55 protein-coding genes and 1 pseudogene (1 of these 56 running past the window's edge) are annotated in these 56426 nt (G+C 63.3%); 28 read left to right on the plus strand and 28 right to left on the minus strand.

Features of this window, described 5'->3' with window-relative positions; translation table 11 throughout:
• From HU750_RS12700 to mdcA, 4 genes and pseudogenes are all read right to left on the minus strand, one after another.
• A pseudogene (locus HU750_RS12700) lies at positions 1-269 on the minus strand (biotin-independent malonate decarboxylase subunit beta); the annotation flags it as partial.
• Positions 262-561 (minus strand): malonate decarboxylase subunit delta, encoded by a 300-nt coding sequence (locus tag HU750_RS12705; protein ID WP_085272968.1) that lies wholly within the window; start codon positions 559-561, stop codon positions 262-264. The gene HU750_RS12705 and the pseudogene HU750_RS12700, both read right to left, overlap by 8 nt.
• A 1-nt stretch (position 562) precedes the next feature.
• Positions 563-1519, minus strand: a complete 957-nt coding sequence (locus HU750_RS12710) for a triphosphoribosyl-dephospho-CoA synthase (protein ID WP_186680089.1) — start codon at positions 1517-1519, stop codon at positions 563-565.
• Positions 1519-3180, minus strand: coding sequence for a malonate decarboxylase subunit alpha (gene mdcA, locus HU750_RS12715; RefSeq protein WP_027593486.1), 1662 nt, complete (start codon positions 3178-3180; stop codon positions 1519-1521). Before mdcA ends, HU750_RS12710 begins: the two co-directional genes overlap by 1 nt.
• Before the next feature lie 343 nt (positions 3181-3523).
• Here mdcA and HU750_RS12720 point away from each other — a divergent pair, with 343 nt between their 5' ends.
• The gene (locus tag HU750_RS12720) at positions 3524-4594 is read left to right on the plus strand and encodes an enoyl-CoA hydratase/isomerase family protein (RefSeq protein ID WP_027593487.1); all 1071 of its coding nucleotides are present in this window, start codon (positions 3524-3526) and stop codon (positions 4592-4594) included.
• A gap of 16 nt (positions 4595-4610) precedes the next feature.
• Complete coding sequence (locus HU750_RS12725) at positions 4611-5762, plus strand: acyl-CoA dehydrogenase family protein (protein ID WP_099429168.1); 1152 nt, start codon at positions 4611-4613, stop codon at positions 5760-5762.
• 63 nt (positions 5763-5825) lie between these two features.
• On the opposite strand, the gene HU750_RS12730 is transcribed toward HU750_RS12725, so the two are convergent.
• A complete protein-coding gene (locus HU750_RS12730) occupies positions 5826-6758 on the minus strand; it encodes a LysR family transcriptional regulator (RefSeq protein WP_027593489.1) in 933 nt (310 codons plus the stop codon).
• Between the two features lie 125 nt (positions 6759-6883).
• Here HU750_RS12730 and HU750_RS12735 point away from each other — a divergent pair, with 125 nt between their 5' ends.
• Positions 6884-7147 (plus strand): DUF2790 domain-containing protein, encoded by a 264-nt coding sequence (locus HU750_RS12735; protein WP_186680092.1) that lies wholly within the window; start codon positions 6884-6886, stop codon positions 7145-7147.
• A gap of 1 nt (position 7148) precedes the next feature.
• On the opposite strand, the gene HU750_RS12740 is transcribed toward HU750_RS12735, so the two are convergent.
• Both HU750_RS12740 and HU750_RS12745 read right to left on the minus strand, forming a co-directional pair.
• Positions 7149-7844 (minus strand): tRNA (adenine(22)-N(1))-methyltransferase, encoded by a 696-nt coding sequence (locus HU750_RS12740; RefSeq protein WP_186680095.1) that lies wholly within the window; start codon positions 7842-7844, stop codon positions 7149-7151.
• Positions 7845-7944: 100 nt separating this feature from the next.
• The gene (locus HU750_RS12745; RefSeq protein WP_186680098.1) at positions 7945-8991 is read right to left on the minus strand and encodes a class I SAM-dependent methyltransferase; all 1047 of its coding nucleotides are present in this window, start codon (positions 8989-8991) and stop codon (positions 7945-7947) included.
• A gap of 256 nt (positions 8992-9247) precedes the next feature.
• On the opposite strand from HU750_RS12745, the gene HU750_RS12750 reads away from it, so the two are divergent.
• Together HU750_RS12750 and HU750_RS12755 are read left to right on the plus strand one after the other, a co-directional pair.
• The gene (locus tag HU750_RS12750; RefSeq protein WP_186680101.1) at positions 9248-9691 is read left to right on the plus strand and encodes a hypothetical protein; all 444 of its coding nucleotides are present in this window, start codon (positions 9248-9250) and stop codon (positions 9689-9691) included.
• 53 nt (positions 9692-9744) lie between these two features.
• The gene (locus HU750_RS12755; protein ID WP_514132422.1) at positions 9745-9996 is read left to right on the plus strand and encodes a hypothetical protein; all 252 of its coding nucleotides are present in this window, start codon (positions 9745-9747) and stop codon (positions 9994-9996) included.
• 78 nt (positions 9997-10074) lie between these two features.
• Here HU750_RS12755 and mqo read toward each other — a convergent pair whose 3' ends face one another.
• Positions 10075-11664 (minus strand): malate dehydrogenase (quinone), encoded by a 1590-nt coding sequence (mqo, locus tag HU750_RS12760; protein WP_186680104.1) that lies wholly within the window; start codon positions 11662-11664, stop codon positions 10075-10077.
• 156 nt (positions 11665-11820) lie between these two features.
• On the opposite strand from mqo, the gene HU750_RS12765 reads away from it, so the two are divergent.
• Together HU750_RS12765 and HU750_RS12770 are read left to right on the plus strand one after the other, a co-directional pair.
• Positions 11821-13041, plus strand: coding sequence for a putative DNA modification/repair radical SAM protein (locus HU750_RS12765; RefSeq protein WP_186680106.1), 1221 nt, complete (start codon positions 11821-11823; stop codon positions 13039-13041).
• The gene (locus HU750_RS12770) at positions 13032-13898 is read left to right on the plus strand and encodes a TIGR03915 family putative DNA repair protein (RefSeq protein WP_186680108.1); all 867 of its coding nucleotides are present in this window, start codon (positions 13032-13034) and stop codon (positions 13896-13898) included. Before HU750_RS12765 ends, HU750_RS12770 begins: the two co-directional genes overlap by 10 nt.
• A 27-nt stretch (positions 13899-13925) precedes the next feature.
• On the opposite strand, the gene HU750_RS12775 is transcribed toward HU750_RS12770, so the two are convergent.
• From HU750_RS12775 to HU750_RS12785, 3 genes are all read right to left on the minus strand, one after another.
• Positions 13926-14897, minus strand: a complete 972-nt coding sequence (locus HU750_RS12775; RefSeq protein WP_186680109.1) for a 5-oxoprolinase subunit C family protein — start codon at positions 14895-14897, stop codon at positions 13926-13928.
• The gene (locus tag HU750_RS12780; RefSeq protein ID WP_027593497.1) at positions 14894-15781 is read right to left on the minus strand and encodes a 5-oxoprolinase subunit B family protein; all 888 of its coding nucleotides are present in this window, start codon (positions 15779-15781) and stop codon (positions 14894-14896) included. Before HU750_RS12780 ends, HU750_RS12775 begins: the two co-directional genes overlap by 4 nt.
• A gap of 93 nt (positions 15782-15874) precedes the next feature.
• Positions 15875-16633, minus strand: a complete 759-nt coding sequence (locus tag HU750_RS12785) for a 5-oxoprolinase subunit PxpA (protein WP_186680343.1) — start codon at positions 16631-16633, stop codon at positions 15875-15877.
• A gap of 120 nt (positions 16634-16753) precedes the next feature.
• Between HU750_RS12785 and HU750_RS12790 the strand changes: the two genes are divergently transcribed.
• The 4 genes from HU750_RS12790 to HU750_RS12805 all read left to right on the plus strand — a co-directional run bounded on the left by HU750_RS12790 (position 16754) and on the right by HU750_RS12805 (position 21331).
• The gene (locus HU750_RS12790; protein ID WP_027593499.1) at positions 16754-17671 is read left to right on the plus strand and encodes a LysR family transcriptional regulator; all 918 of its coding nucleotides are present in this window, start codon (positions 16754-16756) and stop codon (positions 17669-17671) included.
• A gap of 176 nt (positions 17672-17847) precedes the next feature.
• Positions 17848-19914 (plus strand): maltose alpha-D-glucosyltransferase, encoded by a 2067-nt coding sequence (treS, locus tag HU750_RS12795; RefSeq protein ID WP_186680110.1) that lies wholly within the window; start codon positions 17848-17850, stop codon positions 19912-19914.
• 83 nt (positions 19915-19997) lie between these two features.
• On the plus strand, positions 19998-20627 hold the full coding sequence (locus tag HU750_RS12800) for a riboflavin synthase subunit alpha (protein ID WP_186680111.1): 630 nt from the start codon (positions 19998-20000) through the stop codon (positions 20625-20627).
• Positions 20628-20629: 2 nt separating this feature from the next.
• A complete protein-coding gene (locus HU750_RS12805) occupies positions 20630-21331 on the plus strand; it encodes a YoaK family protein (protein ID WP_186680112.1) in 702 nt (233 codons plus the stop codon).
• A 42-nt stretch (positions 21332-21373) separates the two neighbouring features.
• Here the strand turns inward: HU750_RS12805 and proP are convergent, their stop codons facing one another.
• From proP to glaH, 6 genes are all read right to left on the minus strand, one after another.
• Positions 21374-22876 (minus strand): glycine betaine/L-proline transporter ProP, encoded by a 1503-nt coding sequence (gene proP / locus HU750_RS12810; protein WP_027593503.1) that lies wholly within the window; start codon positions 22874-22876, stop codon positions 21374-21376.
• A gap of 142 nt (positions 22877-23018) precedes the next feature.
• The gene (hemB, locus tag HU750_RS12815; protein ID WP_186680113.1) at positions 23019-23993 is read right to left on the minus strand and encodes a porphobilinogen synthase; all 975 of its coding nucleotides are present in this window, start codon (positions 23991-23993) and stop codon (positions 23019-23021) included.
• A 216-nt stretch (positions 23994-24209) separates the two neighbouring features.
• On the minus strand, positions 24210-25103 hold the full coding sequence (locus HU750_RS12820; protein WP_027593505.1) for a PA4780 family RIO1-like protein kinase: 894 nt from the start codon (positions 25101-25103) through the stop codon (positions 24210-24212).
• A 119-nt stretch (positions 25104-25222) separates the two neighbouring features.
• On the minus strand, positions 25223-26614 hold the full coding sequence (gene gabP / locus HU750_RS12825; RefSeq protein WP_099454354.1) for a GABA permease: 1392 nt from the start codon (positions 26612-26614) through the stop codon (positions 25223-25225).
• 158 nt (positions 26615-26772) lie between these two features.
• Complete coding sequence (gene lhgD, locus HU750_RS12830) at positions 26773-28023, minus strand: L-2-hydroxyglutarate dehydrogenase (RefSeq protein ID WP_099429153.1); 1251 nt, start codon at positions 28021-28023, stop codon at positions 26773-26775.
• A 22-nt stretch (positions 28024-28045) separates the two neighbouring features.
• Positions 28046-29023: a glutarate dioxygenase GlaH gene (gene glaH, locus HU750_RS12835; RefSeq protein ID WP_050580735.1), complete on the minus strand. Its 978-nt coding sequence runs from the start codon at positions 29021-29023 to the stop codon at positions 28046-28048.
• Positions 29024-29219: 196 nt separating this feature from the next.
• Between glaH and csiR the strand changes: the two genes are divergently transcribed.
• Positions 29220-29918 (plus strand): DNA-binding transcriptional regulator CsiR, encoded by a 699-nt coding sequence (gene csiR, locus HU750_RS12840; RefSeq protein WP_027593509.1) that lies wholly within the window; start codon positions 29220-29222, stop codon positions 29916-29918.
• 4 nt (positions 29919-29922) lie between these two features.
• Here csiR and HU750_RS12845 read toward each other — a convergent pair whose 3' ends face one another.
• Positions 29923-30354, minus strand: a complete 432-nt coding sequence (locus HU750_RS12845) for a multidrug/biocide efflux PACE transporter (protein ID WP_027593510.1) — start codon at positions 30352-30354, stop codon at positions 29923-29925.
• A 93-nt stretch (positions 30355-30447) separates the two neighbouring features.
• On the opposite strand from HU750_RS12845, the gene HU750_RS12850 reads away from it, so the two are divergent.
• The 4 genes from HU750_RS12850 (at position 30448) to HU750_RS12865 (ending at position 36558) form a co-directional block, all read left to right on the plus strand.
• Entirely contained in the window at positions 30448-31302 is an 855-nt protein-coding gene (locus HU750_RS12850) for a LysR family transcriptional regulator (RefSeq protein WP_186680116.1), read from the plus strand.
• 306 nt (positions 31303-31608) lie between these two features.
• Positions 31609-33354, plus strand: coding sequence for a caprolactamase subunit beta (capB, locus tag HU750_RS12855; protein WP_186680119.1), 1746 nt, complete (start codon positions 31609-31611; stop codon positions 33352-33354).
• A 13-nt stretch (positions 33355-33367) separates the two neighbouring features.
• Positions 33368-35452: a caprolactamase subunit alpha gene (gene capA / locus HU750_RS12860; RefSeq protein WP_186680121.1), complete on the plus strand. Its 2085-nt coding sequence runs from the start codon at positions 33368-33370 to the stop codon at positions 35450-35452.
• A gap of 149 nt (positions 35453-35601) precedes the next feature.
• Positions 35602-36558 (plus strand): AraC-like ligand-binding domain-containing protein, encoded by a 957-nt coding sequence (locus tag HU750_RS12865; RefSeq protein WP_099454359.1) that lies wholly within the window; start codon positions 35602-35604, stop codon positions 36556-36558.
• A gap of 27 nt (positions 36559-36585) precedes the next feature.
• Here the strand turns inward: HU750_RS12865 and HU750_RS12870 are convergent, their stop codons facing one another.
• A complete protein-coding gene (locus HU750_RS12870; RefSeq protein ID WP_186680124.1) occupies positions 36586-37479 on the minus strand; it encodes a DUF2950 domain-containing protein in 894 nt (297 codons plus the stop codon).
• The gene (locus HU750_RS12875; protein WP_186680127.1) at positions 37476-38942 is read right to left on the minus strand and encodes a DUF3300 domain-containing protein; all 1467 of its coding nucleotides are present in this window, start codon (positions 38940-38942) and stop codon (positions 37476-37478) included. Before HU750_RS12875 ends, HU750_RS12870 begins: the two co-directional genes overlap by 4 nt.
• 204 nt (positions 38943-39146) lie before the next feature.
• On the opposite strand from HU750_RS12875, the gene HU750_RS12880 reads away from it, so the two are divergent.
• A complete protein-coding gene (locus HU750_RS12880; protein ID WP_186680130.1) occupies positions 39147-39398 on the plus strand; it encodes a hypothetical protein in 252 nt (83 codons plus the stop codon).
• Between the two features lie 81 nt (positions 39399-39479).
• Positions 39480-40199 (plus strand): TorF family putative porin, encoded by a 720-nt coding sequence (locus HU750_RS12885; RefSeq protein ID WP_186680133.1) that lies wholly within the window; start codon positions 39480-39482, stop codon positions 40197-40199.
• On the opposite strand, the gene HU750_RS12890 is transcribed toward HU750_RS12885, so the two are convergent.
• Together HU750_RS12890 and HU750_RS12895 are read right to left on the minus strand one after the other, a co-directional pair.
• Complete coding sequence (locus HU750_RS12890; RefSeq protein WP_186680136.1) at positions 40196-41068, minus strand: DMT family transporter; 873 nt, start codon at positions 41066-41068, stop codon at positions 40196-40198. The genes HU750_RS12885 and HU750_RS12890 overlap by 4 nt on opposite strands.
• A gap of 100 nt (positions 41069-41168) precedes the next feature.
• The gene (locus HU750_RS12895) at positions 41169-41579 is read right to left on the minus strand and encodes a Rid family hydrolase (protein ID WP_186680139.1); all 411 of its coding nucleotides are present in this window, start codon (positions 41577-41579) and stop codon (positions 41169-41171) included.
• Positions 41580-41768: 189 nt separating this feature from the next.
• Here HU750_RS12895 and HU750_RS12900 point away from each other — a divergent pair, with 189 nt between their 5' ends.
• On the plus strand, positions 41769-42086 hold the full coding sequence (locus HU750_RS12900) for a hypothetical protein (RefSeq protein WP_186680142.1): 318 nt from the start codon (positions 41769-41771) through the stop codon (positions 42084-42086).
• Between the two features lie 50 nt (positions 42087-42136).
• Here HU750_RS12900 and HU750_RS12905 read toward each other — a convergent pair whose 3' ends face one another.
• Together HU750_RS12905 and HU750_RS12910 are read right to left on the minus strand one after the other, a co-directional pair.
• Positions 42137-42349 (minus strand): PLDc N-terminal domain-containing protein, encoded by a 213-nt coding sequence (locus HU750_RS12905; protein ID WP_027593522.1) that lies wholly within the window; start codon positions 42347-42349, stop codon positions 42137-42139.
• A 98-nt stretch (positions 42350-42447) separates the two neighbouring features.
• Positions 42448-42918, minus strand: coding sequence for an FAD/FMN-containing dehydrogenase (locus tag HU750_RS12910; protein ID WP_186680145.1), 471 nt, complete (start codon positions 42916-42918; stop codon positions 42448-42450).
• A 138-nt stretch (positions 42919-43056) separates the two neighbouring features.
• On the opposite strand from HU750_RS12910, the gene HU750_RS12915 reads away from it, so the two are divergent.
• Positions 43057-44064, plus strand: coding sequence for a GlxA family transcriptional regulator (locus tag HU750_RS12915; protein ID WP_027593523.1), 1008 nt, complete (start codon positions 43057-43059; stop codon positions 44062-44064).
• A gap of 6 nt (positions 44065-44070) precedes the next feature.
• Here the strand turns inward: HU750_RS12915 and HU750_RS12920 are convergent, their stop codons facing one another.
• A complete protein-coding gene (locus tag HU750_RS12920) occupies positions 44071-44742 on the minus strand; it encodes a TetR/AcrR family transcriptional regulator (protein ID WP_027593524.1) in 672 nt (223 codons plus the stop codon).
• 180 nt (positions 44743-44922) lie between these two features.
• Between HU750_RS12920 and HU750_RS12925 the strand changes: the two genes are divergently transcribed.
• Positions 44923-45807 (plus strand): DMT family transporter, encoded by an 885-nt coding sequence (locus HU750_RS12925; protein WP_027593525.1) that lies wholly within the window; start codon positions 44923-44925, stop codon positions 45805-45807.
• Positions 45808-45815: 8 nt separating this feature from the next.
• Here the strand turns inward: HU750_RS12925 and HU750_RS12930 are convergent, their stop codons facing one another.
• A complete protein-coding gene (locus HU750_RS12930; RefSeq protein ID WP_186680148.1) occupies positions 45816-46700 on the minus strand; it encodes an NHL repeat-containing protein in 885 nt (294 codons plus the stop codon).
• Between the two features lie 216 nt (positions 46701-46916).
• Between HU750_RS12930 and HU750_RS12935 the strand changes: the two genes are divergently transcribed.
• The 5 genes from HU750_RS12935 (at position 46917) to HU750_RS12955 (ending at position 51969) form a co-directional block, all read left to right on the plus strand.
• A complete protein-coding gene (locus tag HU750_RS12935) occupies positions 46917-47897 on the plus strand; it encodes an aliphatic sulfonate ABC transporter substrate-binding protein (protein ID WP_186680161.1) in 981 nt (326 codons plus the stop codon).
• A gap of 16 nt (positions 47898-47913) precedes the next feature.
• Positions 47914-49305, plus strand: a complete 1392-nt coding sequence (locus HU750_RS12940) for an LLM class flavin-dependent oxidoreductase (protein ID WP_186680174.1) — start codon at positions 47914-47916, stop codon at positions 49303-49305.
• A 106-nt stretch (positions 49306-49411) separates the two neighbouring features.
• Positions 49412-50248, plus strand: a complete 837-nt coding sequence (locus HU750_RS12945) for a bifunctional allantoicase/(S)-ureidoglycine aminohydrolase (RefSeq protein WP_186680176.1) — start codon at positions 49412-49414, stop codon at positions 50246-50248.
• Between the two features lie 101 nt (positions 50249-50349).
• Positions 50350-50955, plus strand: coding sequence for an START domain-containing protein (locus HU750_RS12950; RefSeq protein ID WP_186680179.1), 606 nt, complete (start codon positions 50350-50352; stop codon positions 50953-50955).
• 90 nt (positions 50956-51045) lie between these two features.
• Complete coding sequence (locus HU750_RS12955) at positions 51046-51969, plus strand: LysR substrate-binding domain-containing protein (RefSeq protein WP_186680182.1); 924 nt, start codon at positions 51046-51048, stop codon at positions 51967-51969.
• A 48-nt stretch (positions 51970-52017) separates the two neighbouring features.
• On the opposite strand, the gene HU750_RS12960 is transcribed toward HU750_RS12955, so the two are convergent.
• A complete protein-coding gene (locus HU750_RS12960; protein WP_186680185.1) occupies positions 52018-53436 on the minus strand; it encodes an amino acid permease in 1419 nt (472 codons plus the stop codon).
• Between the two features lie 379 nt (positions 53437-53815).
• Complete coding sequence (locus HU750_RS12965; protein WP_027593533.1) at positions 53816-54238, minus strand: Lrp/AsnC family transcriptional regulator; 423 nt, start codon at positions 54236-54238, stop codon at positions 53816-53818.
• 193 nt (positions 54239-54431) lie between these two features.
• Here HU750_RS12965 and ocd point away from each other — a divergent pair, with 193 nt between their 5' ends.
• Both ocd and ctlX read left to right on the plus strand, forming a co-directional pair.
• The gene (gene ocd, locus HU750_RS12970) at positions 54432-55484 is read left to right on the plus strand and encodes an ornithine cyclodeaminase (RefSeq protein WP_186680187.1); all 1053 of its coding nucleotides are present in this window, start codon (positions 54432-54434) and stop codon (positions 55482-55484) included.
• 33 nt (positions 55485-55517) lie between these two features.
• Positions 55518-56426 carry the 5' portion of a citrulline utilization hydrolase CtlX gene (ctlX, locus tag HU750_RS12975; protein ID WP_186680189.1) on the plus strand. 51 nt of this gene lie beyond the right edge of the window, so 909 of the gene's 960 nt are visible here — the first part of the coding sequence; its start codon is at positions 55518-55520; its stop codon lies off the right edge, out of view.

Genomic DNA, 56426 nt, shown 5'->3' on the forward strand with positions numbered 1-56426 from the left:
CCGCCCACCTCCCCCATGCTGCCGCCCTGGAAGCCACCCTCGATAGCGGCGACCACCGTGTTGCGGCCATTCAGCCGGCCTTTGGCGATGACCACGCCATCATCGGCCTGGGGCACGATGCCCTGGCGCGGCAGCCAAGGTGACATGAGCCGGTCGAAGGGGCCCAGCAGCTCGCGGAACGTGCCCGGGTCAAGCAGTGCCCGGGCGCGCTGGCGGGCGCCCATTTCGACGAGGCTGCGGCTGTGCAGCAAACGCTCGGTGTCAGTCATGGGCGATCTCCTCGAAACCTTGCTCCAGGCGCAGGCGCACCACGCCTGGGGTGGCGCCAAAATCATGGATGTCGATGTTCACCGCTGGCCATTGGCGGCCTTCGAACAGGCGCTGGAACAGTTGCGTCCAGCGCGCGCCGCTGCCGTTGACCGACGTCACGACCTGGATCTGCAGGCTGCCGGCGATGCCGGGTTCGATCAGTACTTCCAGGTCGCCGGAGCTGACGCAGCCGACCACGGTGCGCCCGCGCCCTGGTTCGGCGGCGGGGAATTGAAAGGTCAGGGTTTCCATGTCACAGGCTCCCGGCTTTGTCGAGGAACAGGCAGGCCGCCAACAGATCGGCAGCGCCACCCGGAGAGGCATTCAGTTGCAGCAAGTGTTCATCCAAAAGGCGCAGTTGCCGCCGCCCGTCCAGCGTGGCGCTGCCACCGGCGTCGAGGACGGCGCGGGCACCCTGCTGGACCGTGGCCAGCCCTTGTGGCCCGGCGCGCCAAAGCACACAGGTGTCGGCCAGCGCCGCCATGATCGCCAGCAAGGCATCGAGCCGCGCGTGGGTTTCGCTGGCACCTAAGGCACGGCTGCGCTGGAGCTGTGGCAGGCCATGCGCGATAACCGCTGGGAAACCCAATTGCGCCTGTTCACGGGCTCCGCCGCTGCCATAACGGCGCCTTACGTGGGCACCATGGCTGTCTTCCGATGTTGCGCCCGGGTCGTCGATCAGCGCGATGCGCCCGGCGCGGGCCGCCACTGCGCACGGGTCAGCGTGGGGACCCAGGGCACAGGCCGCCACCAGCAGCCCCAGAGCCCAGATCGCGCCTCGGTGGGTATTCACCCCGCCGGTGGTCGCCAGCATCGCGACCTCGCCTTCGCGGCCAATGCGGCCTAGCGCAGTGCGCAAGGGCTGGCCGACGCCGCCAATGGCCTCGGCCGCTTCGGCCATCTGCCGCAGGCACGGCCACAGGGCCAGCGCCGACGCATGCATCAACGCTAGCGTCATGTCGGTGTGCGCACCGTTGCTGCGGCGGTCTACCAGGCCCGGTTTGGGCGACAGATCGACTTCGTCGATCAGGGCTTCTACTGCCAAATCCGCCAGGTGATCGGCCAGAGGGATTTTGGTTGTCTGTTCAGCCCTCTTCGCGGGCAAGCCCGCTCCCACAGAGCCCCCACGGGCTTTAAGGCCCGTTACATACCGGTAGGAGCGAGCTTGCTCGCGAAGCAGCCCATGCGATTGCAGGTCGAGTACTTTCATCACCAGCTCCTGAACCGTGCGGGTGGGTTGTACAGGCCACCGGACCATTCCACCAGGTCGGCGATGCTGCGCGCAGCCAGCAGCTCACGGCTGGCATCGGTACGGCGGATGCCCAAGTCCTCGGGCAACGCCACCAGGCCCTGCTGGCGCAGGCGCTGGGTGTCTTTGGGGTCATGCCGCAGGCCAATGGCGGTGACACCGGCCACGGCTGCAATCATCTGCTGGCGTTCCTCAAGGCTGCGCGCTTTGTACAGGTAGGCGATGCCTTCTTCGGTGAGTAAGTGGGTAACGTCGTCGCCGTAGATCATCACCGGTGCCAGCGGCATGCCGGCTTTTTTCGCCACTTCGACCGCATCGAGGGTTTCGACGAAGGTGGGCTTGCCGCCTTCCTGGTAGGTCTCGACCATCTGCACCACCAGCTTGCGGCCGCGCTCGAGCATCGTTTCGGGCACGGTCATGTCGAGCCAGGCTGGTGTCGCGTGGCGGCGCCCACGGGGGTCGTGGCCCATGTTCGGCGCACCGCCAAAGCCCGCCAGGCGGCCGCGGGTCACGGTCGAAGAATGGCCGTCGCCATCCACCTGCAACGTGGCACCAATAAACAGGTCGACGGCGTACTGCCCCGCCAACTGACACATCATGCGGTTGGAGCGCAGCGAGCCGTCGCGGCCGGTGAAAAACACGTCCGGGCGCTGGGCGATGTAGTCCTCCATGCCCAGTTCAGTACCAAAACAATGCACGCTCTCGACCCAACCCGTTTCGATAGCGGGAATCAGCGTGGGGTGGGGGTTGAGCGTCCAGTTGCGGCAAATTTTGCCTTTCAGGCCAAGGGATTCGCCATAGGTCGGCAAGATCAGCTCGATGGCTGCGGTATTGAACCCAATGCCATGGTTCAGCGACTGCACCTGGTGTTTTTCATAGATGCCACGGATCGCCATCATCGCCATCAGCACATGCACCGGCTTGATATGGCGTGGGTCGCGGGTGAACAGCGGCTCGATGTAGAACGGCTGGTCGGCGACCACCACGAAGTCGACCCAGGACGCGGGGATATCGACGCGCGGCAGGTCGTCGACCCGCTCCACCAATTGGTTGACCTGGGCAATGACGATGCCGTCACTGAAGGCGGCGGGTTCGACCAGGGCTGGGGTGTCTTCGGTGCTGGGGCCGGTATAGAGGTTGCCATCCCGGTCGGCCATGAAGCCCGCGACCAGGGTCACGTTGGGGATGAGGTCGACCAGCAGCCGGGAGTACAGCTCGATGTAGGTATGGATGGCGCCGACTTCGAGCAGGCCATCTTCCAGCAGTTGCCCGATACGCAGGCTCTGTGGCCCGGCGAACGAGAAGTCGAGCTTGCGGGCGATGCCCCGCTCGAACAGGTCGAGGTGTTCGGCACGGCTGACGCTGGGCATGATCATGTGCAAATCGTGCAGCCGCGCCGGGTCGACCTTGGCCAGTGAGCGGGAGAGAAAATCGGCCTGCTTCTGGTTGTTGCCTTCCAGCACCACCCGGTCGCCGGGGGCGAGTAACAGTTCCAGTGCCTCGACGATATGCGCGGTGGGCAGCACCACGCCGTCGGCGAGGTGGCGGACCCGGTCGAGGCGGCGCTGCTTCTCGGCGCGCCGCCGCGACCATTGCGGCGGTGGATTCTTGGTTGTTGTCATGGTGACTCCACGGGTTCGCTGTCGTGGAACCACCTTAGGGCGAGGCGTGAGGGTGCATCAATCAAGCTGGGTGGGTGATCGTTACGCTCAGGTTAATGAATTGAGGGTGGAGTGGGCTTGGGGTGTATGGCGTGATATTACTGGGGGCGCAGATCGAGCGCCGCCCGGGCGGCGCTCGATCTCCCAGGCGCTGCAAGGCTTAACCTGAACACAAGGCAAAAATGCAGAACACCCCTGCAGATTTGCCGATTGTGCACGACAAATTCGCATGACAGGATCCAGTGATCCTCCAGCGAACTCCAGACTTCACTTGGAAAATCAATAACAAAGCAGGGAGAACGCGATGACCGCGCATGCTTACACTTCGGCAACGGATCATGTCTTGGCTGAAGTCCGCAACCAGATTGGCCACCTGACCCTGAACCGCCCCGCCGGCCTCAATGCCTTGACCCTGGATATGGTGCGCAGCCTGCGCCAGCACTTCGACCAATGGGCCGACGACCCGCAGGTGCGCGCAGTGGTACTGCGTGGTGCGGGCCCTAAAGGGTTTTGCGCCGGTGGCGATATCCGCTCGCTGCACGACAGCTACAAAAACGCAGAACGCCTGCATGAAGACTTTTTCGTCGAGGAATACGCGCTCGACCTGTGCATCCATCATTACCGCAAACCGGTGCTGGTGCTGATGGACGGTTTCACCCTCGGCGGCGGCATGGGCCTGGCCCAAGGCTGTGACCTACGGGTGGTGACCGAACGCAGCCGGCTGGGCATGCCGGAAGTCGGCATCGGCTATTTCCCGGATGTGGGCGGCAGCTATTTCCTCTCACGCCTCCCTGGCGAGCTGGGCACTTACCTCGGTGTCACTGGCACCCAGATCCAGGCCGCCGACGCCCTGTATTGCGGGCTCGCCGACTGGCATGTGCCCTGCGATAAACTCACCGCACTCGACCAGGGCCTGGACCGCCTGACCTTTGGCGACCACCCGCTCAAGGACCTGCAAGGCCTGCTGGCCAAGCTCGGCACTCAGGTGCTGGATGACGCGCCGCTGGAGAAGCTGCGCCCGGTCATCGACCATTTCTTTGCCCTCCCCGACTTGCCAGCGATCATCGAGCAACTGCGCACCGTCAGCATCGGCGACAGCCACCCATGGGCCCTGGCAACCGCCGACCAGCTGGAAAGCCGCTCGCCACTGGCCATGGCGGTTACGCTGGAAATGCTGCGCCGCGGTCGCCACCTGGCACTTGAGGCGTGCTTTGCCATGGAGCTGCACCTGGACCGCCAGTGGTTCCAGTACGGCGACATCATCGAGGGCGTGCGTGCCCTGATCATCGACAAGGACAAGCAGCCCCGCTGGAACCCGCCCACCCTGGCCGAGCTCGAGCGCCAGCGGGTCGACCAATTCTTCGAAGGCCTGTGAGCCCGGGAGTACACAGATGCAAGACCTGGAACTGAGCGAAGAGCAGATCATGATCCGCGACATGGCCCGGGACTTTTCCCGTGGCGAAATCGCGCCCCATGCCCAGGCCTGGGAAAAAGCCGGCTGGATCGATGATGGCGTGGTCCGCAAGATGGGCGAGCTGGGGCTGCTCGGCATGGTGGTGCCTGAAGCCTTCGGCGGCAGCTACACCGATTACGTCGCCTACGCCCTGGCCGTGGAAGAAATCGCCGCTGGCTGCGGCGCCACCGGGGCGATGATGAGCATCCACAACTCGGTGGGCTGCGGCCCGTTGCTGGCTTATGGCACAGCCGAACAGCAACAGGCTTGGTTGCCACGCCTGGCCACGGGCGAGGTAATTGGCTGCTTCTGCCTGACCGAACCCCAGGCCGGCTCCGAGGCGCACAACCTGCGCACCCGTGCCGAACGCGTGGAGGGCGAATGGGTGATCAATGGGTCCAAGCAGTTTGTCAGCAATGCTCGCCGAGCGGGCCTGGCGATCGTCTTCGCGGTGACCGACCCGGAACTGGGCAAGAAAGGCCTGTCGGCCTTCCTGGTACCCACTGACAACCCTGGCTTCAAGGTTGACCGCAGCGAGCACAAGATGGGCATCCGCGCCTCTGATACCTGCGCGGTCACCTTCGACAACTGCCGCATCCCGGCCGCCAATATGCTCGGTGAGCGCGGCAAGGGCCTGGCCATCGCCTTGTCCAACCTCGAAGGTGGGCGTATCGGCATCGCCGCGCAGGCATTGGGTATCGCCCGCGCCGCGTTCGAAGCCGCGCTGGTCTACTCCCGTGATCGGGTGCAGTTCGGCAAGCCGATCAACGAACATCAGAGCATCGCCAACCTGCTGGCTGACATGCAGGTACAGGTGAATGCCGCACGCCTGCTGATCCTGCATGCAGCCCGCTTGCGCAGTGCCGGCAAGCCGTGCCTGTCGGAGGCTTCGCAGGCCAAGCTGTTCGCGTCGGAAATGGCCGAGCGGGTATGTTCCATGGCCATCCAGGTGCATGGTGGCTATGGCTACCTGGAGGATTACCCGGTGGAACGCTATTACCGGGACGCACGGATCACGCAGATCTACGAAGGCTCGAGCGAGATCCAGCGGATGCTGATTGCGCGGGAGCTCAAGCACTATCCGCTGTAGCGGGTCGCCAAACCTGTGGGCGCCGGCAAGCCAGCCCACAGGTTCCTGCTAAATCAGCCCGTTTCAGCGCCAATACCGCTCATCATCCACTATCCGCGCATGGGCCTCGAACAGCGCGGGTAGCTGTTCCTTGAGGTAGTCGATCCAGGTGCGCACCTTGGCATCCAGGTAGTGCCGCGACGGGTAGATCGCGTACAGCGCACACTCGCGCAGGCGATACGGGGCCAGCAGCCGGCGCAAACGCCCCTGCTCGATGGCCTGGCTGGCGGTGTAGAACGGCAACAACCCGATGCCCATGCCCAACTCGCTGGCCAGCAGCATGGCGTCGGCTACGTTGGTCAGGAAGCTGTCTCGCGGCGCGATCACGCACTGATCGACGCCTTGCGGGAATACCCAGTCGCCTTCATACATCGGATACGCCATGCGCAGGCAACGATGATCATGCAGGTCTTCCGGCCGCTCAGGCACCCCAAAGGTCTCCAGGTAGCTGGGCGCGGCACAGGGGATGCTGAAGATGTCGCCCAAGGGCACTGCGATCAATTGCGAGTCCGGCAAGGCCCCGTCCACGGTGATCACCACGTCATGCCCTTCAGCCAGCGGGTCGGGGTTGCGTTGGGACAGGGTCAATTCGACCACCACCTCAGGGCACAGCGCGTTGTAGCCCGCCACCAGCGGCATCAGCAGCAGGCCCAGGCCATGCGGGCAATGCAGGCGCAAGCGGCCACGGGGCGTGAGGTGCGCGCCGCGCGCTTCGCCCACGGCTTCTTCGGTCAATAACATGATTTGCCGGGCGCGCTCAAGAAAACGCTCGCCCGCCTCGCTCATGCGCAAACGGCGCGTAGTGCGGTGCAACAGACGGGTCTGTAGCTGATTCTCAAGCTCGGCAACGATGCGCGACACCTGCGCCGCTGAAATATCCAGGGCATTGGCAGCCGCCGCAAAGCTGCCGCACTCCACCACCCGGGTGAAGGTACGCATGGCATGCAGCATGTCCATGAGGGATGGGCTCCTTGTTCAATCTTATTCTTACGTTCAAGGCAGGAATCTATCACGGTTTAGCCCATTTATTGTGGATCACCAATGAATACATCATTGGTAAAACATCGAAAAAGGAACCTGCCATGAAACGTTCGATCGCTGTGCTTGCCGTTACCGCTGCCCTCGCCTCGTTCGGCGCCTTGGCTGACGCGGGCACTGACCAGCCTGTTGCCAGCAGCAACTACGAATACGGCATGCCGCTGGATGTGGCCAAAGTCATCTCCATCACCCCAGCCAGCAATGCAGCCGATTGCCAGGTTGGCACCGCGCACATGGTCTATGTCGACCATCAAGGCCACACCCGCGAAATCAACTACCGGGAAATGGGCAACTGCTCGCAGCAGTGAGTCAGGCCAATACCTGGTTGATCCAGGTGATTTGCCGGGCGAAATCGTCGCGCTTTTCCTGTGGGATTGCATCCCGGGCGCGTTCGAAGTTGGCCAACGTCTGCTGCTTCTGACGCAACATGCGCTGCCATTTGGTCATGAACGCTGGGCTTTTCTCGCGCATCAACAGTGGGCCGAAGTACAGTTCTTCGGCGGTATACGCCACTGCCTCACACGGTTCGGCGACGATGATTTCGTAGTCGAAGCGGTTCTCCCGCAGCAACTCTTCGCTGACGATGCGATAGCCATTGGTCATTAGCCAGCCCCGCAGCGCGCACTCGCCGCCATTGGGTTGCAGGATCAGGCGCTCGGTGCCGTTCAAGCGATGCTTGCCGCGTTCCAGAATTTCGCACAGGGTGTCGCCGCCCATGCCGCAGAGGCTGACGGCAGAGATCCGGTCGTTTATTTCGATCGCCTCTAGCCCATCGGCCAGGCGAATGGTGATGCGTGCTTCCAAGCCATTGCGGCGCACATTGCGCTGAGTGGAGGCAAAGGGCGTCTGCGCCACTTCACCGGCCACGCCGGCTTCGATAGTGCCGCGCAGCATCAACGCTACCGGCAAGTAACCGTGGTCCGAGCCGATATCGGCCAGGCGCGCGCCGTGTGGCACATGCGCCGCCACGCGCTCCAGGCGCATGGAGAGTGTCTGTTCGTTCAACGTAAGCCCCTTGCTCGACAACCGGGCGCGATTCTGACGATCAGGGCGCGGCATTACAATGCGTAAAAGCCGAATGGCCCGGTTGCGGCAAGGGCAGCGGCTATTTACGCGCCTCCAGGATGAGGTTGAACGGTGTCTGCGTCGCACGCCGGAACCGAGTGAACCCCGCCTCTTCGAACACCGCCCGCAGCCGTGCCTCCCCGGCCTGGGCACCCAACCCCAATCCCACCTCCTGAGACAGCGAGTTCGGCGTACAGATAAACGTCGACGCTGCGTAGAACAAGCGCCCAACCGGCGTCAGGTTGCCCTCCAGCGAATCTTCGGCATACGGTTCCACCAGCATCACCGTACCGTCAGCCTTCAAGGCACGGTAGGCATGGCGCGCCGCGCCCACTGGGTCACCCATGTCGTGCAGGCAATCGAAGAAACACACCAGGTCATGGTCGTGGCCGGGGTAGTCTTTAGCAGTGGCCTGCTGGAAATGCACCCGCGCGCCCAACCCCGCCTCTTCGGCGCGCTGGTTGGCGGTGGCGATGGATGGCCCGTGATAGTCGTAGCCGACAAAGGTCGATGCAGGAAACGCCTGGGCCATGACCAACGTCGAGGCACCATGGCCACAGCCCACATCGGCCACCTTGGCGCCCGCTTGCAGTTTCGCCACTACTCCTTCCAGCGCCGGCAGCCACTCGGCCACCAGGAACGTTCGATAACCCGGCCGGAAGAACCGCTCGGTGCCGCTGAACATGCACGGGTGGTGGTCGCCCCACGCCAACCCGCCGTCGCCACGCATGGCCGCGACCAGCTTGTCTTTGTCGTGAAACAGCGCCGCCACCACTGCGGCGCCACCGGCCATGTAGGCCGGCGAGTCCTCCAGCGCCAGGGCCATGGCCTGTTCTTCGGGCAGCACGAAACTGCCCTTGTCATGCACCATGTAGCCCGACGCCGCCTGGGCATTGAGCCATTCGCGCACCAGGCGCGGGTGGCAACCGGTCTTGGCCGCGAGCGCGTCGGGGGTGGTCGGCAGGCTGTCGGCCATTGCCCGGTACAGCCCGAGTTCGTCGCCCAGAATGACATTGGCCAGGGTCGCCGCAGCGCCCATGTCACCCACCAGCTTGCCCATGAATTCGTGAAGCCGTGCCTCGTCCATGACCTGCCCTCCTCTGCAAGAAGGCCACCGTCGACGAGGGAAGTCCGGGTCCGAGGGGGCGGTGGTCGAATGATTTGAAAGGCGCGCCGCACCACCATCTGCGACGGGCTGTTTGTAAGTTTAGATGCCAAGAACTAAGCAGAGGCGGTTTTGGACTACGTCTACCCGGGAAAACAAGAAGGAGGTTATCGGCCATTTCTGGTGACCGTTAGCAATAGCATCAAACACCTGATAACGGCTGGTGATGTGATTGCAGATGGACGCTATAGAACTGGCAGCACTGATTGGCTTCAAGCAGGCTGCTCGAGGCCAAATAGTACTGGAAACCCGGAACAGAACCCTCAACCTGGATAACCGGTTAATGGTCGAGGAAATTGATCATAAGGCTATAGAGGCCCATGAGCGCTGGCATCCCAACCCACATGACTTCGGCTGGGATCGTGTGTTGCAATGGAAGCGCCGACGTGCTCATGCACGCGCGCTGGACATTGCCATATGGCATGGCAATGCGCTTGCTGGCCTTTGTTGGGCTTCACCACAAGGCAGCAAGGAAAAGATCATGGTGCTTTACCTTCAGCGTAACCCAGACAATTACCTGGCGACACGAGGCTACATAGCGCCCTTGTGCATGAGCGGCGTCCGCTTCTACGCCCTTATGCTCGGGTTGAAATGGGTTGTAGTGAAAGACCCCACTCCCTGAAGCGCGTATCGCCTATCAACAGAATGGTTTCCGCCAGGTAAAAGGTATCGGGCTTGCCTATGACCTACGTGGTGATTATGCTGCCTTCAACCATGAGAAAATACATGATGTCGACTAAAATCAGCGATTTCAGCGCATCTGTAGCGCATTTCAGGGCAATTGCTGACGCAAAACTGACGCGCTTGCGGCAGTCGGCGCAGTACGAGAGTTTGCTGAATGGGGACGCAGTAGAAGCGTTCACCAAGGTCGAGGGATCTGTCTACGCGGGTGCCTCAGGCAAGCGCCGCAAGTGCTCGCTTGGCTGAACCTGACTGCGCGGCTCTGGAGAAGCAGCCGCGCAAGCCAGCAACAGTGATTGCCCCAATAACACCAACCTCGAACTTTTACGGCGCTTCACCACCCGACGGTGGATTCAGCTGCAGCACCTCATTGGTATACGTCCACTCCTGCTGCACCCTGTCCGGGTGCTCGTTCAGGCGAATGCCGTAAGACGGCACGATCTGCTTGATCTTCGCTTGCCACTGCGGCGAGGCCACCTTGTCCTTGAACACCTTGTTCAACACATCCAGCATGATCGGCGGCGCGGTCGAGGCACCCGGTGAGGCCCCAAGCAGGCCGGCGATGCTGCCGTCCTTGGACGTGACCACTTCGGTACCCAGCTTGAGCACCCCACCCTGGGCCTCGTCCTTCTTGATGATCTGCACCCGCTGGCCGGCTTGCCACAGGCGCCAGTCTTCCTTCTTGGCCTCGGGGAAGTAGGTGCGCAGCGCTTCGAAGCGGTCATCGTCCGACTGCAAGACCTGACCGACCAGGTACTGCACCAGATCGAACTCACGTACACCTACCCTCACCATCGGCCAGGCGTTGTGAACACTGGCGCTGGCGAACAGGTCGAGCAACGAGCCCTGCTTGAGGAACTTAGTCGAGAAGGTAGCAAACGGCCCGAACAGGATCATGCGCTTGCCATCGAGGACACGGGTGTCCAGGTGCGGTACCGACATCGGCGGCGCGCCGGTTGCCGCAATGCCATAGGCCTTGGCCATGTGGCGCTGGGCAATGGCCGGGTTATCGGTGACCAGGAACGAACCACCGACCGGGAAGCCGGCATAGTCCTTGGCTTCATCGATGCCGGACTTCTGCAACAGGGGCAGCGCCGCGCCGCCGGCGCCGATGAACAGGAACTTGGCATCGGTGGCCGCCTGGCTGCCATCTTTCAGGTTCTTGTACTCGACATGCCATGAGCCGTCGTCGTTGCGGGTGATGTCCTGTACCTCGCTCGACAGCTTGAGGCCGAAGTTAGGCCGAGTCTGCAGGTAACCCACATACTGCCGAGTGATCTCGCCAAAGTTGACGTCGGTACCGATCGGCGTCCAGGTCACGGCCAGTTTCTGATTGGGGTCGCGGCCCTCCATCATCAAGGGCACCCATTTGCGGATCTGTTCGTGGTCTTCGGAATACTGCATGGGCTTGAACAGCGGGCTGGCTTGCAACGCCTCATAACGCTTCTTCAGGAAGCGAATGTTGTCGTCGCCCCAGACGAAGCTCATGTGCGGTGTGGTGTTGATAAAGGAATGGGGGTTCTTCAACACGCCCTGCTTGACCTGCCAAGCAAGGAATTGGCGGGTGATCTGGAATGACTCGTTGATCTCCACGGCCTTGCTGATGTCGATCTTGCCATCTTTTTCTGGCGTGTAGTTCAGCTCGGCCAAGGCCGAGTGGCCGGTACCGGCGTTGTTCCAGCCGTTGGAGCTTTCTTCGGCCACCTTGTCCAGGCGCTCGACCATCTCCATCGACCAGCCGGGCTCCAGCTCGTTGAGCCAGATAGCCAGGGTCGAACTCATGATGCCGCCGCCCACCAGCAGTACATCGACCTTTTTGGTTTCAGCGGCCTGGGCGTTGAGCATGACTGCGCCCAACCCCATGGCCAGCGCCAGGCCGGCCAGCGCCCGCTTCGCTTCGATCGTGATTGTCATGTCCTCTCCCGCGCGCCTCGTTGCTGTCCGTAAGTCCAGCACAAGCTTAGCTGACGGATTTACTCGGGCATTGATCCACCGCCTTCATCGATTGGGCTTGCAATCAGGGCATTCTCAAAATACTGTATGAATATTCAGTGTTTCGAGTCAGCCGCCATGCAACTCATCGCCAAACTCGGCATTCTTGCCGACGCCGCCAAGTACGATGCTTCTTGCGCCAGCAGCGGTGCGCCCAAGCGTAGTTCGCGCGGCAGCGAAGGCCTGGGTGCCACCGATGGCATGGGCATTTGCCACAGCTATACCCCGGACGGGCGCTGCGTATCGCTGCTCAAGGTGTTGCTGACCAACTTCTGCCTCTACGATTGCCAGTACTGCGTCAACCGGCGCTCCAGCAACGTGCCGCGGGCGCGCTTTACCCCAGAAGAGGTGGTGCGCCTGACCCTCGACTTCTACCGGCGCAACTGCATCAGCGGCCTGTTTCTCAGTTCGGGCATCATCCGCTCGGCCGACTACACCATGGAGCAATTGATCCGCGTGGCACGCCTGCTGCGCGAGGAGCACAACTTCCGCGGCTACATCCACCTCAAGACCATCCCCGATGCCGACCCGCTGCTGATCGAAGAAGCCGGGCGCCTGGCCGACCGCCTGAGCGTCAACATCGAGTTACCGACCGACGCCAGCCTCAAGCGTCTGGCCCCTGAGAAACACGCGCACACCATCCGCCAGGCCATGGCGGTCATCCAACACGGCCAGCAAGCCGTGGCCAACGAACCCAAGGCACCGCGCTTTACCCCGGCCGGGCAAAGCACCCAGGTCATCGTCGGCGCAGACGCCACCGACGACAGCACCCTGCTGCGCAATGCCGAGTCCTTGTACCAAGGCTACGGCCTCAAGCGCGTGTACTACTCGGCTTTCAGCCCGATCCCCGACAGCCCCGACAGTGTGCCCTTGGCAGCGCCTCCGCTGCTGCGGGAACACCGCCTGTACCAAGCCGACTTCCTGCTGCGTGGCTATGGCTACAAGGCCGGCGAACTGCTGGCGCAAAGCGGCAACCTGGCACTGGACATCGACCCTAAGCTTGCGTGGGCGCTGGCCAACCGTGAGGTCTTCCCGCTGGATGTGAACCGCGCCGAGCCAGCCTTGCTGGCACGCATCCCGGGCATCGGCCTGCGCAGCGTGCAGCGTTTGGTAGCGCTGCGACGAGAGCGGCGCATCCGCTACGACGACCTGATTCAACTGCGCTGCGTGCTGGACAAAGCGCGCCCATTCATCGTCACCAGTGACTACCGCCCGGCCCAGGCCGAGCTGCGCAGCGGCCTGCTGCGCGAACGCCTGCGCGAACCCCAGGCACCGGTGCAAATGGGGTTATGGGGATGATCGCGCTCAACTGCGATGACAGCTTCGCCACCTGGCGTGACCAAGCCCGAACGCTGCTCGGCCATGGCATAGACCCAGCCGACGTCACCTGGTCACAAGGCCCGATCGATGATCTGCTGGCCATCCCTGCACCGCTGCCCCAAGGCCCCGCCCCGTTTCGCGGCAAAGTGCCAGCAGCGCTACTGAGCCAGCTGGAGCAGGCAGCCTGCTACCGCGGCGAGCAACGCTGGAACCTGCTGTACGAAGTGCTCTGGCGCGTGGCCCATGGTGACCGCACCGCGATGCTGGCCGGCGATCGCCTGGGCAGCGAATTGCACCGGCGCATCAAACAGGTCAGCCGTGAAGCCCATCACCTGCATGCCTTTGTACGCTTCGTGCCGCTACCCGAAGCGTTGGCGCAGCAGCTGCAACTGGACCTGGTCGCCTACTACGAACCCGCCCACGACATCCTGCACAGTGCCAGTGCGCATTTCGCCGACCGCCTGGGCCGGCAACGCTGGTTGATCGCCACCCCCGCCGACGCTATCCGCTTCGACGGCCAGGCCTTCGACTACCGGCGCACCTGCCCTGACGAGTGGCGGCAATGGGCACGCAATGCCGACGACCCCGGCGCCGAGCTGTGGCGCACCTACTATCGCCACACCTTCAACCCCGCCCGCCTCAACCCGGACGCACTGCGCCTGCACATGCCGGGGCGGTTCTGGCGGCATTTGCCGGAAGGGATGCTGATACCCCAGCTCGAAGGCCTGGCGCGCCAGGGTAAGCAGCGGGATGGGCAGGCGCTGGAGGTGGCTGCGCAGCGGGGAAAGCAAATAAACGAGAACGGCCAGAGAATACCGAAATCCTCTGACCGATAACGAGCAAGCAAGATCCCGCCCCAGCAGTCAGCCAAACAGCTTGGCAACACACCCCAGCTTCTTCTTGTACGACCGCCGCGCCTCCAGCGCCTGCTCCAGGCCCACCGGCAAAAACCGCGCCTGCTGATTAGGCTGCATCTGTCCGACCAGGTCCAAGTCGGCACTGATCACGGTGCCGATCATGGCGTACCCGCCTCCGGACACCGCATCGCGGTGCAGAATGATCGGCTCCAGCCCCGCCGGCACCTGGATCGAGCCGATCGGGTAGCAGCTGTCGACGATGTTCGAGGGGTCCGAGCCGGCGCCAAACGGCTGCTCACGCGGCTGGAAACTCAATGGGCTACCGCCTTTGTAGCGGTAGCCGATTCGGTCTGCCTCGGAGCCGACGGTCCACGCCTCGGTAAAGAAGCGCTGCGCCGCTGCATCGGTCAGGCGATGGAAATACAAGCCTGGGACCACCCGCAACACCACCTCGCCACCCAGCGACTGTCGCAACGCCATCGGCAGGCTCGCGCCGGCGCGGGTCTTGCCGCTGGGCACACCGACCGGCAGCACATCGCCTGCCAGCAACTTTCGCCCATGGTGCCCACCCAAGGCCCCCAGCGCGTAAGTCGATCGGCTGCCGAGCACCTCGGGCACATCGATACCTCCGGCGACAGCCAGGTACGCCCGGGCACCTGCCGTGGGGAACCCGAAGCGCAACACCTGCCCTGCCCTGACCGCGAACGCGGTGTCAGGGCGCTGCTCACGGCCGTCGAGCAATGCCGGCATCTGCGCGCCGCACACCGCCACCAGTGCATCCTGCTGGAACTCAAGTTCTGGGCCCACCAGCGCGCATTCAAGCCCCGCAGCGCCTGCCGGGTTGCCGACCAGATGGTTGGCTGCGCTCAAAGCGTACTGGTCAAGCGCCCCGGAAGGCGGAATGCCCAGGTGGTAATAGCCCTCGCGACCGAGGTCCTGTACCGAGGTGGCCAGGCCGGGTTTGAGTACCTTGATCATGCCAGCACCTCCTGCAGCGTCTTGGGGTAGCCGACCGGGTCGGCGAGGAAGGCATCCAGGGAGAACGCAACCGGACGAATGCGCAGGTTGAAGCAACCGTCTTCCACATCCGCCACCGCCTGGTCATAGGCGCGGCGGTCGATCGGCTTGAACTGCACGATGTCACCCGGGCGGAAGAACACCATGTGCGCCTTGAGGTAGGCCAGTGTCTGCTGCGGGTCGTAGATCGGTGCCGGGGTGACGCCAAACATCTGGTAGCCTCCCGCCCCGCGCACCGAGTAGATGCAACCGAAGCACCCGCCATGGCCAAGGGTCAGCTTGGGCGTGTCGGTACGTGGGCGCAGGTACTTGGGCACCTGCAGTTGCCGCTCGCGCTCGACCATCTGGAACATGAACGGCAGGCCGGCGACGAAGCCAACCATCGACACGAACCAGGGTGCGCCGCTGTGGGCGGCGATGAACGCCTCGACATCGGCCAGGCCGTTGACGCGCGCCGCATACTCAAGGTCGGTGCTGCTCGGGTCCTGGTGGCGATCGCGAAAACGCATCAGCGTTTCGTGGGTCCAGGGGTCGTTGTACAGCACCGGGATTTCGATGATGCGGGTGTGCAGCGAGCGCTCGGCCACCGCCTCTGCCTCGGCGCCGCGTACGGCTTCGAGCAGGGCCTCGGGGGCAATACGGTCAGGGTCGAAGCGGATCTGGAACGACGCGTTGGCCAGGCACACGTCGAGGACGCCCTCCAGGCCAAGCCGCTCCACCGCGCGGGTGACGGCCATGCCTTTGAAAAAGGCCTCCAGCGACATGCTGTCACTGACTTCGGCAAACAGGTGCTCGTCGGCACCGAAGCTGTAGCGGATCGGGGTAGAAGCAACCGGCTCGGCCATGACTGTTCCTTTTCTTGGAATCTTTATAGAAAGGCAGGCGAAATCAAATCGATGCAGCGGCCCCGGCCTAGGTGCGCCAGGTGCCGGTAAAACTCAGCGTGGCGCACGCACCTCGATACCGGCCTGATCCAGCGCCTTGCGCGTTGCCTCGACCAGGTCGAGTGCGCCGGGGGTATCGCTGTGCAGGCAGATGGAATCGAACGTGATGGCCAGGTCCTGCCCCTCGACCGTGCGCACCAGGCCTTGCTGGCAAGCGCGCAGCACGCGCTCGGCGACGGCCCCGGGTTGGTAGCCGCGCACGTTGCGGGTGAACACGATGGAGCCGCTCATATCGTACTCGCGGTCGGCATAGAACTCGCGCACCACCGGCTGGCCAAGTTCTTCGGCAATACGGCAGATCACCGAGCCTGGCATGCAGTACAACAGCAATTGAGGCTCAGTCACGCGCAGGTTCTGCACCAGCAGCCGGGCCGCCACCTCATCGCGCGCCAGGTGCATGTACAACGCGCCGTGGGGCTTGATGTGCTGCAAGGTCACACCTTGCGCACGGGCGATTTCACGCAGCGCACCCAGCTGGTAGAGGATGTCGTCGACCAGCTCCTGGGCGGTGGCATTGATGTGCCGGCGGCCGAAACCGACCAGGTCACGAAAGCCTGGGTGTGCACCGACGCCCACGCCCAGCGCCTTGGCCCGCTCGACAGTGCGGCGCATGGTGCCGGGGTCGCCGGCATGGAAGCCGGTGGCGATGTTGGCCGAGCTGATAAAAGCCATCAGCTCGTTGTCGACGCCATCACCGATGGTCCACGGGCCGAAGCCCTCACCCATGTCCGAATTGAAATCCACCACCTGCATGAACGTATCTCCTGGCACTTGTGACTGCATGCAAGCCACGTTAGATTTTCCACACCCCCTTGGGAAGATCTATAAACAGATAGGGTGTCTTCTGAAAATCAGATACACCGGGAGCCAACCGTGTCATTGACCCTGCGCCAGGTCCGCTACTTCGTCGCCACTGCCGAGATCGGCCAGATTTCACAGGCGGCGATCCACCTGAACATTTCCCAGTCGGCGGTGACCACCGCAATCAAGGAACTCGAAGCGATGCTCGGCGTGCTGCTGTTCCAGCGCTCGGCCCAGGGCATGAGCCTGACCGAGGCGGGCCGGCACTTTCTGAACCGCGCCTACGTGATTTTGCGCAGCGTCGACGATGCGCTGAACAGCCCGCTCCCAGACGTGCGCGCCAGCGGCCTGCTGCGCCTGGCGGCGAGCTATACGGTGATTGGCTACTTCTTGCCACACCACCTGCAACGCCTCGAACACTGGCACCCGGACGTGACCCTGGAAGTGCATGAGCAGGAGCGCAGCGCGATCGAGCAAGGGCTGCTGGAGGGGCGCTTCGACATGGCCGTGGTGCTCACCGCCAACCTCACCCACCCGGATATCGTCTCGGAAACCCTGTTCAACTCCGAACGCCGGCTGTGGCTGCCCGGCCACCACCCGCTGTGCGAGCGCTCGGCGGTGAGCCTGGCCGATGTGGCCAGCGAACCGTTCATTCTGCTGACCGTGGACGAAGCCGAACAAAGTGCCATGCGTTACTGGGAGCAGGCCGGGCAGCGGCCCAGCGTGCGCGTGCGGACCAGCTCGGTGGAGGCCGTGCGCAGCATGGTTGCCAATGGCAGCGGCGTGGCGATCCTCTCCGATCTGGTGCACAGGCCATGGTCGCTGGAAGGCAAGCGGATCGAGACAGTGACCATCAGCGACCCGGTCACGCCGATGAGCGTGGGCCTGGCCTGGCATCGCGAGCGGGCGTTCAGCCCGGCGATGCAGGCGTTGCGCAACTACTTTCATGGTGCATTTCTGGCACCGCAGCAGTTGTCGGCGCGGCGGTGAACCGCTGGGTTGCCGACCTCACGGAATACGCGTCCCCGGGGCTGCTTCGCAGCCCTTTCGCGACGCAAGGCCGCTCCTACACACAAATCGTGCAGGAGACGTAGACCTGATCCGAACGTTCCGCCTGCAACGTCGTCATAACTGTGGCCGGTGCCGACACGCAGAGAGGACGCGAGATGACCCAACCCGACCCGTCATACATCAAGTGGCTCGAGGACCGTTCCATGCTCAAGGCCTCCCAGGAACGGGCTCGCCTGTATTCGGGGCAATCGCGCCTGTGGCAGAACCCCTACGCCGAAGCCCAGCCCCGCCGCGCCACTGAAATCGCCTCGGTGTGGCTCACGGTCTACCCCGACGCCATCATTGCCCCAGAGGGCGGCTCGGTGCTGGCGGCCTTGGCCCACGAGGCGCTGTGGAAGCGTTTGTCGGAAATTGGCATACAAGGCGTGCACACTGGCCCGATCAAACAGTCCGGCGGCGTGCGTGGCCGCGAGTTCACCCCCAGCGTGGACGGTAACTTCGACCGCATCAGCTTCGACATCGACCCGCTCTACGGCAGCGAGCAGGACTTGATCCAGATGAGCCGCATGGCCGCTGCGCACAACGCTGTGACCATCGATGACCTGATCCCTTCGCACACCGGCAAAGGTGCCGACTTCCGCCTGGCTGAGCTGGCACACGGGGCCTACCCTGGGCTCTACCACATGGTCGAAGTGCGCGAGGAAGACTGGCCGCTGCTGCCCGAGGTGCCGGCAGGCCGTGATGCGGTCAACCTGTTGCCGGCTGTGTGCGACGAGCTCAAGGCCCGCCACTACATCGTCGGCCAGTTGCAGCGGGTGATCTTCTTCGAGCCTGGGGTCAAGGAGACCGACTGGAGCGTCACCCCGCCCATCACCGGCGTCGATGGCAAGACCCGGCGCTGGGTGTACCTGCACTACTTCAAGGAAGGGCAGCCGTCGCTCAACTGGCTCGACCCAACCTTCGCCGCCCAGCAGATGATCATCGGGGATGCCCTGCATGCGCTGGACTGCCTGGGCGCGCGTGGCCTGCGCCTGGATGCCAATGGTTTTCTCGGGGTGGAAACGCGGCTCCAGGGCACCGCCTGGTCCGAAAGCCACCCGCTGTCGATCGTCGGCAACCAGTTGATTGGCGGCATGATTCGCAAGGCGGGCGGGTTCAGCTTTCAGGAGCTTAACCTGACAATCGACGACATTGCCCAGATGTCCACGGGCGGCGCCGATCTGTCCTATGACTTCATCACCCGCCCCGCCTACCAGCATGCACTGCTGACCGGCGACACCGAGTTCCTGCGCCTGATGCTCAAGGAAATGCACGCGTTTGGCATCGACCCGGCGTCCTTGATCCACGCCCTGCAAAACCATGACGAGCTGACCGTCGAGCTGGTGCACTTCTGGACGCTGCATGCCCATGACATGTACCTGTTCAAGGGCCAGACCCTGCCTGGCAGTATCTTGCGTGAGCACATTCGCGAAGAAATCTATGAGCGTTTGTCTGGCGAACATGCCCCCTACAACTTGCGCTTCGTCACCAATGGCATCAGTTGCACCACCGCCAGCCTGATCACCGCCGCGCTGGGTATCCGCGACCTTGCGCAGATCGACGCAGCGGATATCGAACGCATTCAGAAAATCCACCTGCTGCTGGTGATGTACAACGCCATGCAGCCCGGTGTGGTCGCACTGTCCGGCTGGGACCTGGTCGGCGCCCTGCCCTTGCCTGCCGAGGCGGTGGCCGAACGGATGCTCGATGGCGACACCCGCTGGATCCACCGTGGCGGCTACGACCTGGCCGGGCTCGCCCCCGACGCCGAGGCGTCGGTGCGCGGCATGCCCCGGGCGCGGGCGCTCTACGGCAGCCTCGACAGCCAGCTCGAGAACAGCGACTCGTTCGCCAGCAAGGTGAAAAAACTGCTGGCCGTGCGCCAGGCCTATGGCATCGCCACCAGCCGCCAAGTGCTGGTGCCCGAGGTCAGTAGCCCTGGTTTGCTGGTGATGGTGCACGAGCTGCCAGCGGGGCGGGGCATCCAGATCAGCGCACTGAACTTTGGCCAGACGGTCATTGCCGAGGAGCTGCTCTTGACCGGCTTCACACCGGGAACGGTGGTGGACATGATCAACGAGACGGTCGAGGGGGATTTGACCGAAGATGGGCGCTTGATGGTCAACCTGGAGCCGTACGAGGCGCTGTGCCTGCGCATCGTGAACAGCAGCGGGCATGTGTGAGGGGCAGCGGCCGCCTTGCTTTTACCGCTTCAGAGGCATAGCTTCCGGGGGACTTCATTTTCCCGTGCCCAGGAGCAATTTCCATGTACACCGGCATCGTCCAGGCCGTTCGCCCGCTGCTTGCTGTGACCCCTTACCCAGGCCACCGGCAGTTCACCGTCGACCTCACCCCTGAACTGCTCGACGACCTCAAGATCGGCGCCAGCGTCAGTGTCGAGGGCACGTGCCTGTCAGTCACCGAGATCGACGGCACGCAGGTGAAGTTCGACGCCATGAATGCCACCCTCGAACGCACCAACCTGCGCTGCCTGACGGCCGGCCAAAGCGTGAACATCGAGCGCTCGGCGAAGATGAACGCGGAGGTTGGCGGCCACCTGATGGCCGGGCACATCGCCACCACCGCCGAGATCGTCGAACAGGTGATCGAAGAGACCGGTGCGTTCATCCGTTTCCGCATGCCAGCGCAATGGGCCAAGTACGTATTCCCCCGCGGCTTCCTGGGGGTCAACGGTTGCAGCCTGACCGTCGCCGATGTCGATGACAATGTCATCACCATCAACCTGATCCCCGAGACCTTGCGCCAGACCACGTTCGCCCACTACAAGGCTGGCGAGCTGCTCAACATCGAAGTGGACCACCAGACCATGGTGCTGGTCGATGTGGTCGAGCGAACGCTCAAGGGCACGCTGGCCCGCGAAACACTGCTGCGCTGAGCATGCTGCCCAACGCACTGCCCGCCCGCAACGCACGACGGCTGAAGCTGCAGGCCCTGCGCGGTCGCGTGGGCCTGGGGCTGGTCGCCGCGCTGTCGGTACTGGCCGGCATGACCGATGCCATCGGCCTGCTGGCGCTGGGTGATTTCGTGTCGTTCATGAGTGGCAACACCACCCGTCTGGCAGTGGCCATCAGCGAGGCGGACCTGGCCATGGTGCTGCGCCTGAGTGGTGCGGTGCTCGGCTTTGTCGCAGGCAATGCGCTGGGCGTGATACTGGCCCGGGCCTGCCGACGCCGCGCCTGGCCGGTGCTGCTGGTGGTCGCCGTACTGCTTGGCATGGCGGCGGCCTGGCCCCTGCAAGCCACCTTTCCGGCGCTGCTGGCAGCGACGCTGGCGATGGGCATGATCAATGCCGTGGTCGAACAGGTGAATGGCCTGCCGATCGGCCTGACCTATGTCACCGGCGCCCTGTCCCGCTTCGGCCGCGGCTTGGGGCGCTGGTTGCTGGGCGAGCGGCGCAACGGCTGGCGGGTACAGCTGGTGCCTTGGGCTGGCATGCTGCTGGGCGCCGCTCTGGGCGCCTGGCTTGAGCACCAACTGGGCCTGCAGGCGCTGGCAGGCAGTTGCGCGCTGGCGTGCCTGCTGGCCCTGGTGACACGGTTCATTCCTCGCTCATGGCAACGCGGCTACATGCCGCGTTAATCAAACGCTGCGGGTAGCGCCGAAGAACCCTCGGCCCGTCCCTTAATCGATGCGCGGGTGTTGCTGCACCAGCAGTTTGCGCTTGGCCTCAAGCTCGGCGATCTGCGTGTCGATGTCCTCGATCTTCTGCTCGATATTGTCGTGGTGCTCCTGCAGCAGCTCGCGCGCTTCATCAATGTCCGATGCGGCAGGTGCTGCGCCGCGCAGCGGCTTGTTGGCGGTCTCTTTCATGGTCAGGCCAGTGATCAGGCCGATGGCCGCGATCACCATCAGGTAATACGCCGGCATGTACAGGTTGCCCGTGCTTTCCACCAGCCAGGCCGCCAAGGTCGGGGTAAGCCCCGCGATCAGCACCGAGATATTGAAGGCACTGGCCAACGCGCTGTAGCGGATATGCGTGGGGAACATCGCCGGCAACGTCGACGCCATCACGCCGATAAAGAAGTTCAGCAGCACGGCAATGATCAACAGCCCGGCAAAGATCAGCCCGAGCGCACCGCTGTTGATCAGCATGAAGGCCGGAATGGCCAGCGCGAACAGCCCGACACTGCCGACCATGATGAAAGGCCGGCGGCCGAACTTGTCGCTGAGCAGGCCGATGATCGGTTGCACGAACAGCATGCCGACCATGATCGCAATGATGATCAGCACCCCGTGGTCTTCGCTGTAATGCAGGTTGTGCGACAGGTAGCTGGGCATGTAGGTGAGCAGCATGTAGTAGGTGACGTTGGTGGCGATCACCACGCCAATGCAAGTCACCAGGCTGCGCCAGTGTTGGGTGGCGACTTCCTTGAACGACACCTTGGGGCCGGAGGCCAGGCCTTCGCGGTCGCCCTGCTCAAGCTTCTCGACGTGTTGCTGGAACGCAGGTGTTTCTTCCAGCGCATGGCGCAGGTACAGACCAATGATGCCCAGCGGCAGGGCCAGGAAGAACGGCAGGCGCCAGCCCCACTCAAGGAACTTCTCCTCGCCCAGCACGGTGGAAATCAACACCACCACGCCTGCGCCGAGCACAAAGCCTGCGATCGAGCCGAAATCCAGCCAGCTGCCGAGGAAGCCGCGTTTGCGGTCGGGTGCGTACTCGGCAACGAAAATCGACGCCCCGGTGTATTCACCGCCCACCGAAAAGCCCTGGGCCATCTTGGCCAGCAACAGCAGGATGGGCGCCCAGATGCCGATGGTGGCGTAAGACGGTATCAGGCCGATGGCAAAGGTGCTCAACGACATGATCACGATGGTCGCGGCGAGAATCTTCTGCCGGCCGAACTTGTCGCCCAGGGCGCCGAAGAACAACCCGCCCAGCGGGCGAATCAGAAACGGTACCGAGAACGTCGCCAGGGCGGCGATCATTTGCACACTGGGGTCGGCGTTGGGGAAGAACACCTTGCCGAGCGCGTAGGCAACGAAGCCATAAACGCCGAAGTCGAACCACTCCATGGCGTTGCCCAGTGCGGCAGCGGTGATCGCTTTGCGCATCTTGGCGTCGTCGACGATGGTGATATCTTTCAAGCCAATTGGCTTGACGCTTTTCTTGCGAGATTTCATTCCCATTTCCTTGTCACTGAATGCTCTATGGCATCAGAGACAAAGGGACACAAAATAATTCAGCGCTTAGTAAATTTTTTGTGGCTAGAGGCCATCTTCGGGTATTCGCGGCCCTTGGTGGGCCGCGAATACCTTCTACTGATCAGATGCCTTCGCGGGCCAGGTCCATGGCGAAGTAGGTCAGGATCAGGTCGGCGCCGGCGCGCTTGATGGCACCGATGCTCTCACGCACCACGCGCCCTTCGTCGATGGCACCGGCGAGGCCGCCGAACTTGATCATCGCGTACTCGCCACTGACCTGATACGCCGCCAGCGGCAGGCGCGAGGCCGCGCGGATGTCGGCGATCACGTCCAGGTAGGCACCGGCCGGCTTGACCATCAGCACATCGGCCCCTTCCTGCTCGTCGAGCAACGATTCGCGCACGGCTTCGCGGCGGTTCATCGGGTTCATCTGGTAGCTCTTGCGGTCGCCTTTGAGCGTAGTGCCGCCCGCTTCGCGGAAGGGGCCATAGAGCGACGAGGCGAACTTGGTCGAGTAAGCCATGATGGCAGTGTCATGGAAGCCTGCGGCATCCAGGGCGCCGCGAATTGCCTGGACCTGACCGTCCATCGCCGCCGATGGCGCGATGAAGTCGGCACCGGCTGCGGCCGCGACCACGGCCTGCTTGCCCAGGTTGGCCAGGGTGGCGTCGTTGTCCACGCCGTGGTCGTGCACCACGCCGCAATGGCCATGGCTGGTGTATTCGCAGAAGCAGGTGTCGGACATCACGATCATTTCCGGCACGGTGTCCTTGCAGATCCGCGCCATGCGCGCCACCAGGCCGTTTTCGTTCCAGGTGTCACTGCCAACCTCGTCCAGATGGTGCGAGACACCAAAGGTCATCACCGACTTGATGCCGGCGCGGGCGTAGCGCTCGATTTCCTGCGCCAGCAGCTTTTCAGGGATGCGGTTGACGCCAGGCATGCTGGTGATCGGCACGAAATCGTCAATGCCTTCTTCGACGAAGATCGGCAGGATCAGGTCTTCAAGGCGAAACTCGGTTTCCTGGAAGATCGAGCGCAGGGATTCGTTCTGGCGCAGACGGCGGGGACGAACGGAGGGGAAACGGTTGGACATGACAGCTCCAGGGAATATGGACGGCGTACACCATATGCCTGTTGAGCTTCAGTGAAAAGGCTGAATGACGAGATTGTGTCTTGCGGTGGGGGTAATAGCGGGAGTTTGCAGCGCGTGTGCCGGCCCCTTCGCGGGTACACCCGCTCCCACAGGGGTGGGGGCGCCCACAGGTACAGCGCTTTGGGTAAAAGCGGCGCTGTACCTGTGGGTGACTGTTTACTGCAACCAGGGCGGTGGCGGTTCTTCGCCCTTGACCGGGCCGCGCTCGGCATCGGCCAGCGCCGCTCGGCGGCGGGCGTCGTCGAGCCGTGCGGCGTCGATTTCGCGCAGCACGCCATCCACGTCGGCAGCCTCGTCATCCTCCTCGTACTCGCCGGTCAGCGGGCTGTCCGGTTTCAGCTCGCCGGCCTCGTACAACGCCCACATTTCCTGCGCGTAACGGGTGCTCTTGAGCTCGGGGGCGAAGCGGCCGAAGTACAGCGCCATGTTGCCCACATCACGTTGCAACATGCTGAACGCATGGTTGTTACCGGCCGCATCCACCGCCTGCGGCAAGTCGATGATCACCGGGCCTTCAGGGCCAAGCAACACGTTGAACTCGGACAAGTCACCATGCACCAGCCCCGCGCACAGCATCAACACGATCTGGCGGACGACGAATGCATGGAACTCGCGGGCCTCGTCGGCTTCCAGGTGCACGTCGTTAAGGCGTGGCGCGGCATCGCCATCGGCGTCCGTCACCAGCTCCATCAACAGTACGCCATCCTGGAAATCATAAGGCTTGGGCACCCGGACACCGGCACTGGCCAGGCGGAACAGGGCCGCCACTTCGGCGTTCTGCCAGGCGTCCTCGGCCTCTTTGCGGCCGTATTTGGAGCCTTTGGCCATGGCCCGGGCCTGGCGGCTGTTGCGGACCTTGCGGCCTTCCTGGTACTCGGCGGCCTGGCGGAAGCTACGTTTGTTGGCTTCTTTGTAGACCTTGGCGCAGCGCACTTGGGTACCGCAACGCACCACGTAGACGGCTGCTTCCTTGCCGCTCATCAAAGGTCGCAGTACTTCGTCGACCAGGCCGTCTTCGATCAGGGGTTCGATTCTTTTTGGAGTCTTCATCAGGCTTGAGTTCTGGGGTCCTGTGGCCGAGCCGTGGAGGTGGCGGTCATCCTCTCACAGCCTGATGGATCTTGCTCGTCTGTGATGCAACGTTCGTCTGTTCAGGGTGTTTCGGGCGCCTAGGCGCCCTGCCCCACAGCACTGCCTTGCGCCACCCGCGCCCGTCGGCGGGTGATCAACAACCCCGAGCACACCACGAACACCGCCAGCACCATTGTCGAAACCACTTCAAGGCGATGATCCGGGCGGAACAGCATCAGCACCAGCACGCTGCTGATGAACAGGATCACGCCCCAGGTCAGCCACGGGAACAGCCACATGCGGTAGCTCAGCGTCTTGCCCTGGGCGGTCAGGCGCTTGCGCAGGCGCAGCTGGGAAATGGCGATAACCAGATAAACCAGCAAGGCAATGGCGCCGGAGCTGGCCATCAGGAAGCCGAACACCTTGGCCGGCACCAGGTAGTTGGCGATTACCGCCAGGAACGCCGCCCCGGTAGACAACAGCACCGCGACAATCGGCGTACCGCTGCGGCTGGTCACCTGCGCACAGGCCGGCGCGTCACCACGGCGGCTCAACGAATAGACCATGCGTGAGGCGGTGTACAACGACGAGTTCAGGCAGCTGGTCACCGAAGTCAGCACGACGAAGTCGATGATGGCCTTGGCATGCGGCACGCCGAGCGTATCCAGCACCGTGACATACGAGCCTTCAGTGGCCAGCCGTGGGTCGGTCCAAGGCACCAGCGCGATGACGATGAAGATCGACAGGATGTAGAACAGCGTGATCCGCCAGATCACCGAGTTGGTGGCCTTGGAGATGTGCTTGCCCGCCTCGTCGGACTCTGCAGCGGCAATGGTCACCACCTCGGCCCCAAGGAACGAGAACATGGTGATCAGCATGGCGCTGAGCACCGCGCCGAAGCCGTTGGGCATGAACCCACCGGTATCCCACAGGCGCGAAACACCGCTGACACCGGCGCTGGGCAGCAGGCCGAAAATGGCACAGGCACCCAGAATGATGAAGGCGACGATGGCAATGACCTTCACCAGCGCCAGCCAGAACTCGAATTCACCGTAGTTTTTCACGCTGAACAGGTTGGTGGCGGTCAGCAGCAGCGTAATCACCAACGACAATACCCAGATCTCCATCTGCGGCACGTAGGTGTTGATGATGGTGGCGGCAATGTTGGCTTCGATGGGGATGATCAACACCCAGAACCACCAGTACAGCCAACCGATGGTGTAGCCGGCCCACTTGCCGATGGCAAGGTCGGCATAGGTGGAGAACGAGCCGGTGTCCGGCGAAGCGACTGCCATTTCCGCCAGCATGCGCATCACCAGCACCACCAACCCGCCCGCCAGGATATAGGCCAGGATGGTTGCAGGCCCGGCTTCGGCGATGGCCCGCCCAGAGCCAACGAACAGGCCGGCGCCGATCACCCCGGCAATGGACAGCATGGTGACATGCCGCGATTTCAATCCATGACTCAAATTGTTTTTGTCTGTTTGCATGGTCTTACCTTCTTATTCTTGTCATGCCCGCGCTAGGCCGTCAGCACGCATGGCTAGCGAACGTGGGCGCGAAAAAGCCCGCCCTGCCCTAAATGGTGAGTAGGGCAAGGACGGGTTGAGTAAAACGAAACGCAGATCCGCCGGGGTTAGCTGCCGCCTCAGCCCGCAGCGCGCTGCTTGCCCGCCAAGTCAGGCTTGAGCGAGCCGCCCCCTTGGCGGCTGACTTGTTCGCAGACCTTCTCGACGATGTAGGCGCCGATCGGAATGGCAGAGGTGGCGGCAGGCGACGGCGCATTGCACACGTTCACGCTGCGTGCGGAGTTGACGAAGAGGAAGTCGTCGATGAGCTTGCCATCGCGTGACACCGCCTGTGCCCGCACACCCGCCGGGTATGGCGTGAGGTCGTCCTTGGTGATGCTCGGGCAGTACTTCTGCACCTGCTTGAGGTAGCCGCCCTTGAACAGCGAGTTTTTCATCTCGATCAGGCCCGGCCGCAGGTTCTTGGCCAGCACCTTGAGGATGCCGGGTGTGGTCAGGGTCTGGAACATGTCGCCAAGGCTGACGTCGGACTTGCGATAACCTTCGCGCTTCATCGCCAGTACCGCGTTTGGCCCGACGGTCACGGTACCGTCGATCATCCGCGTCAGGTGCACACCCAGAAACGGCATGGACGGGTCCGGAATCGGGTAGATCAGGTGGTTGACGATCTGGTTGTGCTGCTTGGGCAGCAAGTAGTACTCGCCGCGGAACGGGCAAATCACGAAATTGGTCTGGATGCCCAGCATGCTCACCACGCGGTCGGCCATCAGCCCCGAGCAGGTGACCAGGAAGCGGCTGTGGAACTCATCGCTGCGGGTACGCACGATCACCTCACTGGCGCGCTCTTCCAGGCCAATCACCTCGGCGCTGTAGCGGATCTCGCCACCGGCACGCTGGAACTGACGGCCCATGGCCGCCGTGACCTCGGCGTAATTGACGATGCCGCTGGAGGGGACAAAGATCCCGCCCAGGCCGACGATGTTGGGCTCGCGCTCATGCAACTCGGCAGCAGACAGCCATTCACGCTCCAGGCCATTGGCCGCAGTGCGCTCCCACAACGCCTTCATGCGTTGCATTTCCAGGTCGTTGGTGGCCACCAGCAGCTTGCCACACTCATCGAAGGCGATGCCGTGCTCGGTGCAAAAGGCCTTGGTCGCCTTGTTGCCTTCCAGGCAGAAGCGCGCCTTGAGGCTGCCAGGGGTGTAGTACACCCCGGCATGGATCACGCCGCTGTTGTGCCCGGTCTGGTGGCGGGCCGGGCCGGACTCTTTCTCCAACAGGAGAATCTTGGCGTCCGGGTACACCTTGATCAGGTGCATGGCAGTGGACATGCCCACAATGCCACCGCCGATGATGATGAAGTCGTACACAGTGTTACCTCCCGCGCCGTGTTTACTGGCCGCGCTGGTACAGCGGCTTGGGGAAGGCGACATAGCCGCGTTGGCGCATCAGCTCGCGGCGCAAGCCATCGTGCGGGGTGAAGCGGTCGCGGCCGTGGAGCCAGAACAGATTATTGATCAAGACGAAGCTGCCCACTGCCACCGGAACGGAAAGTTTCTTGTCGCTGCCCTCCAGCGATTCGGACAAGGCGTTCAGCCAGATACCTTCCTCGAAGTTTTCCGGCTGCACGAACTGGTCGATGTAGCGCATGGTCGGCCGGCCTTCGGTATCGGTATCGAACACCGAATGGAACACGTCCTCGGCCACTTTCTTGCTCGGTGGCGCGGTCCAGCGCATCTCACGGCGCGCCATCGGGTGGCGGAAGAACGCGTCGCAGTCCTCCCAGTCGTCCAGGTGCAGCAGCAGCGAATTGCCGCCTTCCATGTTCTTTTCGTCGATCTTCAGCATCAGCACATAGTCGGTGATCTGGTTCACGAAGGTGCCGTCGTTGTGCAGCTCCATGACGCGGTGTGGCTGGCGCAGGTAGCTGTCGGAGTTGTCGCTGTTCACGACCACGAAGCGGGCGTAGTACTGGCCGCTCATGGCGTCGTAGTTGGAGCGACCGATCAGGTGGGCGCAGGCGGTGGTGAACTTGACCATGTCCTCGGCCTGGCTCACGTCATCCAGCCCGACCGGGGTGATCAGCATGCCGCCGCTGGCGCGGTCGAGGATGGTGTTGAGCAATACCGGGCGCAGCGTGCCTTCGCACAGATCATCAAGGATTTCGCCCACCCGGAAACGCAGGAACGACTTGTACTCCAACGCCTGCACCGGCCACTCGGCCACGGCCTTGACGAACGCCTCCACGGTCTCGCGGGCAAAGGTCAGTTCAAGCAGACGCGGCGACTGCTTCGAAGGGGCGATGGTGTAACCCCGCGGTTCGAGTGGCAACGGCATGACAAGTTCGTCGATCTGCGTAAAAGCGTTCATGGCTAGGTCCTGGCAGAAAAAGTGAGTGGCGCCGCCCAGTGTGTGATCTGGATCAGTGCAGGCGAAGCAAAAATATCGCCACTCAACAGAAATGTCTACATTTTTATAAAACGAAGATAAAGAGCGAGTATGTCCATTGTTTTTCGTCCGCCAGTGGTTTCGGTATGATCGGCAAAACGTTTTGAGGAACAGGACCTTGGAAGCGCTCGCGCCCCGACAAAATTCAGCATTCAGCGGGTATGAGAGGCTCAAGAAAGACATCATCCGTGGCGTGTTCAAGCCGGGGGAAAAGCTCTTGATGAGCACCCTCAAAGACCGCTATGAACTGGGTGTAGGGCCTCTGCGCGAGGCGCTCTCGCAGTTGGTGGCCGAGCACCTGGTGAATGCCATCAGCCAGAAGGGCTACCGTGTCGCCCCCATGTCACTGGCGGAGATGAACGACATCTACGATGCCCGCGCCAACCTGGAAGCCATGATCATCAGCCTGGCCATCGAACGCGGCGACGACGCCTGGGAGGCCTCGGTGCTGGCCTGTTCGCATACCTTGGCCAAAGTGGTGGAAGTGAAAACCCGCGAGCAGCGCCTGGACGTCTGGGACGAGCGGCACAAGGCGTTTCACACCGCCATCGCCTCCGGCTGCGGCTCCAAGCACTTATTGCAGGCACGCACCTACCTGTTCGACCAGGCCGAGCGTTATCGGCATCTGTGGCTGACGCAGACGGTGTTTTCCGAGCAGGCCCTTGAACTCAAGCGCCAGGAGCACGCGGCGTTGGTGGAGGCAATTCTGGCCCGCGACGCCAAGCGCGCCAGCGCCATGATGCACTCGCACCTGATGACCCCCGTGCCAATCATCGCGCAAATCATGCATGCCGAGGGCATCGGGCGCGGGGAGTAGGCCGTCAGGCGGCGGCCTGGCGCTGGACCACATAGTGCCGGGCTTTGTCGAACGCCCAGTTGTACACCACGGTGTAGGGCAGGATGATCACGAAGAAGCCCAACTCGACCATGAACGCCTGAAGCAGCGAAATATCCAGCATCCAGGCCGCCACGGGCAGGCACCACACCACCAGGCCTGCCTCGAAGCCCAGGCCATGGGCGACACGCGCCCAAGGCTTCCAGGCAACCCGTTCGGTCTGCACGACGCGGTCGATCAGTGCGTTATAGGCCACGTTCCAGGCCATGGCGATCACTGACAGGGTCACCGCCAGCCCCCCGGCCGTTGCCAACGACTTGCCCAGCACCCAGGACAACAGCGGTGCGCACAACAGCACAGCGAATACTTCATAACCTACGGCATGGACCATGCGTTCGGTGAAAGAGACCTTTTTCATCTTGAATTCCATCATTTGCTTGAGACGTGCTTCCTATTTTCTTTGATGGAACAGATACTCGCGATATAGCTCCTATCGGTTTTATCAATACCTATGCGCTACTCACCTGAAGCTTTGCTTGCCTTTGTCGAAGCCGCCGCGCTGGGCTCGTTCTCTGCGGCGGCCCGCAAACTGAAGAAAAGCCAGTCCACCGTGAGCATTGCGATAGCCAATTTCGAGGCGGATATCGGCTGCCCCCTGTTCGACCGCGGCGGGCGCCACCCTACGCTCAATGCTGCCGGGCGCCAGGTATTGCCCCATGTCGAAGCGATCCTCGACGCCAGTGCCGGGCTCGACGCCCTGTCACTGAGGCTGGCTGAGCACGTTGAAGCGTTGGTCTCGGTGGTGATGTCGGACAGCTACAGCGTCACCTTCCAAAGCGCGGTCATGGCCGGCTTCGCACACAGCTACCCGCATACCGAGCTGCGCTGTGGGCCCTCGGAAGACGCTGACGTGATCGAGTTGGTGCAGCAGGACATGGCCCAGATCGGCATTCTTGCCGCGCAGCGCCAATACCCCGCCGATGTCGCCGTGGCGCGCCTGCCTGAGCAGGCGGAGTTTTGTGTGTACGTGAGCGCCGAGCACCCGCTGGCGGCGCTGAGCACGGTGCAGCGCCAGCACTTGGAGACCGTACGCCAGCTGTACATCAAGACCTACGCCCCCAGCCTGCACCACGACCGCGGCCAGGCCTGGTCGGCGCCGGACTACCTGACCTTGCTGGAGTTCGCCGCCCGTGGCTTTGGCTGGGCAGAACTGCCCAAGGCCCTGGTCACGCGCTTTGGCAGCGGCTTGGTGGAATTGCAGGTGGCCGGTTATCCGCGCCGCGTCGACATGGACATCGCCTGGTCCCGCCGCCGAGCCCTCGGCCCAGCCGGGCAATGGCTGGTGCAGCGGTTGCTGGGCGTATAGGAAATCGACCAGACAACAGTGAACATTGTGGGAGCGGGCTTGCCCCGCGAATGGGGCTACGCGGTGCATGGCACCGGCTTCGCCGGTGTTCGCGGGGCAAGCCCGCTCCCACGTCAATTTTTAGAAATGGCGCAAGACAGTTGCTCCCACAGGATGATGGGCTAAAGCCGCCCAAACAGTGCACCCAAGCGCAACAAGCAGTACACCCACCGACAAGTCAGCCACCCCGCTCGCCCCGTAGCCTGTCACCACGCGCCGATCAATGCGGCACGCACCCAAAAGCACAAGAACAAACGTTGGTGACCTATGAAAACAGTAGATCCGATCACCCTTGCGGTGGTCCGGGGTGCGCTGGAAACAGCGCAGCGCGAAATGACCTTGACGTTGGAAAAGACCGGCCGCTCCAGTGTGTTCAACCTGGCCCATGATTACTCGAACTCGTTATTCGACCACCTCCCCGAAATGATCCTGCAAGGCCAGGACATCCCCATCCACCTGGGTTCACTGATCCCCGCCATGAAGTGTGTGGCCGAGTTTTTCGGTGACGATATCGCCGAAGGTGACGTGATCTACCACAACGACCCGGCGTACAAGGGCAGCCATATCCTCGACTGCTGCATGTACAAGCCGGTGTACTACCAGGGCGAACTGGTGTTCTGGACTGTATGCAAAGGCCACCTCACCGACATCGGCGGCCCGGTACCGGCCGGCTACAACCCGGACGCCAAGGAAATCTACGCCGAAGGCCTGCGCATCCCGCCCGTGAAGCTGTGGGAAAAGGGCAAGCGCCGCGAAGACGTGATCAACTTCATGCTCACCAACATGCGCGCCCGCCCCTATCAGGAGGGCGACCTCAACGCCCAGTACGGCGCCTGCAAAGTCGGTGAGCGGCACCTGCTCGACCTGCTCGACAAGTACGGCGTGGAGCAGGTGCGTGCCTGCATCGCCGAGCTGAAGAACATGGCCGACCGCCACATGCGCGCCTTGCTGCGTGACGTGCCGGACGGCCACTACCGCGGCACCGCCGTGCTCGAAGACGCCGGCCACGGCCTGGGCGAACTGGCCATCACCGCGCATGTCGAGATACGCGGCGAGCAAGCCCATGTGCGTATCGAAAGCCCGCCGCAGGTGCCCTACTTCATCAACTCCTACGAGGGCAATTCGGTGTCGGGTGTGTACCTTGGCCTGATGATGTTCGCTCAGGTCGCACCGCCCTACAACGAAGGCCTGTATCGCTGCGTCACGGTCGATGTCGGCGCCAAGGGCACGCTGTGCAACGCCCAGGAGCCAGCCCCCCACGTCAACTGCACCACGACTCCGATGGAAACCTTGGCCGATGCCGTGCGCACGGCACTGGAGCAAGCCTCGCCGCAGCGGGTCACGGCCTCCTGGGGGCATACCAGCGGTATCAACATCGCCGGCCACGACCCACGCAACGGCAACAGCGAGTACGTGACCATGGTCCTGGCCTCGATCATTGCCGGCGCGGGGGCCAACAAAGTCATGGATGGCTGGCATGCCTGTGGGCCGCTGTGCTGCTTCGGTGCCTTGATGAGCGGTGACATCGAGCTGCTGGAGCACGCCTACCCGATACTCATCCACCGCTACAGCCTGATGGCCGACAGTGGCGGCGCCGGTGAATTTCGCGGCGGCTCCGGCACCCGCTTGGAGATCGAGCCCCTGCAACACGCGATGACCGTGGTCGGCTTCGGCGAGGGCCGCCAACTGCCCACCGCCGGCGCCGCCGGGGCCCGCAATGCCCTGCTGGAGCCCAAACTCGGCCGCCTGATCCACCGTCATGCCGATGGCTCGGAAGACCACTACACCCAGAACCCCATGCTCACCCTCCAGCCCGGCGAGCGGATCATCAACATCAACCCGGGGGGCGGCGGTTATGGCGACCCCCTGCGCCGCCCGGTAGCCGCCGTGCTGCAAGACCTGCGCAACGGCCTGGTCTCGCCCCACGGCGCCGCCCTGGAATACGGCGTGGTTGTCGATGCTGGCGGCCACCTCGACGAAACCGCCACCCGCCTTGCCCGCGACCTGCACTGACCGGAGACCCTTCATGCGCAATCAATATCGCCTGGGCATCGACGCCGGCGGCACCTTCACCGATTTCATCCTGGCTGACCGCGATGGCGGCGTGCAGCTGTTCAAAGCCCCTTCCACGCCGCAGGACGGCACCCTGGCCATCCGCGCTGGCCTGGCGCAAATCGCCGACGCCACCGGCCGCACGCCGGCCGAGATCATCGCCAACTGCGACCTGTGCATCAACGGCACCACGGTCGCCCTCAACGCCCTGATCGAACGCACCGGGGTCAAGGTCGGCCTGCTGTGCACCGAGGGCCACGAGGACAGCCTGGAAATCCGCCTGGGCCACAAGGAAGAGGGCCACCGCTATGACGCCCACTACCCGCCCGCGCACATGCTCGCCCCGCGTCACCTGCGGCGCCCGATCCGCGGCCGCATCCTCGGCGATGGCCGCGAGCACAGCCCGCTGGACGAGCACGCGGTGCACGAGGCCATCGACTACTTCCGTGCCGAAGGCGTGGAAGCGGTGGCCATTTCCTTCCTCTGGTCGGTGCGCAACCCCAGCCATGAGCAGCGTGCCGCCGAACTGGTCAGGGCAGCGCTGCCCGGGGTGTTCGTTTGCACAGGCGTTGAAGTATTCCCGCAAATCCGCGAATACACCCGCACCTCTACCACCGTGGTCAACGCCTACCTGAGCCCGGTGATGGCGCGCTACGTGGCGCGTATCGACAGCCTGTTCGAGGAGCTCGGCGCCCAGCAACCGGTGCGCTACTTCCAGTCCAACGGTGGCCTGGCGCCCGGCCACCTGATGCGTGAGCGCGCGGTCAATGCCATCAACTCCGGCCCGGCTTCGGCGCCCCAGGCGGGGCTTTCGGTCGCCCGCCCGTTTGGCATCGACAACGTCATCACCGTGGACATGGGAGGCACCTCGTTCGACATCACCCTGACCAATGCCGGGCGCACCAACTTCAGCAAGGATGTGGACTTCCTGCGCCAGCGCATCGGCGTGCCGATGATCCAGGTGGAGACACTGGGTGCCGGCGGTGGCTCCATCGCGCACCTCGACGAGTTCGGCATGCTGCAGGTCGGGCCCCGTAGTGCGGGCGCCAAGCCTGGCCCGGTGTGCTACGGCAAAGGCGGAAGTGAACCCACCGTGACCGACGCCAACCTGGCCCTGGGCTACCTGCCGGACCGTGCGTTGCTGGGCGGCAGTATTACGCTCAATCGCCAGGCTGCGCTGGAGGCCATCCGCAGCAAGATCGCCGAACCGCTGGGCATCAGTGTTGAGCGCGCCGCGTTTGGCATTACCACCCTGGTCAACCTGAACATGGTCAACGGCATCCGCCGTGTCTCCATCGAACGCGGCCACGACCCGCGCGACTTCGCCCTGATCGGCGCGGGTGGCGCAGCGGGCATGCACGTGGTGCGCCTGGCCGAAGAAATTGGCATGCACACCGTGTTGATCCCCAAGGTGGCCTCTGGCTTGTGCGCCTTCGGCCAGATCCTTTCGGATGTGCGCTACGACCAGCTCACCAGCCTGTCGATGCGCCTGGACGCCGAACACGCCGACCTCGCGCAGCTCAACCAGGCCCTGGCCGAACTGCGCCAGCAAGGCTTGGCGAACCTACGCGAAGACGGCTTCGGCGACCAGGCCAGCAGCTGCCACTACACCCTGGAAATGCGCTACAGCGGGCAGATCCATGAGTGCAGCGTGGAACTGGAGCGCCACAGCCTGGACAGTGACGGGCTGGCAGCGTTGATCGAGTCCTTCCACGCTCGCCACCAGACGCTGTACTCGTACAGCGAACCCGACAGCCCAGTAGAACTGGTCAACCTGGAGTGCTCGGTGATCGGTCACCTGCCGCGCCCACCGCAGCCAGAACTGCAGGGGCCGACCCAGCCACCTGCTGCAGTCCCAGCGGGCGAGCGCCCGATGCTGTTCAGTGCCGACGGCGAGTGGCAGCACACCCCGGTGTTCAACGGTAACCACCTGCTGCCCGGGCAAACGGTGCAAGGCCCCTGTGTGATCGAGGAGGACACCACCAACATCGTCGTGCCGCCAGGCTGGCAGGCCTGCCTGGAACCTTCGGCCACGTACCGGGTGACACGCGGGGCTTGATCAAAGGGTCGGCACGCGCCGATCATGGGCGTGACACCCGCCCGGCAGCGTTGCGCTGCCGGGCGTTTTTGCACAATAACAAGAGCTGCTTGAGTAGCTTGCCTGCAGTTCCTTTTTTCAATGCTGCCCTCTTTGAAAAAGGACAACCCATGCCCACAGAACTGTCGACCCATGGCTGGCCGCAACCCGAACGCCAGGCGCGCTGGGCCGAAGCCATCAGCGACACCTACTTCCCCTTGAGCTTGGAATTTGCCGCCGAGCAACCCTTCAATGGCCACCTGCAGCGCTGGAGCACCCCCAGCACGCCGCTGAGCCTGTCACGCCTGCGCTCCAGCCAGCTTGGCTATTCCCGCAGCAAGGCGCACATCGGCCAGGACACTGACGCGTTCTACCTGGTCACCGTGCCCAGCCGCAGCGAGGTGCACTTCGAGCAGGATGGCCATCCATTGAGCTGCCGCCCAGGCGGTTTCATCGTCGAGCGCGGCGACGCGCCTTACCGTTTCCATTACCGGGCCGAAAACGACCTGTGGGTGCTGAAGCTGCCTGAACGCGCGCTCAAGGCCAACTTGCTCGGGCACAAGCGCTACACCCGCCACTGCTTCGACGCCAGCCAAGGCCTTGGGCGCATCTTTGTCGAGCAACTGGACCTCTGCGCGCGCCACTTCGACGCCAGCCCCGCAGCCGCCCGCCACCTGCTGCTGGAGCAGGCCAGTGCGACCCTGCTGCTGGCCTTGCAGCAGGACGAACGGGTGCTGGGCAGTGAAGGCTCCAACCTCAGCACGTTGCACCTGACCCGTGTCGAGCACTACGTGCTGCAAAACCTCGGCGACCCCGACCTGTCACCGCAAGCCGTCGCCACGGCCTGCGGCCTGTCATTGCGCTACCTGCACAAGCTGTTCTCGATCACGCCCTATACCCTGGGCGAATGGGTGCGCCAACAGCGCCTGGAGGCAGTGCATCGCCAGCTGTGCGACCCGCACTGCCATCTGTCTATCGGCCAACTGGCGTTTCGCTGGGGTTTTGCCGACCAGGCGCAGTTCACCCGGGCCTTTCGCCAGCGCTATGGGTGTACCGCCCGCGAGGTGCGCGCGGCGCGCGCGCACTGAAGGCGGCGGCGCAGGGATGCGCCGTGCTCACTCGATCGCCGTGGTATCGACCTCTTTCCAGCTGTCATCCGGGTCGAAGCGTTTCATCTCCTTGGCCAGCCTGTCCCCGTGTGGCCCGAGGTCTTTCTCGAAGACCTGGCCGTCATGGCTGATCATGAAGCTCATCACCCCTGTGTCGTCATACTTCGCTGGCCAGGCGATCAGGGCAAAGCCGCGGCTCATCTGGTTGCCAATCAGGTAGCTGTAAGCGCCACCGGGAGCCGACGGGCCTTGCGCATCGAGGATGCGGAAGTGGTAGCCATACCAGTCGTCACCCACCACATCCTGGCCGAACAGCGGCCCCAGCGGGCTGACCTGCCCATCACCTTCATCGTCCCAGTACAGGCCGTCATGCTTGCCAGGCTCGCTGAAAATCTTCTGCGCGTATTCCAGCGCACCATTGCCGTTGCGGTCTTGTGAGGCGTAGTCCATCTGCGCGTCGTGGTACGCCAGCATCGACTGCAGGGCGCCCAGTTCGTTGCGGCCAATGCGCCGGGCGCGGATTTCGGCACTGCCGGCCTTGAGGTCGAAACGCCAGCCTTGGCTGCTTTTGCTCAGGGGTATAGGCAACGTCCAGTGATCACTGCCCACCGCCAGTATGGCCTTGCCCTGGGCCGTCATGTCGATGCTGTGCTGCGCGCGATACTGCTCCAGGAACGTGTCCACATCGCTGCGTTGCACACCCCCACGCGGGATGTAGGTACGCCAGTCATCGCCCAGCAGTTGGGCCAGGCGGGCTTCATCCGCCTTCTCTTGGCCCAGCGCCGCGACGAAGGCCTCCACGGCCTTCTCCGGTGTCGGAAAAGCGTCTTGCGCTGCGGCCAGGGATGACCAGGCCAGGCCTGCAGTGAGCAGCAATGCCCCGAGTAATGGACGGTTCATCGACGGCCACCTCCCCCGCGGCGTGCAGGCGCACTGGGCCGGGAGATCGGGTGCCCGGCGGCACGCGATGCGTTCGGCCGCTGGGCGAACGACTGGCTGGTGCGGCCGCGGCTGGCCTGCGCGCTGGTGCGCGACGGCGAGCGCACGCCATCGAAGGCATTGTTACGCGCCCGGCCTGCGGTATTGGCGGGGCGGTTCTGCGCCCCTGGCCGCGCCTGGCCTTCACCTTGTCTGCGTGAGTTCACCTGGTTGTTCTGCTGCCGGCCTTGGGTATTACGTGTGTCCTGTCGGCGGTCGGCTGGCCGTGCCGCGTCGTTACGCGATTGCATGCGATTGCCGACCGAATTGCCCGCCTGCGCCTCGCGCACCTGCTGGCGGGCCTGGCGGTTGCTGGTGGCCGGCCGCTCGATGCCAGCCCGGTCCATTGAAGCCCTGGCGTTGTTGCGTGCCTGGGCACGCTGGGCGTCGTCGCCACGGAACGCGGTACGCTGGGTAGCACCGTCCAGCTGGCGACCATATTGCTGGCGGCTGCGGGCATCGCGGTAAGGCACACCCTCGCGGTTCGCGGCGTTGTGCTGCCATTTGTTCTGGTTGTTGGTGATGCGGTTGTTGCCGTTGATGTTGTTGTAGCGGTTGACGTCGATGTCGATGTCATTGTTGCCCCAGTCACAGTCGCCCCACAGCGAACTGACAATCGCCACGCCCGTACCGAAGGCCAGGCCCGCCACCAGCGCAGAACCGGCGTAGTACATCGGCGGTGGCGGGTAGTACACCGGCGGCGAGGCCGGGTAAGCCCAGGTGCCGTAGGTGGTGGTGGGGTTGTAGCTGGGCACGTACACCACTTGCGGGTCGGCCGGCTCGATAATGATGGTGGTGGGCGGGCTGCTGGCCGGGGCCGCCTGCTTGCTGCTACCACCGCTGGAAGCCGGCGCTGCCGCCGGAGCCGCCTGCACGGTCACATTCTGGTACTGGTTGCTCTGCAGGTTGCCGGCCGCCTGCGCTTGATGACGCAAGCGCTGCACGCCGGCCATGACATCGTCGGGTTGCGCGAGGAAGGCGTCGCCCAGGCGTTGTACCCACACGGGGTCCTGGCCCAGGGTCGCCAGCAACTGCGGGAAGGCCACCAGCGCCTGCACGCTCGGGTCCCACGGCTGTTTCGCCACTTGCTTGACCGCATCGTCGCCAGAAGCCTTGGGGTTGGCCTTGGACCAGGTCACGGCTTCACTCACCTGCCCCGGGTAGGTGGCGGCCATCAGCACCTGGGCCAGCAACGCGTCGGGGTACAGCGCGATGGGTGCGAGCATCTGGTCCAGTTGCTCCTGGGTGAACACCGCCTCTTTGGCCGCGAGCGTGTCGGCTTGCGGGGCCGGGTCCGGCGCGGGTACCTCTTCTGCCAGCACCCGGCCAGGTGCAGCGCTCAGGCACAGCACCGCCGAAAGGACGGCAATCAATGGCATGCGCATCGCTAATCCCTAAGAGGTCAGACCGCGTGGGTTAAGGGTAGCAATGGCAATCCGTTTGACCAGCAGAGAGGGCGCTAACTTTTCGCACTGATGGTTGTATCGATAGTGACTATCGAACGAGGCAATTTCTACTGATCGGCCCGGCCCAATAACCTAGTGCCATTGATTCGAACTTGGCGAATCCCCGCACCCCGGAGCTACCCGATGAATACCCTGGCCCGCCTCTCGCTCACTGCCCTCGCCGCTACCGCCATCGCCCTGTTGGCCGGCTGTGCCAGCCACCCCGAACTGCGCCCGTACAGCGCCGAAGAAACCCGCCAACTGCAACTGGAAGCCTTGCAACGCCGTGGCCTGTCGCTGGACGACTATGAACAGCAACGGCGGGTGATCCAGCGTGCCAACGACCTGCCTGTGGTCACTGAAGCCGCCGACGCTGACCCTTCGACCAAAGGCTGAAGGGCCTAGCCAACGGTTCCCTCCTCCCGCCTACGCAGGTATCCTTTACCGCTCAACCGCAAGCCTTCCAGGACGGAGACCATGACCAGGCCCCTTCTGTTGCTGAGTGCTGCACTGCTCTTCAGCCCCCTGCTGCTGGCCCAGCAAATGAAACGCGAGCTGGGCGACATCGACTTCACGCTAGGCACCAAACCCTCCCGCAGCATGGCCCAAGGGCTGATTTCGCCCAGCGCCATCGGCGCATTCCATGGTGGCCTCGACCTCAGCCACCGCAGTGGCTGGTACCTGGGCCAATACGCCCCGAGCATGGGCGTCACCCCAAACTCCACACTGCGGTTGGACAGCTACCTGGGCTACAAGCACCACTTCGACAGCAGCCTGGGTTACGAGGTGGGTTTGATTCATTACAGCCAGCCCACTGTCGCAGGCCCCGACAGTTACGCGCTGTACGGCGGCGTGTCGGTGCTGGGCAGCCGCTTTGGCGGGGCGCTGCGCGACAACCCCGACAACCGCACCGGCACCCTCTTTGCCGACTTTGGCCAATTGCCGCTGTTCGACGTCGACCTCACCGTCAAACTCGCCCATCACCGTTTGGGTACGCCGTTCACCATTGGCGATGGCAGCCAGGTGAATGCCTTTTCCGACTGGTCGCTGGAACTGTCGCGGCCTTGGCTGGGCATCGACCTGAACCTGATCTACAGCAACTCCAACCTCAGTGGCGGCGGTTGTGATGCGTATTCGGGGATCAACACGTATTGCGAAAGCGTCGTCACGCTCAAGGCGCAGCGCAGCTTCTTTTAACGGCGCGGTGCCAGCGCCAGCGCGATACCGCCCAGCACTACGACACACGCCACTAGCAAACGCAACGACAGCGGCTCACCAATCAGGCAAACCCCGCCCACTGCGGCAATCACCGGCACACTGAGCTGCATCGTTGCCGCCTGTTGTGCGCTGACCTGCCTGACCACGCCGTACCACACGGCATAACCCGCCCCCGAGGCCAGCACGCCCGAGGCAAGCGCATACAGTAAACCGGGTGCGCTTAACTGCGTGCCGCCACCCACCCACAGCACGGGTGCCAGCAGCACCAGGCATGGCAGGCTGCGGGCAAAATTGCCGGCGGTATCCGCCAACGGCCTGGGTGAGCCTTTGCCTAACAGCGAATACACGCCCCACGCCACGCCCGAGGCGGCCATCAGCAAGGCGCTGGTCAAGGGTGGCGCCTCTGCACCGGGCAACAACAGCACCAGCAGGCCAGCAAAGGCGATCAGCATGCCCAGCAGCATCCGCGGGGTGATGCGCTCGCCTTTGTACGCGGCAAAACCAAACATGGTGATCTGCACGGCGCCGAACAACAGCAACGCACCTGCGCCAGCGCCCAGTTGCAGGTACGCCGCAGAAAACAGAAATGCATAAAGGAACAGCGCCAGGCCGCCTCTCCAACTGCCGCCCTGGGGGACTGCGGGCTTGCGTAGCCGTATCAGCAGCAAGAGGAACAGCGCACCACTGGCCAGGCGCACCACCGTGAACGATGCGGGGTCGATAGCCCCGTCCCGCAGTGCCAACCGGCAAAACACCGAATTGGCGGCGAAGGCCACCAGGCTGAACAGTGCGGGCCAGAGCCAGGCCCTGGCCTTGCGGTCGGTAAGCGTGGTGGTGCCGGTGCTCATGGTGGGGTCACCTCTGAGAGGGTTATTGTTGTTATATCGGCCCTGCAGCTACCGATATACAACAGAGTGTTTCCCTGGCGCCACCCCCGAGTGGCAGCCGCTACAGCGCTGCCACCGCGTCGATCTCCACCAGCATGCCGCCCAGCGCTAGCCGAGGCACGGGTATCAGTGTGCAGGTCGGTTTCATGAGCGGGCCCCAGGCCCTGTCAGCCTCGGCCACCCATTGCTGCAGACGCGCCTCGCTGTGATCGACGATCAGCAAGGTCAGCTTGAACACCTGTGCCAGGCTGGCGCCTTTGGAGGCCAGGGCCGTTTCGAGGTTGGCCAGGGCCTGTCGGGCCTGGTCGGCGAATGCCGGCGACAGATGCCCGTTGGCGTCCTCGCCGCCCTGGCCGGCGATATACAGCAAACGGCTGCCAGCAGGCACTTCTGCGACATGGGAATAGGCATTGCCACTGGGGTCATACAGCCCTGCAGGGTTGGACAGCTGGAAAGGTGCTGAACGGGACACGGTGAATACTCGCACGGAGAAAAGTGCCGCCGAGTATCAGACCTCGAGTTAGCTTGAGGTCAAGCGCTGTAGGACTTTTCACATGACGCGGTCAGCGTGTTGAACCACGTGTGTGTTTTCAGCGGCGTCTGCCTGCCGCTAGAGTGCAAAACCCGGCACGGAGGCCTGCCCGCAACAAGGAAAGCGACAATGACCAAGCACCACTTTCAACTTGCCTACACCATTAACCCACGGCATGACGGCGATGACGACGAGGCCGCCCGCGCCCGGCTGCACTTGCGCAACATCGGCTGGGACACCGTGGACCACATCGAAACCACCCTGCTAGGCGTGGTCCAGCTTTACCAAAGCACCACGGCAGCCCGTGTCGATGAAGCCGAAAAGCAGATTCGCGGCCGCATACACGAAGAGCTCAAAAGCCTGCGTGTGGTGTCGCGGGTGAAGTTTCACGGCAGCCTGATGGTCGACGGCCTGGGCCAGGCCATTTACTTCAGCATCGTGCCCTGAGCCGCGAGCAGTGACCGCACCAGGCGCCCCCGCGCCTGGTGCCATGGCCATCACTTTTCTTGCAGCACTGCCCTGCCCTTCACCGCTCGCGGCCCGCGCCACGCCCAGAACAACAGGCCAGGGAACGGCGCATAGACCACGAAGACGACCCACAGCATCTTGCGTTCTGCGCGGCGGTCACTGCCGATGATGTGCCAGATGGCCCAGATTTCCAGCAGGATCACAAAGGCCGCGATGATGATCCAGATCGTTCCGATTTCCATGAGCACTCTCCCATTTGGCATGTAATGGGTTGGGTTGCAGTGAATGCTGAGGGTTCAGATTGATTTACCTGGTGTCAGGGCGCTATATCCGGTCAACCTCAGTGACGCGCTGCCTGCTCCAGCGCTGCCTGCAACGCCACCGCATCGGCAAACGCCCGCTGGCTCACCAACGCACCGTGCTCCAGTTGCAACCACTGCACCTGGCCCTCCTGCCCCGGATAGCGACTGGCCACCCTTCCTTCACGGTCGAGCAGCACCCGATAGTTGTAATCGCGCATGGCGGGGATCGCGAACAACTTGCTGATCAGCGCCGGCATGCGCTGGATGTCGGCAACGAAGACCGCATCGCGGGCTTCCAAATAGCCCTTGGGCTGCTCGGCCAGTGCCGCCTTCACCAACTTGGCACCGTCCATGTCCCGCGCTACCAGCAGAATATGCGTGCCGGCATCGAGGCTGTACGCTTGGTCGTGCTGGTCGAGCAGCGTCCACGGGGCAAGCTTTTCGCCCGGCTCCAAGGCATTGGCCAGCAACGGCAACAGGCTGAGCAACAGGGTAACGGCATATTTCATCAACGGCATCCTCAATCGTAGAGTCACCTGGCAGATTGCCTTAACACGACCTGAAATACGACAGGCCCACCCGAGAGATTGTCTTTCCCCCGGCCACCCGCCACACTCCGCCTGGCCAGCCAGGAAGCGGAGTCCAGAGTGCCCACCCCACGCCAGTTCAGCAAGAAGACCAGCACCAGCAACATGCTGAGGCTAAAGTCCACCACCGGAAATGCCCAAGCGCCCTATCGGGTCGACTTCGTATTGCTCGAACACTTCTCCATGGCCAGCTTCACCGTGGCCATGGATGTGCTGGTCACGGCCAACCTGCTGCGCGCCGACAGCTTCCAGTTCACCCCACTGTCGCTGGACGGCGACCGGGTGCTGAGCGACCTGGGGCTGGAGCTGGTCGCCAGCGAACTGTCCGCCGAAGCGCTCAAGGAACTCGACCTGCTGATCATCTGCGGTGGCCTGCGCACCCCGCTCAAGTACCCTGAGCTCGACCGCATGCTGGACGACTGCGCCGCCCATGGCATGGCCCTGGGCGGCCTGTGGAACGGCGCCTGGTTCCTGGGCCGCGCAGGCGTGCTGGACGACTACGGTTGCAGCATCCACCCCGAGCAACGCGCCAGCCTCTCTGAACGCAGCCCGCAAACCCGCATCACCCCGGCCAGCTTCACCCTCGACCGCGACCGCCTCAGCGCCGCCAGCCCCAATGGCGCGATGGAGCTGATGCTCGGCCTGGTCCGCAGGCTGTACGGCGATGGCCTGGCCGAAGGCGTCGAAGAAATATTGTCGTTCTCCGGCGCGCGCTATCGCCAGGTCGGGCCCGGGGCGAAAAAGTCCATGAGCCTGCACATGCGCACCATCGTCGAGCTGATGGAAAACAACCTCGAAGAAACCCTCAGCCTCGATCAACTGGCCGCCTACAGCGGGCGCTCACGCCGGCAGATCGACCGCCTGTTCCAGGCCCAACTTGGCACCTCGCCGCGGCGCTACTACATGGAATTGCGCATCACCAAAAGCCGCCGGCTGCTGCAGTATTCCGACCTGTCGGTGATGGAAGTGGCAGTGGCCTGCGGATTCGTGTCGGTGTCGCACTTCAGCAAGTGCTATGCGGCGTACTTCGGCTACCCGCCGTCACGCGAGCAACGGCTGGGCGAGTGACCCCGCTCAGGCGCGGATATAGCGGATGACTGCGTCACAGATCATGTTCTTGTGGCGCTGCTTGATCTCGTCGTCGGCGAGGTCTATCTGGAAGATCTCGCCGAAGGTGTGGCGGTTCGACACCCGGTAGAAGCAGAACGAACTCATCAGCATGTGCAGGTCGATGACCTCGATTCCGGAACGGAACACGCCTTCCTGCTCGCCCCGACGCAGGGTGCTGCCGAGCGCTTCGAGCACCAGGCTGCTCATCTCGCGGATGACCGGCGACTGCTTGACGTACTCGCCATAGTGAATGTTTTCGGTGCAGATGATGCGCACGAAATCGACATTGCGGTCGTGGTGATCGAAGGTGAACTCCACCAGGCGACGGATCGCCTGCTCGGCCGGCAGCGACTCCAGGTCCAGGCTTTGTTCGGTCTTGCGGATATCACCGTAGAGCTTGACCAGGCACTCGACGTACAACTGCTCCTTGCTGCCGAAGTAGTAGTAGATCATGCGTTTGGAGGTGGCGGTGCGCTCGGCGATGGCATCGACGCGCGCGCCGGCCAGGCCCTGCTGGACGAACTCGTTGATGGCGGCCTGAAGGATGTCCTCGCGCGTTTTCTCGGGGTTGTTCTTGCGCGACTTGCGCACCCCTTCGATCTCAGGCTGGCCGAGGCTGACTACGGAATCACTCATACCCACTCACAGGCTGTTTATTGGAATGAGGGGATTATCCGTGAGCGCGGCCATGCAGGGAAGCACGCTGTTGGTCGGGTAGCCATCAAAGGGCATTACAGGCAAACCACTGGCGGCGCTTGTAGTCACGCCCCTCAACCCGCTAGCCTGCGTTTCTCTGCCCCGGACGGACCCTGCCGCATGCAACCGCGTGACCTTGCCGCTTACCTGTTTCTGGCCATTGCCTGGGGCTTTTCCTTTCTGGTGGTGCTCAAGACGGTGCACGCCTTTGGCTGGGTCGGCGCGGTCAGCCTGCGCTCGCTGATTGCCGGCAGTACTTTGGCCATTCTGGGCGCGGTGTGCGGCCGTGCCTTGCGCCTGCGACCGTTGCTGAAACCGCTGCTGGTGATCGGCGCCACTACCGTGGCCGGGCAGTTGATCGGTATGTCTTACGCCACGCCACGGATCGGTACCGCCATGGCGGCGATCTTCGTGGCCACCATCCCGCTGTTCTCGATGATCATCGGCCGTGTCTGGGGGCTGGAGAAGATCACCCTGCAAGGCCTCATCGGCCTGCTGCTGGGCTTTGTCGGCATCGCCATGCTGGTGGGCTTTCCGGCCCAACCGGTCAACGACGTCTTCATCCACGGCTGTATCGCGTCGCTGTTCGGAGCCTTGAGCGCCGCGTTCGGCAGCAACTACGCCAGCCTACACGTGCGTGGCCAGGACCCGTGGACGGTGACCGGCGGCGCATTCCTGGCCGGCGGCCTGATGACCTTGCCGCTGTTGCTGGTGGTGCCCGTGCCTAGCGTGCCCCAGGCCAGCGACTGGCTTTACCTGCTGATCAGCGGCGGGGTCATGAGCGCTACCACGTATGTGCTGTTTTTCGGCCTGGTCGCCCGTATCGGTGCCACCCGCGCCATCAGCGTAGAGTTCGTGGTCACCCTGGTGGCGGTGCTGGTGGGGGCGCTGTTCCTCGATGAAACCTTGAGCCTGCTGCAGGTCGCCGGCGGCGGGGTGATCCTGCTCGGCTGCATGCTGGTGCTGGGCTTGCTGCCCGGGCGCAAGCAACGCCTGCCGAGCTGAACGATCGGTCAGTCACGCTGCGCGGTGCTGCGCTCCATCGGTGGAGTCAGGTGCAGCACGCGGTTGCGCCCGCCCTCAGCCAGCAGGTAGCCGCCCTTGCCATCGGCGACGATAGACTGGGGCGCCTTGAGGAACGACAGCACAGTCTGGCGCGAGCCATCGGCGTCGATACGCAGCAGGCGGGCGCGGTGCGTGTTGTCTTCGCTGATCCACAAACCGCGCTGGTCGCAGAACAGGAAGGTTGGGTTACGCAGGCCATCGACCACCACCGGGTCCTGGCCGTCTTCGGACAACGCCCGGACCTTGCCGTTGGCTTTCTCGGTATACAGCAGGCGGCCATCGCTGCAGCGGGTCAGGCCTTCGGTTTCGGTAAGCCCGGAACGCAGCACGTCAAGCTGGCCAGTGCGCCAGTCATAGCGCATCAAGCGGCCATTGCCCTTGCGGTCCTCGATGGCATAGAGGAAATCGCCATCATTCCACAACCCTTGCACGCTCTCGCCGTCGAACAGCCGGGTCACCTGGCCATCGCGCGACAGGCTGACCGGCGCGAAGCCCCCTTCCTGGCTGAACACCCAGCCGCCGTCGACGGCGACCATGCCATCAGGTTTGGACAGGTTGTCGATCACCACGACCCGGTCGCCCTGGGCGGTGATCTTGAGGATGCTGCCTTTGCCGTCGTCCAGTTCGCGGCTGACCAGCAGGCTGCCGTCAGCTTGTGGCAGCAACGAGGCTGCTTTGGCCACGTCGCGGTGCAACACGTCGACGTCCCAGCCGCTGGCAGCCTGGACGGGGTAGAAACTCTGCCAGGCAAAGAAGCCAAGCGTGGCCGCGAGTAGGCTGGCAGTAGCGGTCAGGGCGATGCGGGTGCTGCGCTTGCGCAGGATGTGCGGCATGAAAAGGCTCCTCAAACGTGATCGGGATCCTAACAAAGCGATGTGAAAAAAAGTGATGGCACAGTGCCCTTCTGTGCAATCGCACGCCGCTAAACTACAAAAAGGATATAACAATAACTAAACATTCTAACCAAATGGAATTAAAAAATTGAAAGCCAAACGCCACCTCCTTAGTCTGGGCGCACGGATTACCACCCCCTTCCAGGAGCCCCCCTCATGCCCACCCGTGCCTTTTCCCCCTTGCGCCGCCTGTTGATCGGCGGCCTATTGGCCAGTGTCGCCAGCGCCTTGCTGCCCTGTTCCAACGCCCTCGCCGAAGACGCCAAAACCCTGCGGATCGGCTATCAGAAATTCAACAGCATCAACATTCTCAAAGGCAGTGGTGCCCTGGAGAAGGCCCTCGCCCCGCAGGGGGTGACCGTCAGCTGGCACGAGTTCGCCGCGGGCCCGCAACTGCTCGAAGCGCTGAGCACCGGCGCCATTGACCTCGGCCACGCCGCCGACGCCCCCTCGGTCTTTGCCCAGGCCGCCGGCAAGCCAGTGGTTTACCTGGCCGCCGAGCAACCCTACCCGCGCGGTATCGGCCTGGTGGTACGCGAACAGGACCACCTCACAGGCGTGCAGGACCTCAAAGGCAAGCGGGTGGCTACCGGCCGTGGCTGGAACGCGCAATACCTGTTGGCCGTCGCACTGGAGCAAGCCGGCCTGAGCTACCAGGACATCACCCCCGCCTACGTCAATAACGCAGCTGATGCCGTGGCCGCCCTGCAATCGGGCAGCGTCCAGGCCGTGACCCTGTGGGACCCGTTCCTTGCCGCGGCAGAAAGCCAGCCGGGCTTGAAGAACCTGCGTGACGGCAGTGGCTTGTCCAATAACCGCACCTTCTACCTGTCCACCGCGGCATTCGCCGACCAGCACCGCGCCCTGCTCAAGACCTTCTTCGCCGAGCTGGGCAAGGTCAGCCAATGGGCCAACGCCAAGCCCGCCGAAGTCGCCGCGCTGCTGGCGCCGCAGCTGGGGATCAAGGCCGATGTGCTGGAAGTGGCCAGCGAGCGCCGTAACTACAACGCCGTCGCCATCACCCCGCAGATCGTCGCCGAACAGCAGAAGCTGGCCGACACCTTCCAGGGCCTGGGCCTGATCCCGCGTAAGTTGCAGGTAGCCGATGCGGTCTACCCGGCTTCCGTGCTGCCGTGACCGGAGAATGACCGCCATGCCCCGCCCGATCCGCTTCAACGCGTTCAGCATGAACGCCGCCAGCCACCAGTCCCCCGGCCTGTGGCGCCACCCGCGTAACACCAGCGTGGCCTTCAACCGCCTGGGCTACTGGACCGACCTGGCCCGCCTGCTGGAGCGCGGCCTGTTCGACGCACTGTTCATTGCCGACGTACTGGGCATCTACGACGTCTACCAGGGCGGCCCTGAAGCGGCCTTGCGCGGGGGTGTGCAGGTGCCGGTCAACGACCCGCTGCTGCTGGTCCCGGCCATGGCCGGCGTAACCGAGCACCTGGGCTTTGGTGTGACTTTTTCACTGACCTACGAACACCCCTACCCCTTTGCCCGGCGCATGTCCACGCTCGACCACCTGAGCAATGGCCGTGTCGGCTGGAACATCGTCACCGGCTACCTGGACAGCGCCGCGCGTAATCTGGGCCTGGCCCGCCAACTGGGCCACGACCAACGTTACGACCTGGCCGAGGAATACCTGCAGGTGCTGTACAAACTGTGGGAAAAAAGCTGGGACGACGACGCGGTGGTGCTGGAGCGTGACAGCGGCCGTTATATCGACCCTTCCCGGGTCCACCCGATCGGCCACGTCGGCGAGCACTTCCAGGTGCCCGGCACACACCTGTGCCAGCCCTCGCCGCAACGCACGCCGGTGTTGTTCCAGGCTGGCGCCTCGGCACGCGGCCAGCAGTTTGCCGCGCAGCATGCCGAGTGCGTGTTCATCAGCGGGCCGACGACCACGGTACTGCGCCGCTATGCCGATGGCATTCGCCAGGCCAGCGAAGTGGCCGGGCGTGGTCGCGACGAGGTGTTGATCTACGCCCAGGCACTGTTGATCGTCGCCCCCACGCGTGAAGAGGCCGAAGCCCGCTTTGCCGAGTACCGGGGCTATGTCGACCTGGACGCCGCGCTGGCCCTGCTGTCGGGCTGGACCGGCATCGACTTCGCCGGCCTCGACCCCGACGCACCGATCGAGTATGTCGAGAACGATGCCGGCCGCGCCGCCCTGGCCGCCTTCACCGCAGCCGACCCTAACCGCCGCTGGACCGTGCGCGAAGCGGCCGAATTTGTCGGCCTGGGGGGCCGTGGCCCGGTCCTGGTGGGCGCTGCCACTGACATCGCCGACCAGTTGGAAACGTGGCTGGACGAGACCGGCATCGACGGTTTCAACCTCACGTACGCGGTGCAACCGGACGACCTGGCCAACGTCGTCGAGCTGCTGGTGCCCGAGCTGCAACGCCGCGGCCGCTACCCCTTGCACTACCAGGACGGCACCCTGCGTCACAAGCTGTTCGGCCAAGGCGACCGCTTGCCGGAGCAGCATGCAGGGCGCCAGGTTAGCATTCAGCAAGCAAATACCGGGTATTCCAACATTTAATTTGTAGATGGCACGCGCTCGACCCTATTCTGTCGGCACATCCCCTGCGCCGCACCGGCCGGTGCGGTTCACGGCACGGGGAGAGAACAACAAGTCGAGATCGTCCATGTCGAATCATTCCTACTTCGCCCCCCACGGTGGGCACCCAGCTCAAACCGAGCTGCTGACTGACCGTGCCATGTTCACCGAAGCCTATGCCGTCATCCCCAAGGGCGTGATGCGTGACATCGTCACCAGCCACCTGCCGTTCTGGGACAAGATGCGCATGTGGGTCATCGCCCGCCCATTGACCGGCTTTGCCGAGACCTTCTCGCAGTACATCGTCGAAGTGGCCCCGGAAGGCGGCAGCGAGCGCCCAGAGTTGGACGTAAACGCTGAAGCCGTGGTGTTCGTGGTCGAGGGTGAGCTCGACATCACCCTGGAAGGCAAGCCCCACACCCTGAAGCAAGGCGGCTACGCCTTCATCGCCCCAGGCGCCGAATGGAGCCTGCGCAACCACAGCAAGGCCAACGTCACCTTCCACTGGCTGCGCAAGCACTACCAGAAGGTTGAAGGCCTGGACCTGCCAGAGTCCTTCGTCACCCACCGTGACAACGCCACCGTCATCGAAATGCCGGGCACCGAAGGCCGCTGGAAAACCACCCGCTTCGTCGACATGGCCGACATGCGCCACGACATGCACGTCAATATCGTGACCTTCCAGCCGGGCGGCGTGATTCCGTTCGCTGAAACCCACGTCATGGAACATGGCCTGTACGTGCTGGAAGGCAAGGCTGTGTACCGCCTGAACCAGGACTGGGTCGAAGTCGAAGCCGGTGACTTCATGTGGCTGCGCGCCTTCTGCCCGCAAGCCTGCTACGCCGGTGGCCCAGGCAACTTTAGCTACCTGCTGTACAAGGACGTCAACCGCCACGTGCACCTGACGCTCAACCCACAGCGCTAAGCGTTTAGTTAAGCCCAGCCTGTTGGACCGAAGCCCGCCTCCCTGGCGGGCTTTCTGTTTGCCGCTCATACTGAACAATCCTGCCCTGCGCGGTGCTCACCATGAACCGCTACCGCCTGCTTGCCGCCTTGTTGCTGGCGCTGTCCAGTACCGTTCAGGCGACCGACGACTGGAACCTGGCCTACGACAGGGAAGGCATTCGTGTCTACCTCAGCGGCGCCGGCGATTCCCCCTACCAGCAGTTTCGCGGTGTCAGCACCATGAAGGCCAGCGTACGCACGTTGACAGACCTGCAGGAAAACCTGCGCGTGGCCTGCAAATGGCTGTATGCCTGCGCCGAGATGCGCTTGCTGGAGGTCGACGGCGACAGTACCTGGGTCTACCTGACCACCAACCTGCCGTGGCCGACCCTGCCGCGGGACATCGTGGTCAAGGTGACCACCGAACAGCGCGACGACGGCACCCTGCTGCGCCACCTGAGCGCCGACCCTGGCAAGATCCCCGAAGTGGAGGGGCTGATCCGCGTGCAGCGCCTTAGTGGTCAGTGGGTGATGAAACCGCTGGGTGACAAGCAGACCGAAGTCACGTACCAGCTCAAGGCAGACCCGGCCGGGGATGTGCCGGGGTGGCTGGCCAACCGCTTTGTGGTGGATGCCCCGGTGGTGACGTTACGCACGCTGCGGGCAGTGGCCGAGCGCCAGCACTGAAGGCATGCTGGCGACTACCGCCCTGGCGGTTTTTCTGCCACTGTCTGGGCGCGACGCGGACCAGCGCGTCGCGCCTTGCCAGGACGTCGCATGAAAACACAAGAATACGGCAACAAGCACAAAGGCTACCGGCGCATCATCCCGTCGATGACGGCACTGCTCGAATTCGAAGCCGTGGCCCGGCACAACAGCTTCACCCTGGCCGCGCAGGAGTTGGGCGTGACCCAGGCAGCGGTGAGCAAACAGGTCAAGCAGCTCGAAGAAACCCTCGGCAGCCAGCTGTTCCAGCGCCTGCACCGGGGCGTGCGCCTGACCAGCGAGGGCCAGGCCCTGTATGCGGTCATTTCCGATTCGCTGCAAAAGATCGCCTCGGTCTTCGACCGCCTCAGCGAGGGTGGCAATGAGCAAGAACTGGTGCTGAGCTGCACCGCGACGTTTTCCCAGCTGCGGGTCATGCCGCGCCTGGGCACCTTGCGCACCGCCCTGCCCCACGTGCGCCTGCGCCTGGCCACACAGATGTTCATGGGCGACCTGCGCAATCACGATGTCGATCTGCTGGTGCGCTATGGCAACGGGCGCTGGGAGGACGGCACCGCCGTGCAGCTGTTCGAGGAAGAAATATTTCCGGTGTGTTCACCCGACTGGCTCACCCGCAACAGCCTGCCGGAGTCACTAGAAGGGCTGTACGGCGCCGACTTGCTCGATGCCGATGCCACGACCGAGGGCTGGATGACCTGGCCTACCTGGTTCCGCGAAGCGGGTGGGCACCCGCCCAAACTTCGCTACAGCCTGCGTTGCCACTTGTACGCCGACACCGTCCAGGCGGCGCTGCATGGGCATGGTGTGGCGCTGGGGTGGGGTCGAATGGTCGATCACCTGTTGGCGTCCGGTGAGCTGGTGCGCCTGACCGACCTGGTGGTCAAACCCCGCGAGGCCTACTACTTGGTAGTGCCCCATGGCCGCAGCACTACCCCGACCATTCTGGGCTTGGTGGACTGGCTGCGCGACAGCTGAAAGCGACAGTGGCCGTGGGCGATACCCCAGGGCCAACTGCACTGCGCTTCAGGAAGCCGTAGCCGCTACTTGCCGAGCGCACACCTTAACCCGGCGCCGGTAGGCGAGCAGCAAGCCGATGTACCACAGCGGCATCACATACAGCGCGGTGCGTGTGTCAGGCTCGAGCGCCAACAGGCACAACACGAAGATCAGGAACAGCTGTGCCGATGCCGCCGTCACTTTGCCACCTGGCAGCTTGAACCTGGACTGCTCATGCGCCTTGGGGTTTTGCCGACGGTAGGCAAAGTAGGACATCAGGATCAGCGACCAGGTGACGATGATCATCACCGCCGAAATGGTCGACACCAACGTGAAGACCGTCATGACCTCCGGGATCACGAACAACAGCGTCAGCGCAATCGCCATGCACACCCCCGAAAACACCAGCGCCCTGACCGGCGTACCCGACCCGGACAGCCGCCCGAACGCGGTCGGCGCCTGTTGCTGGTGGGACAGGCCGTAAAGCATCCGCGACCCCGAATACACACCGCTGTTGGCCGACGAGGCGGCAGACGTCAGCACCACGAAATTGATGATGCCGGCCGCAGCCGGCAGGCCGCCCAGCAGGAACAGCTCGACGAACGGGCTGCGGTTTGCCGGCACATTTGCCCACGAGACCACGCTGATGATGCACACCAGCGAGCAGATGTAGAACAACAGGATGCGCACGGGAATGGTGTTGATCGCTTTGGGCAGGGTCTTTTCCGGGTCCTTGGCCTCTGCGGCCGCGGTACCGATCAGTTCGGTGCCCACGAACGAGAAAATCGCGATCTGGAAGCCGGCGAGGAAGCCGAGAATGCCATGGGGCATGACCACACCGGGTGCCACCAGATGGCTGAAGGACGCCGTGACCCCGGCTGGCGACGTGTAGGACGTGGCCACCATCACCAGCCCCGTGACCACCAGCAGCACGATCGCCACGATCTTGATCAGCCCGAACCAGAACTCGACCTCGCCAAACGCCTTTACCGCCAGCATGTTCAGGCCCAGCAGCAGGAACATCGTGGCAAATGCCGGTAGCCAGGTGGGCACCTCGGGGTACCAGTACTGGAAGAAGCCTGCCACTACGACCACATCACCCACCGCCGCGACCACCCAACTGAGCCAGTAGGACCAGCTGAGGATGAAACCGGCGCGTGGCCCCAGGTAGTTGTGTACCAGGTCTGCGAACGACTCCATGTGCAGGTTGGCCAGCAGCATCTCGCCCATCGCACGCATGATGCAGAACACGAAAAAGCCGATGATGGCGTACACCAAAATGATCGAAGTGCCGGAAAGCGCAATGATCTTGCCCGAGCCCATGAACAGCCCGGTGCCGATCGCACCACTGATCGAAATGAGCTGAATGTGCCTGTTTTCCAGCCGTCGCTTCAGCGTACGGCCAGGCTGCCCAGTCGCGTCTTGCGAGTTGCACGTTTGCTGCATAGTTGACCTCTTATTCTTTTTCTGTGAAACCACATCCCTTCACTGCGCACTTTAATTGGTACGCACGTGCACACGTGTTGTAATAACAAGCGCAGCAGGCATGGGTATTAACGCAGACGGAAATACACGCCCCGACGAAACTTCTCATCAGGCTTAATTAATTATGAAAGCCCATCACACGTGCACGCCGATTAATCTGGTCATGCCCGGCAAGACATTTAAACGTGAAACACAGGGTGCTGACGCTGTTTCATTTTGCCAGCCGTTGTGGTCAATCGGAACGCTACAGACTGCACACACGAAATGGGATTTGTTGCACTGTGAAAGGCCGGGGTGACAGTTTGCGCCAGGCGCCTGCCCATTCCGGCTATCGCAGTGATCACATCTTGAAGGTGGAGAGCAAAATGCTGGTCTCGGTGTTCTCGATGTGCTGTATCGAGCGAATGGTGTTCAACGCCCGGTCGAAGGCCTCGAGGGTGTCCGCCCGCAGCTCGGCCATCAGGTCCCAGCGGCCATTGGTGGTGTGGATGGCCACCACGTTGGGGTGCCCGCGCAGCGCGTGCTTGACCTCCGCAGCATGGTGGCCGCTGATGCCGATGCTGGTAATTGCCCGTACGCCTTGCTCCAGGGCATCTGACCTGAGGCGAATCGTGTAGCCCATGATCACCCCTTGTTCCTCAAGCTTGGTGATGCGGTTCTGCACCGTTGCCCTGGCAACCTTGAGTTTCTTGGCAAGGGTGAGGATCGGCGTGCGTGCATTATCACGCAACAGCGCGATCAGTTCCCGGTCTACAGTATCCATGGTGCCTGCCCATTAATCAGATTGTTATTCTAGGGTCGCAGATTGTCTAGAAAGATGACGAAACTGGCAACCTGCTCTCTTCAATTTGACGCAACCTTTCATCAAACTCTTCGTGCTGGCAACCCCTCAACAATCTTAAGCGTTCACCCTGCAGGCCTTGAGGTGAGAGCGCGCGCATAAAAGGTGCAAGAGCATGACGTATTTCATTGATGTTCCAACCATGTCCGATTTGGTCCATGACATTGGCGTAGCGCCCTTCATTGGTGAACTCGCCGCCGCCCTGCGCGAAGACTTTAAACGTTGGCAGGACTTTGATAAGTCCGCCCGTGTTGCCAGCCATTCGGAAGTGGGTGTGATCGAATTGATGCCGGTCGCCGACACGCATCGCTATGCGTTCAAATACGTCAACGGGCACCCTGCCAATACAGCAAAAGACCTCCATACCGTCATGGCCTTTGGGGTGTTGGCCGACGTGGCGACCGGTTACCCGGTACTGTTGTCTGAACTGACCATCGCCACCGCCCTGCGCACTGCCGCCACATCCTTGATGGCCGCCCAGGCACTGGCCCGGCCGAACGCGAAAAAAATGGCGCTGATCGGCAACGGCGCGCAAAGCGAATTCCAGGCACTGGCCTTCCACAAGCACCTGGGTATCGAAGAAATCGTCGCCTTCGACACCGACCCGCTGGCCACCGCCAAGCTGATCGCCAACCTCAAGGAATACAGCGGCCTTACCATTCGCAAGGCCCGCTCTGTTGCCGAGGCGGTCAAAGGCGTCGACATCATCACCACGGTGACCGCCGACAAGGCCTACGCGACCATCATCACCCCCGACATGCTCGAACCCGGCATGCACTTGAACGCAGTGGGCGGCGACTGCCCAGGCAAGACCGAACTGCATGCCGATGTATTGCGCAGCGCACGCGTGTTCGTCGAGTACGAACCGCAGACCCGTATCGAAGGTGACATCCAGCAATTGCCTGGCGACTTCCCGGTGGTCGACCTCTGGCGTGTACTGCGGGGTGAAACCGAAGGCCGCCAAAGCGACAGCCAGGTAACCGTATTCGACTCGGTGGGCTTCGCGCTCGAAGACTATACCGTACTACGGTATGTACTACAGGAAGCCGAAAAGCGCGGCCTGGGCTCAAAAATCGACCTGGTGCCCTGGGTGGACGAAGACCCGAAAGACCTGTTCAGCCACACCCGCGGCCGCGCTGCCAAAAGCCGCATCCGACGCGTTGCATAACCCTACGGTCAGCTCTTAATTTCGGTATTCCAGATGGCATTTCCAACGCGTTCGATTCAAGCACCTGCGGCAGTGGTCATGGTCAGGCCGCACGCCTTCACCCCCAACCCGGAAACAGCGGCAGACAATTCGTTTCAGAGCACCCACCCTGACGTCGCCGCGCAGGCCTTGGCCGATGTGGCGCGCGACGAAGTCACCCAGGCCGCGGGGCGGCTTGAAGCCGAGGGTGTGCGGGTACACCTGTTCGACGACTTTGGCGAGCAGAACACGCCGGACTCAGTGTTCCCTAACAACTGGTTTTCCACCCACCCGGGCGGCCACATCGCGATCTACTCGATGTATTCGCGCAACCGCCGCCGCGAACGGCGGGCAGATGTCATCGAGATGCTCAAGCATGAGTACAGGGTGCAGGATGTGATCGACTATTCCGGGCTGGAACAGGACGAGCTGTTTCTCGAAGGGACCGGGGCAATGGTGTTCGACCATTTGTCCAGGGTCGCCTACACCGCCCGCTCCAACCGCGCCGACCCGATCGCCCTCGAGCGTTTCAGCACGCACTTCAACTTCGAGCCCATGGTGTTCGACACGGCCGACGAACAAGGCACGCCGATCTACCACACAAACGTCCTGATGTGCGTGGCAACGGAGTTTGCACTGGTGGGGTTTGACACGTTCACCAACCCGAGCCGTGCGCAGGAGGTGCGCATGCGCCTGATCGAGTCGGGCCGTGATGTGATCGACCTGAGCAACCAGCAGATCAGCCAGTTTGCCGGCAACGCCATCGAGCTTTCCGGGCGTGATGGTCGAATCCTTGCGCTTTCGCGCAAAGCGTTCGACAGCCTTACGGGCCAGCAGCGTCAACGCATCGAGCGTTCGGCGCGGCTGGTGCCTTTGGATGTGCCGACCATCGAGATGGCCGGGGGCTCGGTGCGCTGCATGATC

Source organism: Pseudomonas sp. SWRI50 (genome assembly GCF_014269095.1).
GTDB lineage: Bacteria > Pseudomonadota > Gammaproteobacteria > Pseudomonadales > Pseudomonadaceae > Aquipseudomonas > Aquipseudomonas kermanshahensis.

What these genes read in the sequence shown, in the direction of transcription:
- HU750_RS12705 (WP_085272968.1), bottom strand. Translation starts at nt 561, where the DNA reads ATGGAAACCCTGACCTTTCAATTCCCCGCCGCCGAACCAGGGCGCGGG.
- HU750_RS12710 (WP_186680089.1), bottom strand. Translation starts at nt 1,519, where the DNA reads ATGAAAGTACTCGACCTGCAATCGCATGGGCTGCTTCGCGAGCAAGCT.
- mdcA (WP_027593486.1), bottom strand. Translation starts at nt 3,180, where the DNA reads ATGACAACAACCAAGAATCCACCGCCGCAATGGTCGCGGCGGCGCGCC.
- HU750_RS12720 (WP_027593487.1), top strand. Translation starts at nt 3,524, where the DNA reads ATGACCGCGCATGCTTACACTTCGGCAACGGATCATGTCTTGGCTGAA.
- HU750_RS12725 (WP_099429168.1), top strand. Translation starts at nt 4,611, where the DNA reads ATGCAAGACCTGGAACTGAGCGAAGAGCAGATCATGATCCGCGACATG.
- HU750_RS12730 (WP_027593489.1), bottom strand. Translation starts at nt 6,758, where the DNA reads ATGGACATGCTGCATGCCATGCGTACCTTCACCCGGGTGGTGGAGTGC.
- HU750_RS12735 (WP_186680092.1), top strand. Translation starts at nt 6,884, where the DNA reads ATGAAACGTTCGATCGCTGTGCTTGCCGTTACCGCTGCCCTCGCCTCG.
- HU750_RS12745 (WP_186680098.1), bottom strand. Translation starts at nt 8,991, where the DNA reads ATGGACGAGGCACGGCTTCACGAATTCATGGGCAAGCTGGTGGGTGAC.
- HU750_RS12750 (WP_186680101.1), top strand. Translation starts at nt 9,248, where the DNA reads ATGGACGCTATAGAACTGGCAGCACTGATTGGCTTCAAGCAGGCTGCT.
- mqo (WP_186680104.1), bottom strand. Translation starts at nt 11,664, where the DNA reads ATGACAATCACGATCGAAGCGAAGCGGGCGCTGGCCGGCCTGGCGCTG.
- HU750_RS12765 (WP_186680106.1), top strand. Translation starts at nt 11,821, where the DNA reads ATGCAACTCATCGCCAAACTCGGCATTCTTGCCGACGCCGCCAAGTAC.
- HU750_RS12770 (WP_186680108.1), top strand. Translation starts at nt 13,032, where the DNA reads ATGGGGATGATCGCGCTCAACTGCGATGACAGCTTCGCCACCTGGCGT.
- HU750_RS12775 (WP_186680109.1), bottom strand. Translation starts at nt 14,897, where the DNA reads ATGATCAAGGTACTCAAACCCGGCCTGGCCACCTCGGTACAGGACCTC.
- HU750_RS12780 (WP_027593497.1), bottom strand. Translation starts at nt 15,781, where the DNA reads ATGGCCGAGCCGGTTGCTTCTACCCCGATCCGCTACAGCTTCGGTGCC.
- HU750_RS12785 (WP_186680343.1), bottom strand. Translation starts at nt 16,633, where the DNA reads ATGCAGGTGGTGGATTTCAATTCGGACATGGGTGAGGGCTTCGGCCCG.
- treS (WP_186680110.1), top strand. Translation starts at nt 17,848, where the DNA reads ATGACCCAACCCGACCCGTCATACATCAAGTGGCTCGAGGACCGTTCC.
- HU750_RS12800 (WP_186680111.1), top strand. Translation starts at nt 19,998, where the DNA reads ATGTACACCGGCATCGTCCAGGCCGTTCGCCCGCTGCTTGCTGTGACC.
- HU750_RS12805 (WP_186680112.1), top strand. Translation starts at nt 20,630, where the DNA reads ATGCTGCCCAACGCACTGCCCGCCCGCAACGCACGACGGCTGAAGCTG.
- proP (WP_027593503.1), bottom strand. Translation starts at nt 22,876, where the DNA reads ATGAAATCTCGCAAGAAAAGCGTCAAGCCAATTGGCTTGAAAGATATC.
- hemB (WP_186680113.1), bottom strand. Translation starts at nt 23,993, where the DNA reads ATGTCCAACCGTTTCCCCTCCGTTCGTCCCCGCCGTCTGCGCCAGAAC.
- HU750_RS12820 (WP_027593505.1), bottom strand. Translation starts at nt 25,103, where the DNA reads ATGAAGACTCCAAAAAGAATCGAACCCCTGATCGAAGACGGCCTGGTC.
- gabP (WP_099454354.1), bottom strand. Translation starts at nt 26,614, where the DNA reads ATGCAAACAGACAAAAACAATTTGAGTCATGGATTGAAATCGCGGCAT.
- glaH (WP_050580735.1), bottom strand. Translation starts at nt 29,023, where the DNA reads ATGAACGCTTTTACGCAGATCGACGAACTTGTCATGCCGTTGCCACTC.
- HU750_RS12845 (WP_027593510.1), bottom strand. Translation starts at nt 30,354, where the DNA reads ATGAAAAAGGTCTCTTTCACCGAACGCATGGTCCATGCCGTAGGTTAT.
- HU750_RS12850 (WP_186680116.1), top strand. Translation starts at nt 30,448, where the DNA reads ATGCGCTACTCACCTGAAGCTTTGCTTGCCTTTGTCGAAGCCGCCGCG.
- capB (WP_186680119.1), top strand. Translation starts at nt 31,609, where the DNA reads ATGAAAACAGTAGATCCGATCACCCTTGCGGTGGTCCGGGGTGCGCTG.
- capA (WP_186680121.1), top strand. Translation starts at nt 33,368, where the DNA reads ATGCGCAATCAATATCGCCTGGGCATCGACGCCGGCGGCACCTTCACC.
- HU750_RS12865 (WP_099454359.1), top strand. Translation starts at nt 35,602, where the DNA reads ATGCCCACAGAACTGTCGACCCATGGCTGGCCGCAACCCGAACGCCAG.
- HU750_RS12870 (WP_186680124.1), bottom strand. Translation starts at nt 37,479, where the DNA reads ATGAACCGTCCATTACTCGGGGCATTGCTGCTCACTGCAGGCCTGGCC.
- HU750_RS12875 (WP_186680127.1), bottom strand. Translation starts at nt 38,942, where the DNA reads ATGCGCATGCCATTGATTGCCGTCCTTTCGGCGGTGCTGTGCCTGAGC.
- HU750_RS12880 (WP_186680130.1), top strand. Translation starts at nt 39,147, where the DNA reads ATGAATACCCTGGCCCGCCTCTCGCTCACTGCCCTCGCCGCTACCGCC.
- HU750_RS12885 (WP_186680133.1), top strand. Translation starts at nt 39,480, where the DNA reads ATGACCAGGCCCCTTCTGTTGCTGAGTGCTGCACTGCTCTTCAGCCCC.
- HU750_RS12890 (WP_186680136.1), bottom strand. Translation starts at nt 41,068, where the DNA reads ATGAGCACCGGCACCACCACGCTTACCGACCGCAAGGCCAGGGCCTGG.
- HU750_RS12900 (WP_186680142.1), top strand. Translation starts at nt 41,769, where the DNA reads ATGACCAAGCACCACTTTCAACTTGCCTACACCATTAACCCACGGCAT.
- HU750_RS12905 (WP_027593522.1), bottom strand. Translation starts at nt 42,349, where the DNA reads ATGGAAATCGGAACGATCTGGATCATCATCGCGGCCTTTGTGATCCTG.
- HU750_RS12910 (WP_186680145.1), bottom strand. Translation starts at nt 42,918, where the DNA reads ATGAAATATGCCGTTACCCTGTTGCTCAGCCTGTTGCCGTTGCTGGCC.
- HU750_RS12920 (WP_027593524.1), bottom strand. Translation starts at nt 44,742, where the DNA reads ATGAGTGATTCCGTAGTCAGCCTCGGCCAGCCTGAGATCGAAGGGGTG.
- HU750_RS12925 (WP_027593525.1), top strand. Translation starts at nt 44,923, where the DNA reads ATGCAACCGCGTGACCTTGCCGCTTACCTGTTTCTGGCCATTGCCTGG.
- HU750_RS12930 (WP_186680148.1), bottom strand. Translation starts at nt 46,700, where the DNA reads ATGCCGCACATCCTGCGCAAGCGCAGCACCCGCATCGCCCTGACCGCT.
- HU750_RS12935 (WP_186680161.1), top strand. Translation starts at nt 46,917, where the DNA reads ATGCCCACCCGTGCCTTTTCCCCCTTGCGCCGCCTGTTGATCGGCGGC.
- HU750_RS12940 (WP_186680174.1), top strand. Translation starts at nt 47,914, where the DNA reads ATGCCCCGCCCGATCCGCTTCAACGCGTTCAGCATGAACGCCGCCAGC.
- HU750_RS12945 (WP_186680176.1), top strand. Translation starts at nt 49,412, where the DNA reads ATGTCGAATCATTCCTACTTCGCCCCCCACGGTGGGCACCCAGCTCAA.
- HU750_RS12950 (WP_186680179.1), top strand. Translation starts at nt 50,350, where the DNA reads ATGAACCGCTACCGCCTGCTTGCCGCCTTGTTGCTGGCGCTGTCCAGT.
- HU750_RS12955 (WP_186680182.1), top strand. Translation starts at nt 51,046, where the DNA reads ATGAAAACACAAGAATACGGCAACAAGCACAAAGGCTACCGGCGCATC.
- HU750_RS12960 (WP_186680185.1), bottom strand. Translation starts at nt 53,436, where the DNA reads ATGCAGCAAACGTGCAACTCGCAAGACGCGACTGGGCAGCCTGGCCGT.
- HU750_RS12965 (WP_027593533.1), bottom strand. Translation starts at nt 54,238, where the DNA reads ATGGATACTGTAGACCGGGAACTGATCGCGCTGTTGCGTGATAATGCA.
- ocd (WP_186680187.1), top strand. Translation starts at nt 54,432, where the DNA reads ATGACGTATTTCATTGATGTTCCAACCATGTCCGATTTGGTCCATGAC.